This window comes from Saccharospirillum sp., assembly GCF_040881935.1.
Taxonomy (GTDB): Bacteria; Pseudomonadota; Gammaproteobacteria; order Pseudomonadales; family Natronospirillaceae; genus Saccharospirillum.
The window spans coordinates 57,672-98,193 of sequence record NZ_JBBECH010000052.1 but is presented as its reverse complement, the minus strand read 5'-3'; the positions used below and the strand labels follow the sequence as shown (position 1 = coordinate 98,193).

The 40,522-nt window shown below is 56.4% G+C and carries 36 protein-coding genes and 1 tRNA gene (1 of these 37 running past the window's edge); 13 read left to right on the top strand and 24 right to left on the bottom strand.

The window, feature by feature from the left end:
- The first annotated feature begins 163 nt into the window (after positions 1–163).
- Entirely contained in the window at positions 164–871 is a 708-nt protein-coding gene (gene phoB / locus WEB54_RS09090; RefSeq protein WP_368055190.1) for a phosphate regulon transcriptional regulator PhoB, read from the top strand.
- Positions 868–2,196 (top strand): phosphate regulon sensor histidine kinase PhoR, encoded by a 1,329-nt coding sequence (gene phoR, locus WEB54_RS09085; protein WP_368055188.1) that lies wholly within the window; start codon positions 868–870, stop codon positions 2,194–2,196. The genes phoB and phoR overlap by 4 nt, the downstream gene beginning before the upstream one ends.
- 1,181 nt (positions 2,197–3,377) lie before the next feature.
- On the opposite strand, the gene WEB54_RS09080 is transcribed toward phoR, so the two are convergent.
- The 7 genes from WEB54_RS09080 to WEB54_RS09050 all read right to left on the bottom strand — a co-directional run bounded on the left by WEB54_RS09080 (position 3,378) and on the right by WEB54_RS09050 (position 9,711).
- Positions 3,378–3,713, bottom strand: coding sequence for a DUF3392 family protein (locus tag WEB54_RS09080; protein WP_368054245.1), 336 nt, complete (start codon positions 3,711–3,713; stop codon positions 3,378–3,380).
- 277 nt (positions 3,714–3,990) lie between these two features.
- Positions 3,991–4,066: transfer RNA gene (locus tag WEB54_RS09075), tRNA-Thr, on the bottom strand.
- 73 nt (positions 4,067–4,139) lie between these two features.
- A complete protein-coding gene (phoU, locus tag WEB54_RS09070; protein ID WP_368054243.1) occupies positions 4,140–4,856 on the bottom strand; it encodes a phosphate signaling complex protein PhoU in 717 nt (238 codons plus the stop codon).
- 17 nt (positions 4,857–4,873) lie between these two features.
- Positions 4,874–5,749 carry a phosphate ABC transporter ATP-binding protein PstB gene (gene pstB, locus WEB54_RS09065; protein WP_368054241.1) on the bottom strand — a complete coding sequence of 292 codons (876 nt, stop codon included), beginning with the start codon at positions 5,747–5,749 and terminating at the stop codon, positions 4,874–4,876.
- 22 nt (positions 5,750–5,771) lie between these two features.
- Positions 5,772–7,085, bottom strand: a complete 1,314-nt coding sequence (pstA, locus tag WEB54_RS09060; protein ID WP_368054247.1) for a phosphate ABC transporter permease PstA — start codon at positions 7,083–7,085, stop codon at positions 5,772–5,774.
- Positions 7,078–8,466: a phosphate ABC transporter permease subunit PstC gene (gene pstC, locus WEB54_RS09055; RefSeq protein WP_368055185.1), complete on the bottom strand. Its 1,389-nt coding sequence runs from the start codon at positions 8,464–8,466 to the stop codon at positions 7,078–7,080. Before pstC ends, pstA begins: the two co-directional genes overlap by 8 nt.
- A gap of 201 nt (positions 8,467–8,667) precedes the next feature.
- Entirely contained in the window at positions 8,668–9,711 is a 1,044-nt protein-coding gene (locus WEB54_RS09050; protein ID WP_368054237.1) for a substrate-binding domain-containing protein, read from the bottom strand.
- Between the two features lie 299 nt (positions 9,712–10,010).
- On the opposite strand from WEB54_RS09050, the gene WEB54_RS09045 reads away from it, so the two are divergent.
- The 5 genes from WEB54_RS09045 to WEB54_RS09025 all read left to right on the top strand — a co-directional run bounded on the left by WEB54_RS09045 (position 10,011) and on the right by WEB54_RS09025 (position 14,477).
- The gene (locus WEB54_RS09045) at positions 10,011–10,430 is read left to right on the top strand and encodes an acyl-CoA thioesterase (RefSeq protein WP_368054235.1); all 420 of its coding nucleotides are present in this window, start codon (positions 10,011–10,013) and stop codon (positions 10,428–10,430) included.
- Positions 10,431–10,636: 206 nt separating this feature from the next.
- Positions 10,637–11,314, top strand: a complete 678-nt coding sequence (locus tag WEB54_RS09040; protein WP_368054233.1) for a TIGR00153 family protein — start codon at positions 10,637–10,639, stop codon at positions 11,312–11,314.
- 52 nt (positions 11,315–11,366) lie between these two features.
- A complete protein-coding gene (locus tag WEB54_RS09035) occupies positions 11,367–12,632 on the top strand; it encodes an inorganic phosphate transporter (RefSeq protein WP_368054231.1) in 1,266 nt (421 codons plus the stop codon).
- Between the two features lie 198 nt (positions 12,633–12,830).
- Positions 12,831–13,541 (top strand): monofunctional biosynthetic peptidoglycan transglycosylase, encoded by a 711-nt coding sequence (gene mtgA, locus WEB54_RS09030; RefSeq protein WP_368054228.1) that lies wholly within the window; start codon positions 12,831–12,833, stop codon positions 13,539–13,541.
- A gap of 51 nt (positions 13,542–13,592) precedes the next feature.
- Entirely contained in the window at positions 13,593–14,477 is an 885-nt protein-coding gene (locus WEB54_RS09025; RefSeq protein ID WP_368054226.1) for a DMT family transporter, read from the top strand.
- Here WEB54_RS09025 and WEB54_RS09020 read toward each other — a convergent pair.
- From WEB54_RS09020 to WEB54_RS08960, 13 genes are all read right to left on the bottom strand, one after another.
- Positions 14,474–15,574: an AI-2E family transporter gene (locus WEB54_RS09020; RefSeq protein WP_368055182.1), complete on the bottom strand. Its 1,101-nt coding sequence runs from the start codon at positions 15,572–15,574 to the stop codon at positions 14,474–14,476. The genes WEB54_RS09025 and WEB54_RS09020 overlap by 4 nt on opposite strands.
- 109 nt (positions 15,575–15,683) lie before the next feature.
- Complete coding sequence (locus WEB54_RS09015) at positions 15,684–16,127, bottom strand: hypothetical protein (RefSeq protein ID WP_368054222.1); 444 nt, start codon at positions 16,125–16,127, stop codon at positions 15,684–15,686.
- A 129-nt stretch (positions 16,128–16,256) separates the two neighbouring features.
- On the bottom strand, positions 16,257–16,979 hold the full coding sequence (locus WEB54_RS09010; protein ID WP_368054220.1) for an anti-sigma factor: 723 nt from the start codon (positions 16,977–16,979) through the stop codon (positions 16,257–16,259).
- The gene (locus tag WEB54_RS09005; protein WP_368054218.1) at positions 16,976–17,524 is read right to left on the bottom strand and encodes an RNA polymerase sigma factor; all 549 of its coding nucleotides are present in this window, start codon (positions 17,522–17,524) and stop codon (positions 16,976–16,978) included. Before WEB54_RS09005 ends, WEB54_RS09010 begins: the two co-directional genes overlap by 4 nt.
- 289 nt (positions 17,525–17,813) lie before the next feature.
- A complete protein-coding gene (locus WEB54_RS09000; protein WP_368055180.1) occupies positions 17,814–18,293 on the bottom strand; it encodes a group 1 truncated hemoglobin in 480 nt (159 codons plus the stop codon).
- Between the two features lie 14 nt (positions 18,294–18,307).
- Positions 18,308–19,189 carry a DUF3034 family protein gene (locus WEB54_RS08995; protein WP_368054216.1) on the bottom strand — a complete coding sequence of 294 codons (882 nt, stop codon included), beginning with the start codon at positions 19,187–19,189 and terminating at the stop codon, positions 18,308–18,310.
- Entirely contained in the window at positions 19,182–21,527 is a 2,346-nt protein-coding gene (locus WEB54_RS08990; RefSeq protein ID WP_368054214.1) for a putative bifunctional diguanylate cyclase/phosphodiesterase, read from the bottom strand. Before WEB54_RS08990 ends, WEB54_RS08995 begins: the two co-directional genes overlap by 8 nt.
- A complete protein-coding gene (locus WEB54_RS08985; RefSeq protein WP_368054212.1) occupies positions 21,517–22,134 on the bottom strand; it encodes a methylamine utilization protein in 618 nt (205 codons plus the stop codon). Before WEB54_RS08985 ends, WEB54_RS08990 begins: the two co-directional genes overlap by 11 nt.
- A gap of 403 nt (positions 22,135–22,537) precedes the next feature.
- A complete protein-coding gene (locus tag WEB54_RS08980) occupies positions 22,538–23,431 on the bottom strand; it encodes a helix-turn-helix domain-containing protein (RefSeq protein ID WP_368054210.1) in 894 nt (297 codons plus the stop codon).
- Positions 23,432–23,511: 80 nt separating this feature from the next.
- On the bottom strand, positions 23,512–25,002 hold the full coding sequence (locus WEB54_RS08975; protein WP_368055177.1) for a mannitol dehydrogenase family protein: 1,491 nt from the start codon (positions 25,000–25,002) through the stop codon (positions 23,512–23,514).
- Between the two features lie 96 nt (positions 25,003–25,098).
- Positions 25,099–25,929, bottom strand: coding sequence for a carbohydrate ABC transporter permease (locus WEB54_RS08970; protein ID WP_368054206.1), 831 nt, complete (start codon positions 25,927–25,929; stop codon positions 25,099–25,101).
- Positions 25,930–25,938: 9 nt separating this feature from the next.
- A complete protein-coding gene (locus WEB54_RS08965) occupies positions 25,939–26,817 on the bottom strand; it encodes a carbohydrate ABC transporter permease (protein WP_368054204.1) in 879 nt (292 codons plus the stop codon).
- A 256-nt stretch (positions 26,818–27,073) separates the two neighbouring features.
- Entirely contained in the window at positions 27,074–28,396 is a 1,323-nt protein-coding gene (locus tag WEB54_RS08960) for a sugar ABC transporter substrate-binding protein (protein WP_368054202.1), read from the bottom strand.
- Positions 28,397–28,798: 402 nt separating this feature from the next.
- Between WEB54_RS08960 and WEB54_RS08955 the strand changes: the two genes are divergently transcribed.
- The gene (locus WEB54_RS08955) at positions 28,799–29,656 is read left to right on the top strand and encodes a class I SAM-dependent methyltransferase (RefSeq protein ID WP_368055174.1); all 858 of its coding nucleotides are present in this window, start codon (positions 28,799–28,801) and stop codon (positions 29,654–29,656) included.
- A gap of 64 nt (positions 29,657–29,720) precedes the next feature.
- Here WEB54_RS08955 and WEB54_RS08950 read toward each other — a convergent pair whose 3' ends face one another.
- Together WEB54_RS08950 and WEB54_RS08945 are read right to left on the bottom strand one after the other, a co-directional pair.
- The gene (locus WEB54_RS08950) at positions 29,721–30,536 is read right to left on the bottom strand and encodes a class III extradiol ring-cleavage dioxygenase (RefSeq protein WP_368055173.1); all 816 of its coding nucleotides are present in this window, start codon (positions 30,534–30,536) and stop codon (positions 29,721–29,723) included.
- A 117-nt stretch (positions 30,537–30,653) separates the two neighbouring features.
- Entirely contained in the window at positions 30,654–31,244 is a 591-nt protein-coding gene (locus tag WEB54_RS08945) for a DUF2239 family protein (RefSeq protein ID WP_368054196.1), read from the bottom strand.
- A 135-nt stretch (positions 31,245–31,379) separates the two neighbouring features.
- Between WEB54_RS08945 and WEB54_RS08940 the strand changes: the two genes are divergently transcribed.
- From WEB54_RS08940 to WEB54_RS08925, 4 genes are all read left to right on the top strand, one after another.
- Positions 31,380–32,303, top strand: coding sequence for an AEC family transporter (locus WEB54_RS08940; RefSeq protein WP_368054194.1), 924 nt, complete (start codon positions 31,380–31,382; stop codon positions 32,301–32,303).
- A gap of 126 nt (positions 32,304–32,429) precedes the next feature.
- On the top strand, positions 32,430–33,800 hold the full coding sequence (gnd, locus tag WEB54_RS08935) for a decarboxylating NADP(+)-dependent phosphogluconate dehydrogenase (RefSeq protein WP_368055171.1): 1,371 nt from the start codon (positions 32,430–32,432) through the stop codon (positions 33,798–33,800).
- 124 nt (positions 33,801–33,924) lie between these two features.
- Positions 33,925–34,761, top strand: a complete 837-nt coding sequence (locus WEB54_RS08930) for a S1 RNA-binding domain-containing protein (protein ID WP_368055169.1) — start codon at positions 33,925–33,927, stop codon at positions 34,759–34,761.
- A gap of 284 nt (positions 34,762–35,045) precedes the next feature.
- Positions 35,046–35,270, top strand: coding sequence for a hypothetical protein (locus tag WEB54_RS08925; RefSeq protein ID WP_368053410.1), 225 nt, complete (start codon positions 35,046–35,048; stop codon positions 35,268–35,270).
- Positions 35,271–35,364: 94 nt separating this feature from the next.
- Here the strand turns inward: WEB54_RS08925 and WEB54_RS08920 are convergent, their stop codons facing one another.
- Positions 35,365–36,402, bottom strand: coding sequence for a DUF2235 domain-containing protein (locus tag WEB54_RS08920; protein ID WP_368055167.1), 1,038 nt, complete (start codon positions 36,400–36,402; stop codon positions 35,365–35,367).
- Positions 36,403–36,746: 344 nt separating this feature from the next.
- Positions 36,747–39,464 carry a cation-transporting P-type ATPase gene (locus WEB54_RS08915; protein ID WP_368055166.1) on the bottom strand — a complete coding sequence of 906 codons (2,718 nt, stop codon included), beginning with the start codon at positions 39,462–39,464 and terminating at the stop codon, positions 36,747–36,749.
- A 251-nt stretch (positions 39,465–39,715) separates the two neighbouring features.
- Between WEB54_RS08915 and WEB54_RS08910 the strand changes: the two genes are divergently transcribed.
- A protein-coding gene (locus tag WEB54_RS08910; protein WP_368055164.1) for an MBL fold metallo-hydrolase RNA specificity domain-containing protein crosses the window boundary here: on the top strand, positions 39,716–40,522 show its 5' portion. 597 nt of this gene lie beyond the right edge of the window; the window shows 807 of its 1,404 coding nt (coding positions 1–807); the start codon lies at positions 39,716–39,718; the stop codon falls past the right edge of the window.

Genomic DNA, 40,522 nt, shown 5'->3' with positions numbered 1-40,522 from the left:
CTAGGCCCCATGGATGGGTTCACGCCGACCCCGGAGAGGCATACCCGGTGCCTGACACGGATTGCGGCACCGACGTGAATTTTGACAATTCCATGACGGTTGTAACACTTCTGTCATGGAAGGGGCGTTAAATGATCACAAAGGTGACTTTTTAAGGTGAACCATGAACTCTCGCAGCATTCTGATTGTTGACGACGAATCGGCCATCCGGGAAGTAATAGCCGCGGCTCTGGAAATGGCCGGTTACCATACGCTGGAAGCGGGTGATGCCGCTGAAGCTCACCGCCTGGTTATCGACCAAAAGCCCGATCTGATCCTGCTCGACTGGATGATGCCCAACGTCAGTGGTGTCGAACTGGCGCGTCGGCTGAAGCGGGACCCGATGACGGCTGAGATCCCGATTATCATGCTCACCGCCAAGGGCGAGGAAGACCACAAAATCACCGGCCTGGAAGCCGGCGCCGATGACTACATCACCAAACCCTTCTCACCACGCGAGCTGGTAGCCCGGCTGAAAGCGGTGCTGCGCCGCACCACACCGGCCGGTATTGAAGAACCGATCGACATTCAGGGCCTGCGGCTCGACCCGAACAGCCACCGCGTCAGCACCGCCGAGGGCGAGTTGACCATGGGGCCGACCGAATTCCGATTACTGCAATTCTTTATGAGCCACCCCGAGCGCGCCTACACCCGCTCGCAACTGCTCGATCAGGTCTGGGGTGGTAATGTGTATGTGGATGAGCGCACCGTAGATGTCCATATACGGCGCTTACGCAAAGCCCTGGGAGAACCTTTTCAGGCCCTGGTTCAGACCGTTCGAGGCACGGGATATCGCTTCTCGACCAAAGTTTCGGCACAATCGGCTTCATGATTCGAGACATACGACGCCCCTATTTTAGAAACCTGCTGCTAGCAATAACCGGCGTCTTTGCGTTTGGCGTCTATGTCGGTGAACCGATCCTGCTATTACTCATTGCCGTCAGCGGTTATCTGGCCTGGCAGCTGTTTCAGCAAAGCCGGCTGATCAGTTGGCTGGAACAGGGTGCCAAATCGGAACCGCCGGATTCCAAAGGCCTCTGGGGTATGGTCTTCGATCACCTGTACAGTGAACAACGCCGGCGCAAAAAACAGGTCCGCCACTACCAGAACGTGATCAACCGGGTACAGAACTCCACCGAAGCCCTGCGCGACGGCGTCATCCTGCTCGATCACCACGGTGCCCTGCAATGGTGGAACCAGTCGGCAGCCGATCTGCTCAAGCTGCAACCACGCGACGAAGGTCAGCTGTTAATCAACCTGGTGCGTGAACCGGCGTTTCAGAAGTTCTACCAAAACCGGGAGGTACGCGAGAGCATCCGCATCGACAACCCGGCCTTCCCCGATAGAACGCTTGATGTCTCGATGACGATCTACGGCAAGGGTGAACGTCTACTGCTGATCCGCGACACCACCCGCATGACCCAACTGGAGCAGATGCGTCAGGACTTCGTCGCCAACGCCAGCCATGAACTCAAGACCCCACTTACCGTACTCAAGGGATATCTGGAATCAATTCTCGATTTCAGTGACGACCTGCCCGCACCACTGCGCCGGGCGCTGGGCAGTATGAATGGCCAGACCCAGCGCATGGAAAATCTGGTGAATGATTTGCTGGTGCTGACCCGGCTCGACGTCGAAGTGCGGGAATCTGTTCGCCAGCGCATCGATATCGGCGCCCTGCTGAATGGCATCGCCGATGACGCCCGGGCCCTGTCGAGTGAGCGCAACCATAACATTACCGTTCGGCTCGACAGCGACAAAGGGCTGCAGGGCGACCCGTCCGAACTGCGCTCGGCGATCAGCAACCTGGTCTATAACGCGGTGAATTACAGCCCGGATGGCAGCGACATCGAATTACACTGGCACGATTCGCCCCAGGGCGGCTATATCTCGATAAGGGACAACGGCATCGGCATCGACCCGCGTCACATACCCCGGCTGACCGAACGCTTTTACCGGGTAGACCCCGGTCGCAGCAGTGAGCGTGGTGGTACCGGCCTGGGCTTGGCGATCGTCAAACACATTTTGCACCATCATCAGGGACGGCTCGATGTAGCCAGTGTTCCGGGGCGCGGCTCCGTCTTCACCTGCTGCCTGCCTGCAGAACGCCTGCTGCCAGCTGCAAACACGGGCTCAAGAGTATTACCCCCTATTTAAGCTAGGAAACCAGCGTTTTTCCGCCAAAAAAAATGTAAAGTTCCAGAAGGTAATGTCTGATTTTCTGACATGGTTTGTACGAGATTTCCTACATTTGATGTGAGAATTAACGCGATTTAAGCGACGTATCGACCCACAGAAGAGTTACTCCCCCAGCATGACAGGCTTTGCAGTCCGTCACACTTTTTACGGGACCAGTTAGCAAAAAATTGACGCTCAAACAGAGGTTCCCTACCCGTATCATAGCTTGCGTTCAGGGACGACGGCCAAGATTTGGGCCAAACGGAAAGGACACTTAAGACTACGGACAGTCGGTTGGCAAGGGTGGCCCGAAACAGGGAATTGGACCGGGATGGTCACACCAGAAATGGTCATAGCAGGGATGACTACCTAGAAACCATTAACAACAGGGATCGTACGCACGGCTCGGCAGCAGCCGTCACAGGGAGGCGCAGGGACGACACGACAGGACGTCACAGCAAGGAAACGCCTGACCGGGACGGTCACACGGAAGAGCATACAAGAACCGGGTTGGTTCACAGCAGCAAAGCAACAAAAAAGCATCACACAGCAAGACCCGGAAGGGCAGAATCATCTGCCCTTCCACATTTCCTCATGGCCGCGTAAGACATCTCCTACACAGAACGTAAGATCTTCCCATCTCTTTTGTGACGAAGTTCACTAGAACAACCCGCCAAGCGGCATCAAACCGTCGGCCAAATTGCCGAAACGGTAAAAGCCAGACTTCAAAAGCGCTAACTGCGTCACAAAATTACCTGGCATTCGCTATACTCCTCGAATGTTCAGGACGAACGGCATTGGAAAAAACAGGGGCCAGGCTGGCCAGCCATAGGATGGCAACAGGAGTATCGCATCACGCGACACAGCACGGATGCTGACGTCCGGATCTGAGCAGTTTCCAGATAGCAGAATAGACACACCACAGGCGCCAGGACGGGGCTGGTGGTGCGGCAGCGGAAGCTCACAGCAATGAAGTGGTCGACACGGACGGTTAAAATGATCGTAATAAAAAAAGGGCTCCTGGAAGGAGCCTTTTTTTATGCCTGATTACCAGGTCTCATTACCAGAAATACGCCAAACCGCTTAAAGCAAAATATTCAATTTCGCCGCCAGACAAACGCGCCACAGAGTTCGGTACAATAAGCTACAGACCATACTCATCAACCGCGCCGACTGTGTCGCTCGGCCAACCAACCGACCAGCACAAACACCACGACCACCACAATACCCAGCCACACAGACCCCGCCATCAGCAACAGGTTGGAAATAACAGGCACCAGATAGACCGCGATCAACCCGTACCCAATGGCACACAGCAGAATAAACACCAGCGTACGAACGATAAAATGCGCCCGGCGAATCAGCGTCCAGACCGCGCGGTTGACGTCATTGCCGTATATAACCAGCAAGGTCGCCACCAGCGCAGATGAAATAAAGGTAAGGTGCGGACGGATCAGCCCCGACAGGGACAACAACAGATCGGTGATGAAATTCATTCAGAGTTCCAAAGCAGTACAACCAGATTCCGAAAGACTCTACTGAATATCTGCTTTGACCGCCAGCAAGGCGATGTCTTGTTTGAAGGTGGCAACCAGCCAAGTGAAGGCCATCGGGCAAGTCTGTCCGGGGGAGTTCGCAGCAAGGATGCTGCGATCTAGGCTCCATGGACGGATTCACGCCGACCCCGGACAGACTTGCCCGGTGGCCGAAACGAACTCATACCACCAAACCCCAGAAACGAAAAAACCCGCTTAAAGCGGGTTTCTTGGAATATGGTGCCGGCACCAAGAGTCGAACTCGGGACCTACTGATTACAAGTCAGTTGCTCTACCAACTGAGCTATGCCGGCAACGGGTGCGTAATATAAGGAAAACCCTGTTGCTCGTCAACAACCTTTTGATTCGCAACAAGTTTTCTGGCAACTATTTTTTCTTGATCTGGGCTTCCACCTGGTCGAGCTTAATGTGGCGCACATCTTTGCCCTTGACCAGATAGATCACCGACTCCGCCACATTACGGGCGTGATCGCCGATCCGCTCCAGCGAGCGCAATGACCACATCACATTGAGCGCCCGGGTAATGGTGCGCGGGTCTTCCATCATGGTGGTGACCAGGGTGCGGATCGCCGTACCGTATTCCAGATCTACCGCTTGGTCCTGCTGAAGCACCTCGAAAGCACTCTCAGTATTCAGGCGAGCGAAGGAATCCAGCGCCTGAGACACCATATGCCGTACTTTCTCACCAATATGACGCAGCTCAACATAGCCCTGCGGGCCCGAGCCCGTATCGGCCAACTCGAGCGTGTGTTTGGCGACTTTCGACGCCTCGTCACCCATGCGCTCCAGATCGTTCACCGCCTTGGTGACCGCGATCACAAAGCGCAGATCAGAAGCGGCAGGATGACGCAACGCCAGAATGCGGGTGCATTCCTCGTCGATCTCCAGCTCCATCTCATTAACCGTGTTATCGGTTTCGATTACCCGTTGGGCGAGTGCGGTATCCATTTCCATTAGCGCCTTGAGCGCGTCTTCAACCTGCTGTTCAACCAGGCCGCCCATTTGCATCAGATTCTTACGCGCTTCCTCCAACTCAGCGTTGTACTGAGCCGAGGTGTGGCGGTCAAAATGTGACTTATCCATCGTGTCTCCCTCCCCGATCAGCCGAAGCGACCGGTAATGTAGTCTTCAGTCAGTTTATGATCCGGCGAGGTGAAAATCTTGTCGGTCTCACCCACTTCAATCAGCTTGCCCATGTGGAAATAGGCCGTACGCTGCGATACCCGGGCCGCCTGCTGCATACTGTGAGTCACAATCGCGATGGTGTAGTTCTCCGACAGCTCGGCGATCAACTCCTCAACCCGGGCTGTTGCGATCGGGTCCAATGCCGAGCAAGGCTCATCCATCAGAATCACCTCCGGCGATACCGCTATGGTCCGGGCAATGCACAGCCGCTGCTGCTGGCCACCAGAGAGCCCCGTCGCCGGCTTGTCCAGCCGGTCTTTAACTTCATCCCACAGGCCCGCTTTCTGCAGGGCGGTCTCCACCACTTCATCCAGTTCTGCCCGGCGTGACACCAGACCATGAATGCGCGGCCCGTAGGAAACGTTATCGTAAATCGATTTCGGGAAGGGGTTGGGCTTCTGAAACACAATGCCCACCTTGGCGCGCAAGGCCACAATATCCATGCTCTTGCTGTAAATATTGTCACCATCGAGGATGATGTCGCCCGTTACCCTGCAAATATCGATCGAATCGTTCATCCGGTTCAGGGTGCGCAGGAAGGTGGATTTACCACAGCCGGATGGCCCGATCATTGCAATCACTTCATTCTTGCCGATGTCCAGGCTCACGTTCTGGATCGCGTGATTGTCTGCATAAAACACATCCACATTGCGAGCGCTCAAGCGCGGGTCGTCCAATAGTGGGTCGCCCACGGTCTGGGTCCAGTCGCCAATGTCAAACTGATCGGGTTCTGTCTTCGGTGCGGTCACGGTCTCGGCCTTCTGTTCTGCAAACTGATTGGAAAGGGTCATGCTCAACATCCTCCGGGATCGCCTACCAACGGCGCTCAAATTTGCGGCGCAACAACACCGCCAACAAATTCATCAACGCCAGGAAGCCCAGCAGCACCATAATGGCCGCCGACGTCTTGGCAATAAAGGCCCGCTCCGGGCTGTCCGACCAGATAAAGACCTGAACCGGCAGCACCGTGGCGGCATCGGTAAAGCCCTGTGGAATGTCCACAATGAAGGCCACCATGCCGATCATCAACAGCGGTGCGGTTTCGCCCAGCGCCTGAGCCATGCCAATGATGGTACCGGTCAGCATGCCTGGCATCGCCAGCGGCAGTACGTGATGCAGGGTAACCTGCATCTTGGAGGCCCCGAGCCCCATGGCAGCGTCTCTGATGGAAGGAGGGACAGCCTTGATCGACGCGCGGGATGAAATAATGATGGTCGGTAGCGTCATTAACGAGAGCACCAGACCGCCGACCAGAGGGGCCGACCGGGGCAAGCCGAAAAAATTAATAAAAATAGCCAGACCCAGCAGACCAAACACAATGGACGGCACCGCCGCCAGGTTATTGATGTTCACTTCAATAATCTCGGTCAGTCGGTTCTTGGGCGCGAACTCTTCCAGATAAATCGCCGCGGCCACGCCGATCGGGAATGACAGGGCCAGCGTTACTACCAGCGTGTAGAAAGAGCCAACAACCGCGCCCCAGATGCCCGCCGTTTCAGGGTCACGGGAATCACCCCGGGTGAAAAACGTGGTGTTAAAGCGCCGGTCAATCTCGCCGCCGGCGATCAACTGGTCGATCCACTGCAATTGCTGGTCGGTGACGCGTCGTTCGGATTCCGGCAAATTCCGGTCAATGGTGCCGTTCATCACCAGATCCAGATCGTCATCGGCGAGCACCCAGAGCGTCTCGGTTTCACCCAGCAAATCCGGATTTTCGATCAATCGGTCGCGCACCTTATACGCCGCTGATGTACTGATCAGTGAACTCAGGGCCCGGGTATCGGCACGGCCGGAGACGTCAGGGAACCGCTGCAACAACGACTGGCGTACCGCGTTATCGAAGTCGGCATAACGCATCTGCTCGGGATCGGAGGCATCGTCGATGTACAGGGCCTCAGCGTCATAGGACACTTCCAGTTGCACAAAGGTGCTCCAGAAAGACGACATACCCTGGCTAAAAATAGTGAACAGCAGTATCGCCAGAAAGGCCAGACCAGCGGTGATCGAGGCGATACCGTAGGCTTTAAAGCGGCGCTCACGGTTGTACCGCGCTTTCAGGCGGGCATTCAGCCGCTCCTGTTTAACAGCCGCCATGCGTTCAATGGCGTTCAACGGTTGATCAGTCATATTGTTCACGGAACCTCTTCACAATCGCCATGGCAATAATGTTTAGAATCAGGGTGGTAATAAACAGCATCAGGCCCAGCGCAAAAGCGGCCAGCGTTTTCGGGCTGTCAAACTCCTGATCACCCACCAGCAGTGTCGCGATCTGCACCGTGACGGTGGTCACCGCTTCGAGCGGGTTCACCGTCAAATTGGCCGCCAGACCAGCGGCCATCACCACGATCATGGTTTCACCAATGGCCCGCGAAGCAGCCAGCAAAACGCCCCCCATAATGCCGGGCAGCGCCGCCGGGAAGACCACCTGACGAATGGTTTCGCTTTTCGTGGCGCCCAGGCCATATGAGCCATCGCGTAAACTACCCGGTACCGCATTGATCACATCATCCGACAGTGACGATACGAAGGGGATGATCATAATGCCCATCACCAGACCAGCCGCCAGTGCCGACTCGGCCGATACGCCGTCAAAGCCGATTCCCTGGAAGAAATCGCGCACCAGCGGCGCCATAGTCAGTGCTGCGAAGAAGCCGTAAACCACCGTGGGAATACCAGCCAGCACCTCAAGCAACGGCTTGATGATGCTGCGCACCCGGGGTTTGGCGTACTCGGACAGATAAATGGCCGACATCAGCCCCAGCGGCACGGCCACAATCAAGGCAATTCCCGCAATCAGCAAGGTGCCGACAAAGAGTGGGATGGCACCAAAAGCGCCCGACGACCCTATCTGGTCAGCCCGAATCGCAATCTGGGGGCTCCATTTTGTGCCGAACACAAAGTCGAACAGCGGCACCGACTGAAAGAACCGAACACTCTCAAACAAAACAGAGAAAATAATACCGATGGTGGTGAAGATAGCGATGCTGGAACAGAGTATGAAAAAGCCTTTCAGCACCACTTCAAACTGAGGGCGGGCTCGCATCGTGGGCCGGGTGATAAACCAGCTGAACAGACAGCCCAGCACGGCCAACACCAGCGTCAACGTTACTTTCCCAACCTGACTACTGGCATTCAGGGTACCAAGCAGTTCACCCGCCTGTACCAGCTCCGGGCTGCCTTGTAGCTCGATGGCACCGCGGCCAATGTTGCGAATCTGGCTGAACAACAAACTGACCTCACCCTCACTCAGGGTGCTTTGACCGTCTGGTAACGAGCCGAGAACGGCCGCTGTAATCACTGTTGATTCCAGCGACGACCAGATCAGAAACACCACAAAGGCGGGCAACCCGGTCCACACGGCAGCCATCAGCCCGTAATAATTGGGCAATGAATGCAAGCGCTTGATCCCGCCCAGTGGCTGGGCCAACTGCACGGATCGTTGCCGGCCCAGGGCGTAGGCAGCCACCATAAGCGCCGCCAATACCAGTAACAGGGTCGATGTTTGCATCAACACACTCCTAAGTTTTAAAAAGGTCTGGATCAACCCCCGATATCGGAGGCTGATCCAGACCCTCGGTCGGTGAGCGGGTAGCGAAGCCTACACAGCCACACGATAATGGGCAATTTACCCTGCTATTCCTTTAGCAGATAGCTGAATAAGGGAAGGCCGGTTCTCCCGGCCTTCCCTTAAACTTAGCGTCGGCTCACATCACAACGACAGATTGGTCATGTTGTCGGCAGCCGCCTTCATGCGACCATACTCGGCATTGGATAGCGGAATCAGACCCCGGTCGACCAGATAGCCGTTCGGACCTACCGCACGACGGCTGGTGAATTCAGCCAGATATTCTTCTATACCGGGGATAACGCCAACGTGTGCCTTCTTAACATAGAAGTACAACGGGCGGGATACCGGGTAGGAACCGTCGGCAACGGTTTCAAAGTTTGCAGCCACACCATCGACCGTCAGGCTTTGCAGTTTGTCGAAATTCTGATCAAGAAACGAAAAGCCGAAAATGCCAACGGCATTCGCATCATTCACCAGACGGGACACAATCAGAGAGTCGTTTTCGCCGGCTTCCACGAAGGCACCGTCTTCGCGCATGGTGGCACACACTTCTTCCATCTTGTCGTGATCACTTTCGCCAAGGGCCGCAATGGCGTCGAATTCCAGGCAACCTTCTTCCATTACCAGTTCGACGAACGCATCACGGGTGCCCGATGAAGGCGGCGGACCAAACACCCGGATCTCGGAATTGGGCAGGTCGCTGCGAATCTGGTTCCAGGTGCGATAGGGGTTTGTCACCAGGCCTTCACCCTCCGGGTTTGGTACGGTGTTAGCCAGCGCCAGGAAGATCTCACTCTTGCTGACACTCATTTCCGGGCCATCCACGTTATTGGCAATAGCCAGCCCGTCGTAGCCTATCAATACCTCGACAATGTCGTTAACGCCATTGCTGGCACACAGATCCACTTCAGACTGCTTGATTCGACGGGAGGAATTGGTGATATCAGCCGTGCTTTCCCCGACACCCTGGCAAAACAGGCTCAAACCACCGCCAGAGCCGGTCGATTCAATGGTCGGCGTCGAGAATGACGTTGTTTGGCCAAAACGCTCGGCCACGACGGAGGCAAAGGGAAACACCGTCGACGAGCCCACAATGCTGATCTGAGTGCGGCCTTCGGCCGATACAGTTGCGAAGCTGGTAGCGGCGGTGGCAAGTGCCAGGGCGCCAATCATTTTCTTGTTCACTGGTAAACCTCCAGTCAGTCTTTGGTTTTTCTCGGCCGGCTCAACTGCGAATTGGCAACTGGGTCACAACCTCGAAGCTCGAGAAGCATGCTAGAGCTCAGATGTGACAAGGATATGTCTTTGATATGACAGTATTATTACAGCTGTCATAAAAATCGCATGCGTGCGATCACCGGCCCGCCAGCATAGTCAAAAGCCGTGGTTTTCCCGTATACTGCCAGTCAGTGAATTACGGCCGATACCGGCCGGACAGCCCCGCCCGGCCTGACTTTCCAGGCCAGAACGACGTTAGGGACCCCATGAAAAAACTGGACGAAAACAACCCGACGCCCCGCGGCGAACTACAATTGCGGGTCGTCGCCCAGCCCAAAGACACCAACACCAACGGAGATATTTCCGGTGGCTGGCTGGTCACTCACATGGACATGGCCGCCAGCATCGCCGCCAGCCGGCTGGCGCATGGTCGCACCACCACCATGGCCATTGGCGAGATGTCGTTCGTACGGCCGGTGCGGGTCGGGTCGGTCATTTGTTGCTACACCCGCATTCTGGGCATGGGCCGCAGTTCGATTCGCATCGGGGTTGAGGTCTGGTGCCGGATGCCCGAAGACGAGGAACGCCAGAAGGTCACGGAATCGGAGTTCGTGTACGTCGCCATCGACGACAAACGACGCATTCGGGCTCTGCCCCAATCCGGCCAGGCCGAACCGCTTAACTGACCGTTTCGCCGTCCAACCCAACCCGGCTTCCTGCCGGGTAAGTAATCACTTTCACTACAACCCCTAGTCCTACAGCCCTTCAACCACAGCAGAACACCCGTCAGTCAAAAAAATGTGAATTAGCTCGCATGTGACGTTTTTATTACAGCGCCAGATCTCTATAATGCGCCACCACTTCATTCGACGATGCGACAGAGGATTGCACCATGGCAGACAATCCATTGATGGCCCTCTTCGGCCGATCACCGGTCAAGCCCATGCAAGAGCACATGCAGAAGGCCCACGCCTGTGTGCTTCGGCTGATCGACTTCTACGACATCGCTGCCACCGGCGACTACCAGGCCGCAGAAGCTATACGGGAAGACATCGCCGTACTGGAAGGCGAAGCCGACCTGATGAAAAAAGACATCCGCATGCACCTGCCCAACAGCCTGTTCATGCCAGTCCCACGCTCTGACCTGCTCGAATTACTGACCCATCAGGATAAACTCGCCAACCGTGCCAAAGACATCGCTGGCGTCATGCTGGGCCGGGAAATGACCATACCGGACCCGATTCAGCCGCTGATGCGCGAGTACCTGGAATCGTCGATCACCACCAGCCAGAAAGCAGCCGACGCTCTGGCCGAACTCGATGAACTGTTCGAAACCGGCTTTGGCAGCCGGGAAATTAAACTGGTCAGCGGCCTGCTCAACGATCTGGACGATCAGGAGCATCGGGCCGATGAATTGGAAATAAAGGTACGCCGCGCTTTGCGTGCCGTGGAAAAGGACTACTCCCCCATTGACGTGATGTTCCTCTACCGGGTGATCGAACTGATCGGTGACCTGGCTGATGTGGCTCAGCGCGTTGGTTCCCGTCTGCAAATTCTGTTAGCCCGCTGAAGCGACTGTTCGTCATCGCCTCAACCACCGCTCACTGAGAAGAGGAATTCCCATGACCGTCATTGCAGAATACGGCCAATGGTTTGTGCTACTGGCCTGCCTGTTCGGTTTCTTTATGGCCTGGGGGGTAGGCGCCAACGATGTCGCTAACGCCATGGGCACGTCGGTCGGCTCCCGTGCTCTGACCGTCAAGCAGGCCATCTTCGTCGCTATGATATTTGAATTCGCCGGTGCCTACCTGGCGGGTGGCGAGGTCACCGGCACCATCCGCAAGGGCATTGTTGACGCCAATGTCATGGTGGGCTCCCCAGAGTTACTGATTTACGGGATGATGTCGTCACTGTTGGCCGCAGGCATTTGGCTGGTTATCGCTTCGATGATGGGCTGGCCCGTCTCTACCACCCACTCCATCGTGGGTGCCATTGTCGGCTTTGCCGCCGTCGGCATCGGTGTTGAATACGTGCACTGGGGCAAGGTGACCTCCATTGTCATGAGCTGGGTTGTTTCGCCTGTACTCGCAGGGACGCTGGCCTTCTTTATTTTCCGCAGTGTGCACAAACTCATCCTCAATACCGACGACCCCTTTGGCAATGCCAAACGCTATGTACCCGTCTACATGTTCCTGACGGCGTTCATGATCACCATGGTGACGTTCACCAAGGGCCTGAAACACGTTGGGATTGGTCTCTCGTTCGGAGAGAGTGTGCTGATCAGCGTCGCCGTCAGTTTCGCGGTTATGTTACTCGGCATCGCTCTGCTCAAGCGCGTGAAGATCGATGAAGAGGCTGACCGTCATTTTCGCTTTGCGTCGGTCGAAAAAGTCTTTGCCATTCTGATGATCTTCACCGCCTGTGCCATGGCGTTTGCCCACGGTTCGAACGATGTGGCCAATGCCGTCGGCCCGCTGGCGGCGATCATCAATGTGGTTGCCAACCAGGGCAACATTCTCGCCGAATCGGCGATGCCCGCCTGGGTTTTGCTACTCGGCGGTGGTGGTATCGTGCTCGGCCTGGCCACCTACGGCTACAAGGTCATGGGCACCATTGGCCGTAAAATCACAGAACTGACCCCAAGTCGCGGCTTTGCCGCCGAGTTGGCTGCCGCCACCACGGTAGTGCTGGCGTCGGGCACCGGCTTGCCGATTTCCACCACACACACCCTGGTGGGCGCTGTACTCGGTGTCGGCATGGCGCGCGGTATCTCAGCCCTGAACCTCAGAGTGGTTGGCACCATCTTCGCCAGCTGGATCGTCACCCTACCCGCCGGTGCCTTCCTGGCGATTATCTTTTTCTTCATGTTCAAGGGGATTTTTGGCTAGCTTGGCTAGAAAATAAAGGTCGGGGGTTTGCGGCGGTGGCAGACCCTCACCGGCGGTCTTCGCCAGGTTCTCGGGTAACGCTGTAGCATCATTGGGGTTCTCCAACCGGTGTGCCACCCGAATCGTCCATACCCTTTGATGACATTGTCGATCCGGCATTTCAGGTAAACTGCGCAAACATTTTTTTGACCCCGACTGATGCGATTACTACCCAAACCAACACTCCGACACTGGGCACGTGGCTTACTGCTGCTGGTGGCTTTGTGTTGCGTGCTGAGTCTGGGCCTGACGTTGCCGCTGACCCTATTCAATCCACCCACCACGGCCTACATTCTGCAGGACTCGGACGATCAATCGCCCTGGCTGACCCGCTGGACACCATTGGAAGACATCTCGACCCACCTGCCACTGGCGGTCGTGGCCTCTGAAGATCAGCGCTTTCCCGACCATTTCGGCATCGACATTGCCGCCATTCGCAAAGCGCTGAATGAAGACCGAACCCAACTTCGTGGTGGCAGCACCATCAGCCAGCAACTGGCCAAAAACCTCTATCTCTGGCCCGGCCGCAGCCTGGTGCGTAAAGGCATTGAGGCCTGGCTGACGCTGTGGATGGAACTGTTGTGGAGCAAGAACCGCCTGCTTGAGGTGTACTTGAACGTAGTGGAGTTCGGGCCCGGCATCTACGGTGTGACCCAGGCGAGTGAACACTTTTTTGGCAAACGCCCCGATCAGTTAACGGCTTACGAGGCTTCCCTGCTGGCAGCCGTCCTACCCAACCCCAAGCGTCTGCACGTCGGCCAACCTTCTGCCTATGTGTCGCAACGCAGCCGGACCATTCGCACGGCCATGTCGTATCTCGGCGGTGTGGCCTATCTGGACGGAGTTGTTCGCCAGGAGACTGTTCGCTAACAGGCAAAAAACCAGTACAGTATCGGCACTATTACCCGGAACCACTTTGCCATGCTGACGCCCCAACACGCCTCCCTGACGCTGCTTGCCCTGCTCGCCTTCGCGGCCAATTCTGTTCTGTGCAGACTGGCACTCGGTACGCTGAGTATTGACGCTGCTTCTTTCACGGCTGTTCGCCTGGTATCCGGGGCGATCACGCTGTTGGTACTGGTGGCGTTGCGCCAGCGCTCAGGTAGTGCACAGCACTGGATCTCTGCCGGGTCCTGGCGGGGCGCGGCTTACCTCTGGCTGTATGCGGCGAGTTTCAGTTTTGCCTACGTTCAGCTCGATACCGCCACCGGGGCCCTGTTGCTGTTTGGCACGGTGCAACTGACGATGATCATCACCAGCCTGCTGCGCGGGGAGCGCCTGACCGGGCTGGAATGGTTGGGGTTGTGGATTGCAGTGGGCGGGTTTCTGTACCTGATCGTCCCGGGGCTGACGGCTCCGACCCGGCTGGGGTTTATGTTGATGGTCATCAGTGGCATTGCCTGGGGGTTTTACACCCTGAACGGTCGCGGCTCGAGCCGGCCGCTGGCCGATACCGCCGGGAATTTCGTTCGTGCGGCGCCCTTCGCCCTGCTGCTGTATTTGCCCTTTACCGATTCGATTCTGATTTCATCGAACGGCTTCTGGCTGGCGGTCGCCTCCGGCGCGCTGGCTTCCGGCATCGGCTATGCGCTATGGTATACCGTGTTACCCGCGCTCAGTGGCATTCAGGCCAGTGTGATGCAGTTAAGCGTACCGATCCTGGCCGCCATCGGTGGCGCGGTCATCGTGCGCGAGTTACTGACCACGCATTTATTGGTCGCCACGCTGTTGTTACTCGGCGGCATAGGGGTGTTTCTGGCGGGCCGGGCAAAACAGCCAGCCCGTAAAAGGGCGAGTAACGGCTAACTGTTCGGTTTCGAATCCGGGTTCGCGGAGCTGGCAGCGGCATCCGTTTCAACCACGTCGGAGTTGAATTCGTCCATGAAGATATCCCAGAAGGTCAGGAACACCGCGGCAATCAGCGGACCAATCACAAAGCCGTTGATGCCCATCAGCGCAATGCCACCCAGCGTTGAGAACAACACCAGATAGTCTGGCAGTTTGGTATCGCGGCCGACCAGAATGGGACGCAGAATATTATCGGCCAGGCCGATAATAATAACGCCATAAAGTACCAGGATAATGCCGGCAATCGTGTTGCCCACGGCAAACAGGTAGATTGCCGCCGGCGCCCAGACCAAAGCCGCACCCACAGCGGGAATCAGCGACAGCACCATCATCATCACGCCCCAGAGAATGGCGGCGGGTATGCCCAGAATCCAGAAAATAAAGCCCCCCAGCGCCCCCTGCACCATGGCCACCACCAGGTTGCCCTTGACCGTTGCCCGGGTCACCTCGGCAAATTTGTCAAACAGGCGACGCTCGCGTTCATCACCCAGCGGCAGGGCTTTCACCATCAAATCAATCAGGGTATCGCCATCGCGCAGCAGAAAGAAGGTGAGGTAGAGCATCATGCCCAGGTGCAGCACGAAGGTGAGGGTATTCTGACCAAAGGTCAGCGTCTCCTGTGCCAGATATCGGCTGGCGCTTACGCTGAAGCTGGAAATCTGCTCACGCAGATTGTTGGTATCGATACCCAGGCGTTCCAGCGTTTCGGGAATGATGGGAAAGGCGGTTCGAATTTGGTCGAGGTAGGCCCCCGGCGACATATCGCCATCCTGAATGCCCTGGTAGACGCCGATCGCTTCACGCACGACCTGCGCCAGAATAAGCAATACCGGAATCACAACGATCAGCATGCAGCACAACAGGGTAGTGATCGCCGCCAGATTGCGACGCCCGTTGAATCGCCTAACCAGACGCTGCTGCAACGGATAAAAAATCACAGAAACCGCCGCTGCCCAGAAAATAGCGCCCCAAAACGGTTCGAGAACCAGCCCGAACAACACCGTGACGATCAGTAAAAACACCAGAAACGAGCGCGTTTCCATCGATTGCTTCATGTTCTAACCCTTAATCCCTTGTATCCGAGGTCGGCCAGCTTACCCTAAGTGGCGCAAAAACCTAATACCAGGGCCTGAAAAGGCCCGGTCGGTCACAGGTGTCCTAAGGCTAAAGTGTAGTTTGCAACACCGCCAACTCGTCGATGAATTCGTCGCTGTGCTCGACCAGCGCCTGCAGAACATCCTGTTCCTGCTCGCTCCAGTCTTGCTCAAGGGCATCCAGAATGACCTGGCGCCATTGCGTCTCGGCCTCGGTCAGGCGGCGGATCAGGCTGCTTTCGTCAGTTAACTGAGTGTGTACCCAATCGGCAATAGCCTCCAGCAAGGCGCGTTCGGTATTGGCGGCCTTGGGCAGGTCGCCCCGTTCACGCTCCAGCATTTCAACATCGAGCAGCAGGGTTTCCCGGCGGACTGCGGTGGTTCTTAACAATCGCTCAAGGGGACCGGACAGCGTGCCTTGATCCAGCACATCCTGTATCCGCTCGAGCAACTCTCCGCCCTGGGCATGAATGCCTGCCAGCGCAGCGGTATGGTCGTCTCTGAGTATCGGCATAATGGCGCTCCTGGGGGCGTAAATTGAGCCCTGTTCGCCATGAGTATGGCATTGTTCAGTCATTATGCCGAAACCTGTGTTTTAAAGGGTCAGGTAAAAGACAATTCACCGGCCTTTTTCTTCAACCAGTTAAAGTTCGACCAGCTGCGCTGAGTACAGCACCTCCGTCGGCTGGCCGGTTGGCGAACCGCCTTCCGGCTCACGACTGACCGCCAGAGCCGACACCTCTACCTCATCAAACAAGGTAGTACGCGCCAACTGGCGTTGGCCTGCCTCTGGCAAGAGGCCCAGCGAGACTGGCGCACGGCCATCGGCGACCACCAACCAGAGTTCATAGTCGCGCTCGGTGCTGGCCGTCACCTGCCGGGTACTGGTCACCATCAGGCTGTTGTCGGTCAGGTTAACAGACCAGAGCGCCTGAGCCCTGGCATCCTGGATCACCGCAATCTGCGTTGGGGCCGGTTGCGGTGCCTGCCAGGTATTCCAACTCACCATTATCAGCACCAAAGCCGCGGCAATGGCTGGCCACACCAAGCGTCTGGCTGCAAAGGGGGTTCGGCTTTGACTGGCTCGGGGCCGACCGGGTTCATTTGGCCCCGTCTCGACCACCGTCAGGCTGCCCAGGCCCAGCGTTGCTTCAATGCGTTGCCATACCCGCGGGCCGGGCTGTACATCGTTCAGGCTGGCTCCCAGTGCATTAAGGTCCCGCTCCCAACGCCAGACAGCCTTGCGAGCCCGGTCGCTGGTGACCATCAGCCGTTGCAGCTTAATCCGGGTTTCGGCATCCAGTGTTCCGAGTACGTACTCGGCGGCGAGCGTATCTAAACGTTTGTCGGAAAGTTGTTGGGTCATTCAAGGCACCGTTTCAGTTGTTGCAGGCCACGACGAATCCAGCTTTTGACCGAGCCCAGGGGCAAGTCCAGCTGGCCGCACACTTCCTGATGGGTCATGCCCCGAAAATAAGCCAATTGAATGGCATGGCGCTGCTGGTCTTCCAGTTCATCCAGGCATTCGTCGATGCGTACCCGGTCCCGACCGGCGTGCAAGGAGCCTTCTGGCGTAGCATGGTCTTCTGGCTCATCGGCCAGGACCAGATCGCCATCCGTTAAATGCTCCCGACGCGACTTGGAGGAGCGCAGCAGATCCAGACATCGGTAGCGCACGATGCTAATCATCCAGGTCAGCACGGCCCCCTTTTCCGCTCGGTACTCTCCGGCGTTGTGCCAGATCCGCACAAAGGCATCCTGTACCGCATCTTCAGCCAGATCCCGCCGCTTCATCATGCCCAGACTAATGGCATACAGCTTGCCGGAAGTCTGGTCGTAGAGCTCGCGAAAGCCCTGAGCATCGCCCTCCGCCGTTCGCATCAACAGTCTGAGAGCATCGGACTCGTTCATTGCAGAGAGTCGCCTTATCTGATTAGAAAAATGTGAGTCAGGGTAAATACTCGGCTGAGCGCCAACTGGATGCAGCAATCTGGTTGAAAACAACCAAATCATCCTAAACTCAGGCCTCGTACATCATTCATTGCAGGCCCTGTTGCAGAGGATATAGCCGTATGTTTGTCGCGTTCTATGTCGTTGCGGCAAACCTGTATCGGGTATCGCTGCCCGGCCCCGGTTTATGGCTATCGACTATTGCTATCGATTACCGGGAGTCCTGTGATGCATGGTCAATATAGCCGGATTATGGCGCTACCGGGTCGGCTGCAGGGTCCAGCGAGCTGGCTCCGGGTTCCAGATAGTCATCGGGGTTCATAACTTCGTCGTACATCGGCACCAGCCGGGCCAGCAGATCGTTCTGGGCTCCGGTGTCGACACCTGCTTCGGCCATCGCGACAACCAGATCGGTGACCAGAGCATTGAAATGGCTGTCGTTCAGTTCCATACCGGCATGCACCTGCGCCATGCTGTCGCCGGTGTAGTCGCAGGGGCCGTCGCTGACCTGACACAGTTGCTCGATCAGTTTTTCTCGAAACCGGTTGATGTCGGTTTCGGCAAAAAACGGCAGCAGGGTCTCATTGCCGCCGATTTCGAACAGCAAGTTATCGACTATGGTGGCAATGCCGTCTTGCTCGCCGAGCCTTTCATAAAGGGTTGGTTTGGTTGGCGTGGTGCTGCAGGCGGCGATAAGGAACGCCAGCACGATGGTTGTTAACAGTCGCATGAAATAAGTCACCTTCAGTTATTGATTTGAACCGACAGATACCAGCCGGTTTGGTCGTCCCAAAAGGCTATGTTTCCTAGGTCGGCATAGGCACCAACAAGGGTCACCTGTTTATTCGGGAACCAGGCAACAAAGGCATCTTGCCAAGCATTCTCCTCTGCCGCTGCCAAACGATTCGGCTTTTGGCGATATTCAAACCCCACAGCCCAATTGGAATTAACAAAAATGCCGACACTCGCTTCCGCGACCCACTGTGGGTCGGAACCGTTCTGATCGCCAAAACCAAGCAACCCGGTCTGGTTAGCATCGGTATAGCGCAAGGTACCGTTGAGCAGCAGGTTGCGTTCGAACAGACTGTGCAAATACAGCTTACTCGCCGACAGGTACCAATCGGTTCCACTATCGCTGTAGGCACCCAGCACTTGGCCAGCGGCCGGGTTTAGATTCACCTTGTACTGGGCTCCGAGGCTGATCTGTGGCCAGGGTTCATAAATCAAATCTCCAAACAATCGGGCCTTGGCGCCATACACATGTTGTTCAATCACGCCATCCAATAGACTGTTGATATCCGGATGGCTGGCCAGTTTATCCACCTGCAACGTCTGCTGTGCAAAACTGAACTCAAAACGGTTGTTGATCCCGGCATGCACCGCTGCGCTGCCGAGCTGGAAATCGGGCAGGCCCACGCGGGTCACGCTGGCTGCAGCGCCCCACTCACCCTCGCTGCCATAGCCGCCAATAATCGCCCAGGGCACCAGACCGCCACCGGCGGCGCCTTCTATCTGGGTCGCCCCTGAGGTAGCCAGAATCTTACTGCCCGCCCAGGCCGGGTGCAGCGCCAGCAGCGCTACGACGATGAGGGTCGACAAACCGCGATTCAGGTCCCGTTTAACCATAATTTGACTCCAGTGTGGTCTCGTTGAATGCGGTCAACCAGGGCTTCAGGTCAGACACCGCCATCGGTTTACTCAGGTAATAGCCCTGAAAGGCATCGCACCCCATCTGTTTCAGCAATGTCAGGGCAGCAAGATTTTCGACGCCTTCGGCAATGACCGTCAGGCCCAGATGGTGGGCCATTTCAATGGTGGCACGCACGATGTGCTGGTCGTCCTGATCTTCATCCAGTTTCAACACGAAAGACTTGTCGATCTTGAGTTCGTGAATCGGCATGGTTTTCAGTTGTGCGAGCGATGAATAGCCGGTGCCAAAATCGTCCATTGCCAGATCAAAGCCGGCATCATAAAGGCGTTTCAGATGGGTCAGCGCCAGGTCCGTATCGGTTACCATGGCGCTCTCGGTAATCTCCAGCATCAGGTGTTTGCGTTCGAAACCAGTCTGTGCGGTTCGCTCAATAACGCGGTCGATAAAGTGGCTGTTGAGAATGTCACGGGCCGAGAGATTGATGCTGACCCCGAGATCATGGCCCTCCGCTCGCCAGGCGGTCATCTGGGCGATGGCTTCGGTCACCACCCATTCGGTAATCTGGGTGATATCGCCAGACTGTTCCGCCAGAGGGATAAATTCATCCGGGAACATTCGGCCCAGTTGGTCGTCGTGCCAGCGTAACAGCGCCTCGGCCGAATGAATACGACGTTTGCGCAGGTCGTATTGAGGCTGAAACAGCAACTCGAACCCACCGTGTTCGATGGCGCTTTGCAGGCGGCTGGTTACCGTCAGCTTACGCAGATGAGACTCGTCCCGTCCGCTTTGATACTGCTCCACCGACTGACCGTGAACCCGGGCATCGCTGACGGCAATGTTGGCGCGGCGCAGCGCGTCTTCAAAACTGTGTGCCTGGTCCGGACAGATGACTAGGCCGAGGCGCACATCCAGCATGATGTCGATGTCCTGATGCTCAATGGCCTGATCAAACACCGCCAGATACTCGGTCAAACCCTGAACGCAATCACCCTTCGGCAATGCGTGGGTCAGCACCAGGAATTCATTGTTGCCCACCCGACCAGCAACATCACCCGGCCTCAGTTGGTGCACCAGCCGTTCGGCGGCCAGACGGACGATCTCGTCCATAAAAGCCAAGCCGTACACATCACTGAGCGCGCCGACATTTTCCAACCGCATCAGCACCACGGCCAACTGCTGGTCGTCACCCAGCGACACCTCGGCAAAGCGCTGCGCCATCTGCTCCAGATTGGGCAGGCCGGTTTTAAGGTCGTGCCGCGCCTGGTAAAAGATATGCCGTTCACGCTGCTGAATATCATTCTGCATGGTGTTGAGGGTTTGCCCGAGCACACCAAACTCATTGGTGTTTTTCAGTGACACAGTTTGCTGATAATCACCGCCGGCGATGCGTCGTGCCGCTGCCACCAGGGCGTCGATCGGCCGGGTGATGCCCCGGGCAATAAGCAGGGTGACCACGGCAGCGACCACCAAGGCGGCCAGCGCGATCAACAACATCTGGGTACGCAACCGGGTGTTGGCCGCTACTGCATCGGCCAACGACACCGTCAGTAAGGCACCCAGATGCACCGGTGGTTGGTCCAGCAGCGTGGCATAGCGACTCAGCAGGCCTTGGTCGCGCAGCTGCTGCGTTGCCTGGGAGACCACGTCATCGTATGGGCCGAGCAAATCGACATTGGTCAGGGGCTGGGTGGGCATTGTGCTCAGGGTCTGTACATCCGAATCGTTGCCGAATTCCCGCTCCCGGTAAATCAGGGTGACATCGGCACTGGTGATAGCCCGGAAACGGCTTAGCAAATCGTTGTCCAGCAGGAAGCCCATCCCCACCCAGGCTACTCGCTGGGGGGCGTCCACCGGAACCATCACCATCTGGTAAGGTTCATGCTCACTCAGCGTCAGCAAGGAGAACGCGGAGGCCTGGCTGCCCAGGCCCGCACGCACCCGGTCTATATCGGCGCCGATGTCATGAGTACTGGTCAGCACCTCGCCTTGCGGCGACATCAGCATGATCAGGTCTGCGCCGATGCGATCGCCGTGGTTGGCGAGCACGCTGATGATGGTGTCTTCTTCATTGGTGGCGATGGCCTGGCGGAAACCGAAGTCCTCAGTCAGCAAGGTCGTTCGGTCAGTCAGTTCCCGGCTATTTTCGTCCAGCAGTGTTTGAAACACGCGTTCGGCTACCACCAGCTCGCGCGAGGCATTCGCGCGGGTATTGGCATCCGTTGCGCGCAAGGCAGACAAGGTGGTCGCGGTCAGGGTCACGGCCAATAATGCGGTAAAGATCAGCAATAACCGGGTTCGAAAACTAATCGTCATCAGTTTTGTATCGCTGCAGTCGGTTACGCAGGCCACTGGCGGCCGGTTCGGGTTTTGTCTGACGCTGGATCATGGGCAGTTCGATGCGCAACAGGTCTCCATTTTCGTCAAGTCCAGCCAGTGGCAAAGACAGCGTTTCCTCAAGATCGGGGTGCCACAGCACCAGTTCGGCCGACTCGGGCGCGGTGAAGGTCGGCAGAGTCAAGCCGCCTGCGGCGTCGGTAACGCCGTATACCTGACCGTCCGAGACATAGATGTAGCCAACCATGGCGTCGTGAATGTTACAGCCAATCACCACCAGGCCTGCTTTATCAAACTCGACCGGGGGGGCCTCGTTGCCACGAAACAACTGCAGTTCGAAGGTTTTCGCCGGTGAGAAGGAATAAACGTGATGCCGGGTTTCGTCGCTGTTGGGAAATTGCACCCGGGTGCCGGTGCTAATAGCAATCACTTTGGGGCTAAAGCTAAGATTCACCTGGTCCATTACGGCGGCATCCTGATCGCGCGCCGCTGTCGAGGTTTGCGACTGTTCAATTCGGGCCACCACATCACTAACTGGCTGCCCGGCCTGATCCACTAATTGCAGGGGCGGCAGCGTTACGGCCATTACTGGTACCGCCAGACTCAGTGTTACGGTCAATAAACAGCGAAGGCCGATTTCAAGGCGCCTGTTGAGCCGGGGAATACCCGTATTGAGCAGCAATATGAAGGGGATTTTGGTGAATAACCGCCGCTGCCGAAGGCACCAACATCGCAAAACGGAAAAACATTGCATGATGCACAGCCAAATAATTATCATGACCGTTCACTATAGTCGACCCGACCACGGTTTGGCGACTCAACGCAGCGTTTCCGGCGTTTTTTTACAGTGATGGGCGGGTGACAACCCAGGAGTCTGTCGGATCACCGCAGCTGTGACCAATTCAGCCCGCCTCCGATCGGAGTAATGTGGTAAGCCGCCGCACGACTGCTCCCTTCAAGGATGGATAACTGGCCGGCCAGGATCAAGGCTAACGCTGTAAGACCACTTTCTGCATCGTTCTGCCCCGTATTTCGATTGATTCCCGATACTGCCGCGGTGTCATGCCCTTGATCTTCAGAAAGTGTCGGTTGAAATTGGCTACGTTGGCAAAGCCGGCGTCAAAGCAGATTTCAGTAATGGGGCGATCGGTCACTTCCAGGTGCTCGCAAGCGCGGCTGATGCGCAGCCGGGTCAGAAAGTCGATGTAGCGGTAACCCGTCGCCTTCTTGAACCAGCGGGAAAAGAAGGTCGGTGCCAGGCCAAGTACCCCGGCCACCTCTTCCAGACTCAGCTCCCGGGTGCAGTTATGGATGATGTAATTGACTACGGTGCTCACCCGGCCTTCCATCAATGAGTCGGATTCCTCCTCGAAAGAGCGGCTCGACAAGGGCCAATAATCCTGCGATTGGGCCAATTCCGACATAATATTCAGAAACGACAACACCCGGGCCGGGCCTTTTAGGCCAGCGACACCTGCAAATTCGTCCATCACCCGGGCGCTGGCGGTTTTGGAAAACTCGATGCCATAACGCGAGTCTGCCAACATGGTCTGTAAGGCTTTCATTTCGGGCAAGAGCTGAATCAGTGCCTGGATGCGTTCATCGGAGAAATTGATCACCCGGTCGCGAATACCGGTCTGAAAATCCCCCAGCGACACCCAATTATGCGGCAAGTAGGGGCCGCACAAAAAGACCGACCCGGGAGTAAAGGCTCCCACGTAATCGCCAATAAAGGCATTGCCGTGAGTAGTCAGAATCAGATGCAGTTCGTATTCGTTGTGGTAGTGCCAGCGCACCAGGGAACTGTCGGCACCGTGCGCCAGGTAACGAAAGCTGTTCTGGGCTTCATAGACGGCTTCGTATTCCGGTTTGATCGCACTCATCGAGATCCTCCCCTGCTAGTGCACTAGTCACAGGATAACCTTCGCCAGGTAAATAGCCACCCTGACTGTATCCGCCGGTATTACCCTTGTAACAGCCGCAGCAGATGCGCATAAGCGCCCCTGGTCCTGATACCCGCCAGGTGAGCCGCTACTTCATCGAGAAACTGCACATAACCTGGGTCGGGTTGCTCGCCGAACAGGGCGTCTACTTTCAGCAGCCTAAGCCGGTCTGTCGCGCTGTCGCTGAGCTGCTCTGCACTCAGGTTAAATTCAATGATCGGCATCGGCTGGCCCGCATCGTTGATGCCGTCCAGATATTTCAGAAAGCTGGCAAATAACAGGCTCAGACGTCGGGTGTCACCTCCGGCGTTGATCACATCGTTCAACACCGGCATCAGGTAATTTTTAAGCTTGGAATAGCCGTCTGAACAAATGCGTTGTTGCTGATCGGCAATGGTCGAGTTGCCGAAGCGTTCAATCAACTGCAGCTGATAATCGTCCAGTGGCATATCGGCAATCGGCGTCAGGGTTGGGGCTGCATCCAATGCCATGTAATCCCTGACCAACTGCAGAATGGCCGGGTCTTTTATCGCCTCGTCGACTCGAGTATAGCCTGCCAGATAACCAATAAAGCCCATCATCAGATGGCTGCCGTTCAGCAGCCGCAGTTTAGCGGTTTCATAGGGCGATACGTTCGTGGTGAATTGCACGCCAACGGTCTCCAGTGCAGGGCGGCCCGCTTTGAAATTATCCTCAATCACCCACTGAATAAAGGTCTCAGCCCCCACGGCACAGGGGTCGACGACCCCATGGCGCTGCCGTACGGCCTGCTGGTCCGGCTCGCCGGGTGCCGGTGTGATCCGGTCAACCATCGAGTTGGGAAACGACACATGTTCGCTGACCCAGGCACAGAGCGTGGTATCGGCATGTTCCAGAAAACTCAGCAGTGCTTTGCGAAACACATCGCCGTTGTGCGGTACGTTATCGCATGACAGCAGCGTTACGCGACCGTCGGCACCCAACGCGGACCGTGCCTCAAGCGCCTGCCACAAATAGCCGTAGATGGTTCTCGGCTCTCCCCGGTTATTCAGGTCGTGCTGAACATCCGGGTGGTCGTGAAAAAATCGTTGCTTTTCGAAGTCGTACAAATAGCCGCCTTCGGTAATGGTCGTGCTGATAATGCGAATACCAGCTCGAGCCAGCGTATCAATGACCCGCTGCGGATCTTCCGGTGCGAACAGCACCTCGGTCAGGGAGCCGATGACCCGATCTTTGGTCTGGTTGTCATCTTTTTCAGTCAGGGTGTAGAGCCCCCGCTGACGGGACAGGGTGTCCAGAAAGGGCTTGTCAGCAGGTCGAATACCAACTCCGCAAATGCCCCAGCTTAAATCGCCGCTGCTGGCCATATAGTCGTCCAGATAGCGAGCCTGATGCGCACGATGAAAGCCACCGACACCAATATGAGCAACACTGACCGTTACGTCACCACGGTTATAGACAGGCCATTGCAATGTTTCCGGACAGCGGTCCGCCGTTAGGTTCACGAGTTCGTGGATAGTCGATTCAGACACAAAAAACTCCTCAGTCACCAAGCGCTGTTTCGCTGTGACCTATAAAAGATTCAATAAAAAGACGGAGCCCTGAGGCTCCGTTAAGGAGGACCCACACTACTTAACAGCACCAAAGGTCAAACCGCGAACCAGTTGCTTTTGGCTGATCCAGCCGAAGACCAGAATGGGAGCAACGGCCAGCGTTGAGGCCGCCGACAGCTTGGCCCAAAACAACCCTTCAGGGCTGGAATAGGAAGCGATCAGTGCCGTCAGCGGCGCCGCCTGGGAGGCCGTCAGATTCAACGACCAGAACGCCTCGTTCCAACTGAGTATCAGCGACAACAGAAAGGTTGAAGACAAGCCGCCTAGCGTGATCGGAATCAGCACATGGCGGATTTCCTGCCACAGGCTGGCACCGTCCATCCGGCAGGCTTCGAGAATGTCTTTGGGAACATCCTTGAAATAGGTGTAAATCATCCAGATCACGATGGGCAGGTTGATCAGGGTGTAAATAATAACCAGGCCCGTCCGGGTATCCAGCAGGGAGGTATCCCGCGCCAGCAGATAAATGGGCACCAGCACGCCCACTGGTGGCAGCATCTTGGTCGACAGCATCCACAGCAGCACACCCTGAGTGCGCTTTGTCGGGAAAAACGCCATGGAATAAGCGGCTGGTATGCCAATAAGCATGGCCAGAATGGATGACACAAAACTAATGACCACAGAGTTCATCGCGTAGCGAAGATAATCGCTGCGCTCGAACACCACCAGATAGTTCTCCAGCGTTGGCCAGAAAAACAGACTTGGGGGCGAGGAAAACGCATTCAGCTCGGTTTTGAAGCTGGTCAGAATCATCCAGAAGATCGGGAAGAACAGCAGTGCCGCCACTAACCAGGAGACGATCGTTACCAGCGTCAGTTTGACGACTTTTTCAGTGTGTAAATTCATCTCTGTCTCCTATTCCCCGGCCAACGATTTACCGACAATGCGGATCAGAAAAACGGCCACGATATTCGCCAATACCACCGCGACAATGCCGCCAGCCGAGGCCATACCCACATCGTATTGCAACAGCGCCTGGGTGTAGATCAGGTACGCCAGATTAGTCGTCTGCGTACCGGGGCCACCCCCGGTGGTGGTGAAAATTTCGGCAAAAATAGATAGCAGAAAAATGGTTTCGATCATCACCACCACCGCCAGTGGTCGCGCCAGGTGAGGCAGGGTGATGTGTCTGAAAATGGCGATCGGTCCGGCACCATCCATTCGTGCCGCTTCCAACTGTTCCTGATCAAGCGATTGCATCGCCGTCATCAGAATCAATATGGCAAAGGGCAGCCATTGCCAGGAAACAATGATAATAATCGACAGCATGGGTACATCGGTAAACCAGTCGATCGGTGTCATACCAACGCTCTTTGATAAAAATGCAAAGAAGCCACTGACCGGGTTCATCAGCAGGTTCTTCCACACCAGGGCATTAACCGTTGGCATGATAAAAAACGGTGAAATCAATAAAATTCGTACCAGGCTTCGGCCCGGAAACGGATTGTCGATCAACACGGCGATCAGAGTGCCGAGCACCACGGTAATCAACAGGGTTGAACCCACCAGAACCAGGGTATTGGACATTCCGGCGAAGAAACTTGGATCGGTAAAAAAGAACAGGTAATTCTGAAAACCAACGAAATTTCGCGGACCCGGGATCGTTAAATTAAAATTGATCGTCGAGTAATAGAGCGTCATTGCCAATGGCACAGTCATCCATGCCAGCAAGAGCAGTACCGAGGGTGCAACCAGAAAGCGTGCCGCTCGGGCATTTCTAGAGAGCTGAGACATGACTAGGGTACTTCCACATAAAGGCCTGGCCGCCCTTTCGGGCGGCACTCATCATTCAAGAGTCGGGTTCTGTATGAGGCAGTGGTCCGCGAAGGCTACCGGTGACACCTTCTGCGGGGTCGGCGTGAATCCGTCCTTGGAGCCTAGGCCGCAACATCCATGTTGCGGACTTCCCCGCAGAGGTGCCCCCGGCACCCTCCGCTCGCTCAATGCAACATTGCGAATACCGGCACTTGAGTTACAACCACTGGATCAATTAATTCTGGTACCCAGCTCGACGCATTTCACGATTCACCACCGTGTTGGCATTTGCCAGCGCAGCGTCAACCGAGGAACTACCGGCGAGGGCACCGGAAATTTGCTGCCCGACGGCGGTGGCGAAACCGCTGAAACCGGGAATGGCCACAAACTGTACGCCAGTGTAGGGCGAAGGTTCGAGTGTGGAATCATCCGGGTTGGCTTTACGCATCTGAGTCAACGTCATGTCGGCAAACTCAGCGGCGTTCAGGTACTCCTGGTTCTCGTAAGTAGATATACGAGTGCCCGGAGGGATAGCCGCAATGCCATGACGTTCGGCAACCAGAGCTGAGTATTCTTTCGAAGTCGCCCAGTTCACGAATGTCTGTGCGGCGTCTTTCGAGTCTGAACTGACAGGTACTGCCAGCGCCCAGGCCCACAACCAGCCACTGCCTTTCTCGGTGACCTGGCTGGGCGCGGCGGCAAAGCCTACCGAATCAGTAACATCGGACTGACTTTCATCGGTAACAAAGCTGCCAGCCACGGTGGCGTCAATCCACATACCGCACTTGCCGGTGTTAAACAGCGCCAGGTTTTCGTTGAAACCGTTGCTGCTGGCGCCCGGAGGGCCGTAGTTGCCGAGCAGGTCGACGTAGAAATTAACCGCATTCTTCCACTCGGCTGATTCCAGCTCTGCGTTCCAGTCCATATCAAACCAACGGCCACCGAAAGCGTTGACGATGGTGGTCACCAGGGCCATGTTTTCGCCCCAACCGGCTTTACCGCGCAGGCAAATACCGTATTGTTCGTTGGCCGGGTCATGCAGGGCGACGGCAAACTCACGCACCTGGTCCCAGGTGGGCGCGGCGGGCATGTTCAGACCGGCTTTTTCAAACAGGTCTTTGCGGTAGTAGGTCATGGAACTTTCGCCGTAGAACGGCAAGGCGTAGAGCTGACCATCAGCCGATAAACCGGCTTTTACCGAAGGAAACAGGTCGGCTTCATCGTAGCTTGCGGGCAGGCTGTCCATGGGTTCGAGCCAGCCGTTTGCGCCCCAAATGGGGGTTTCGTACATGCCAATGGTCATCACATCAAACTGGCCACTGTTGGCGGCGATGTCGGTGGTCAAACGCTGACGCAGGACGTTTTCTTCCAGTATGACCCAGTCGAGTTCGATGCCCGGGTTGGCGGCCTCAAACTCGGAAGATAGGGCCTGCATACGGATCATGTCACCGTTATTCACGGTGCCGATGGTAATGGTTTCTGCCAGTGCGGTGGTGGTGCATGAGACACCGATGGCAAGCGCGCTCAGGCGCAGCCAGGACGTTTGGGAAGCGTTCATTGTCGTTCACCTATCGTTGTTGTTGTATGTCTGCGATTTCGGGAATCCCGTTACGGACAACACCATTAAACGAGGAAGGCGGACAACTCACCAATACTTGAACAGAAAGTTTCTGTACTTTTTTAACCTCTTGAAACCCGGGATTCGGAGGTTGTTCTAACTATAATGCCGGGAATCCGTATCAGTCACCGGGTGTGTCTGTCCGGGGTCGGCGTAAACCCTTCCATGGGGCCTAGACCGCAGCGTCCTGCTGCGGACTACCCCGGACAGACACACCCGGCACCTGTTACTTGGCCTTTGCCAAAAGTAAAAACGCGAGTTAATAACCATCTTTTAACACTGATTCACCACCCCTAAAGACCGTGATAAGGTAAGCCAACTCTAATAACAAACGGCAACGCCATGGACTCTAAAGAATTTGGGCTGGTTTTTGGCCAGCAACTGACGGGGATGGAAGACCTGCACTACGGCTTCTGGGACGACACCATTCCCGAAATCTCCGTGCTTTATATGAAACAGGCACAGTTGCGTTATACCGAACAGATCATCGAAACCATTGAAGCCCATGGCTCAGCTTCGCAACGGATTATCGATGTTGGCTGTGGTACCGGTCAGGTGTTGGTGGCGCTGAGCGCGCGCGGCCATCAGGTCGATGGCGTGATCCCCGCCCCACACCTCGAAGCCCGGGTTCGGGAAAAAGTCGCCGCCAGTCAGTTGAACAGCACCGTTTGGGGTTGCACCTTGCAGGAGGTGCCTGTCGATACGCTGGCTGGCCAATACGATACGGTGCTGTTCAGCGAAAGCTTTCAGTACATTCCCTACCAGACCGCACTGGCGGCCGCCAACACCTTGCTCAAGCCCGGCGGCCATGTGGTGATCTGCGATTTCTTCAAAACCGACAACACCGGTGATGGCCAGCCCGGCGATAAGAGCTTCGGCGGCGGCCATCCTTACTCCAAATTCGTTAAAGACCTCGAAGCCTTAGACTGGGAGGTGTTGGAGAACAGCGATATTACTGCCAATACCAGTCCCAATATTCACCTGCTCGATCAGCTGCTGCGCGAGCGCATCGGGCCAGCCATGGGCACGCTCGATCACTACCTGGGTGAGCGCCATGGAGTGATTCTGAAGTCGGTTAAGTGGGTATTTCGCAAGAAGCTGGCCAAGCTGAAGTTCAAATACCTCAGCGGCCATCGCAGCCAGGCGGTGTTTGAACGATACAAAACCTACCGGCGTATTGTATTGAAAAAAGCAGGTTAACGACGCTTCGACAGGCTCGCGGTGAGCCTGTCGACCCTCCTGGGGGTTTGGATAAAACCTACAATCAATTCCGCCAGATCACACAAAACGTCCGGTAGCCCAGCACCGTATCATCGAACAGAATCTCACCCGCCTGACCTCCGGCGGCCCCCAGGCACACCGGCAGTGGCAGCAAATGCTCTTCACGCGGATGGCTGAACCGGGCACCGGGAGCTTGATCCCAATCGATCATTTTCCCGATACGCTGCTCCGGCGTCAGTGCCGGGTTCGTCAGTGTATCGGCCAACCAATCGTGGAACTCGTGGTTGATCGACCGCGCCTGGTCATTACTGTTGCGCATAACGCTCATGTTGTGAAAAGAAAAACCGGATCCGAGAATCATCACGCCATCATCGCGCAAAGCCGAGAGCGCCTCGCCCAGGGCAATGTGCGCCTGGGGGTCCAGCCCTTCGATCAGCGATAATTGCAACACCGGGATATCCGCCTGGGGATGCATCAGCAGCAGCGGTACAAAGACGCCGTGGTCATAACCGCGCTGGGTATCGGTGTCGAGCGTCAGGCCCGCCTGTGCCAGGCATTCCTTCACCCGGGTGCGGATATCCTCCGGGTTCGTCGCCGGGTACTGGTATTCGTAGGTCTCTTGAGGGAAACCATAATAATCAAACAGCAGCGGAGGCAAATCAGCCGCCAGTAAGGTCGGCTGTGGCGCCTCCCAGTGCGCACTGATCACCAATACCGCCGCCGGTCGTTCATAGTGCCCTGGCAACTGCCGCAAGAAGTCGGCTATCGCCTGTTGGCTGGGTTCATTCAGCAGTGGCATGGGGCCGCCGCCATGCGGAATAAAAATCGCTGGTGCCCTGTTTTTTGCTTGGGTTGTCATGCTCTGGACTCCTATTGTTCAGTTATCCATAGCCTAGGCCCACAATCCTGATCAAACCATCAAAATACTTTGTGCATCATCTTCATTTCGATTGATCAAGCTGCAGGTATCGAACCGTCAATGACGCCGATCGGGCTCGCTGGCCTGCCGCCAGGTTTGAACTTCACCCACCAGAGCTCTGACATGTCGTTGTACGTCCTCAGGCCAGTCCGCCATTTCCGTAAACATGGTGCCATACTGATGACGGTAGAACTGCCGTAGTGCCTCTTCATACCCTGGCAGGTCGCCGGCCATGGTCTGCATAAACCGGTCGACCGACAGAGACGCTTCTTCCAACTGCACCTTGGGTGACTTGCGAGCGGCCTCGAGCATACGCCGTAAAGCCGCCGAGGCACCGCCAGCCTGCCGACTCAGCCATTCCCAGTGCCGTGGCAACAGTGACACCTCACGCGACTGAACCCCCAGTTTGGGCCGCCCCCGTCCCTGCCGCTGTTGCACCGGAGCCTCACCGGCCTGGTAGGCCAGACTGCGGGTGATCAGATCATCCGGCTGACTCCAGTCAATTTCCAGCATGGTGGACGTCTGGTGGTTCAGTACCAGCAAGGAGGCATCCGTTTCGGCGCCTATAAACGCCCGTATGTCAGGCAATGCCTGCTCTGGCTCGCCTTCGGCCACTTTGAGTGATCCGCTAAAAGCAATCAATTTCATAATCATCCCTTATTATTTTTACCCGGCTTTAATGCAGTGTATCCCGATTAAACGAATACGAACAGCCCCGCGCAATTCCTTTACAGCCAGGTGTTCCCGGGGGTTAAATGCGGGTTTTGCTGACTGGAACACGGAATGATTGCCAACGCGCTTGGGCCCGTCTTTTTACTGATTTTGCTCGGTGTCGCCCTGCGTCACTGGGACTTGCCCCCAGCCGCCACCTGGCCCGGCATAGAACGCCTGACCTACACTGTGCTGTTCCCCGCCCTGTTGATCCACCGACTGGCACTGGCCGATTTTGATGTAAGAGCGTTCGGCCAGTTGGCGGTAACCATTTGTTCGGCGCTGCTGCTGGTCAGCCTGCTCTTCGTATTGTTTCAACGTTGGCTAGCTAACAACGGGCCAGACCTGACCTCGGTGTACCAGGGGGCCGTTCGGTTCAATACTTACATCGGCCTGGCCGTGGTAAGCGCACTCTACGGCGAACCGGGCCTGGTGATCGCCGCGATGGCCATGGCGGTGATGATCCCCTTCGTTAACGTACTCTGTGTACTCACCTTCGCCCTGACCGGTACCGGCTCTCAGGTGTCTGCCCGGGGCATTCTGCGCGCCCTGCTCAGCAACCCGCTTATTCTCGGCTGCCTGGCAGGCGTTGCTCTAAACCTCAGTAGCATCGGCCTGCCCGGCTGGACTGCCGACACCGCCCGCCTGCTCGGTTCAACCGCGCTGCCGCTTGGCCTACTGGCGGTTGGCGCAGCGCTGAACCTGCGCACCCTAAGTTCAGATGTAAAACCGGTGCTACTGGCCAGCCTGATCAAATTCGCAATCCTACCGCTGGCTCTGGTCACCCTGGCCAATCTGTTTGGCCTCAGCACCCTGGGTGTTTCGGTATTGCTCATACTGGGGTGCCTGCCGACGGCCAGTTCGGCTTTTATTCTGGCCCGTCAGATGGGCGGCAATGCCAACCTGATGGCCAACATCATTACGCTGCAAACCCTGATGGCGTTTGTGGTGATGCCTGTCTGGTTAATTTTGGCGGCCAATACGACCCTTTTCTGACCTGATAGTCTGTTTTTATGGCATTGCGTTTGCCTGCCTGCGCAATTGCAAAATTGAGAATTGACCTTATTACCTTTGAACACTGAACTACGGCGGACGCGTTCGCCTGAACCAAGGAGTAACCTGATGAAGGGTGATTGCACCATTGGCCTAATCGGCCTGGCTGTTATGGGCCAGAACCTGGTATTGAACCTGCTGGACCACGACAACCACGTGGCCGTTTATAACCGAACCACCAAAGTCACCGACGACTTTGTTAGCGAAACCAAGCACCCCAATCTGGTCGGCACTCAGTCTCTGGAACAGTTCGTTCAAGCTCTGGCCAAACCCCGAAAAATCATCCTGATGGTCAAGGCCGGTGACCCGGTCGACGCCGTTATCAACGATCTCAAGCCGTTGCTTGAAGACGGCGACATCCTGATCGATGGTGGCAATTCCCTGTTCACCGATTCCCAGCGCCGCAGCGATGATTTGACGCCCCAGGGCATTCACTTTGTTGGCTGTGGCATTTCCGGCGGTCAGGATGGCGCACGCTTTGGCCCCTCGATGATGCCCGGCGGCGATGAATCGGCCTGGCCTGCACTGAAACCCATTCTGCAAGGCATCAGTGCCAAAACTGAAGCCGGTGAAGCCTGCTGTGAATGGATGGGCGACGGCGGCTCCGGGCATTTTGTTAAAATGGTGCACAACGGCATCGAATACGGCGATATGCAGATGATCGCCGAGATCTACGACCTGTTGCGCGCCAGTGGGCGCAACAACGAAGCCATTGCCAGTCTATTTGAGACCTGGAACCAGGGGCGTCTGGCCTCCTACCTGGTTGAAATTACCGCTAAAGTACTGCGTATAAAAGACGACGACGGTACCGACTGGGTCGACAATATTTGGGATAAAGCCGGCCAGAAAGGCACCGGAAAATGGACCGCCATCCAGACGTTGGAACTGGGTGTGCCGGGCTCCATCGTCACCGAGGCTGTGTTCGCACGGGCTCTGTCTTCCCGCTGGGAAGAGCGCCAGACCGTGCATGCAAAATACCCCAAGTCCACCTCGGTAACAGGCTACAAAGGCCTGGAGAATGATGCCGAGGCCGCCCTCTATGCCGCCAAATTGCTGGCCTACGCTCAGGGTTTTACGCTGCTTTCAGAGGCAGCGCGTGAGCACAACTGGACCCTCAACATGGCCAACATTGCCCAGGTCTGGAAAGCGGGTTGCATCATTCGCGCTAAGGCACTCGACCCGATTCAATCGGTTTTCAAGGCCGAACCAGGCCTCGATAACCTGATGCTCAGCGACTTCTTCACCGAAGAACTCAAAGACTGCGAAACGGCGTTGCGCCGGTTGCTGGTGTGCGCCATTGAAGGCGGTGTTCCCGTACCGGCTCTGTCGAATGCACTCGCCTACTTCGACGGCGTGCGCAGCAAGCACTTGCCGGCCAACCTGATCCAAGGGCAACGGAACTACTTTGGTGCGCACGAGTACGAGCGGTTGCCGGGCTAACCCGGCTATACTGGATGTTCCCCGGGGTGCATTATCCTAGCGTGCATTGTACAGTGCCGCCGCAACGCCTGTACTCTGCACCCAGTGCACCCCCCATTTGCGATCTATTAGGGCAGTTCCCACCATGGCACAAATCGGTACTTTTACGTCAATGGAAGTCGTCTCACTGGCGGATTTCGGCGTCTTCCTCGACGGCGGAAACCTTGGTTCCATTCTATTGCCGAAAAAGCAGTGCCCTGAGAACGTCAACGTGGGCGAATTCGTCAACGCCTTTATCTACCTCGACTCTGAAGACCGGCTGATTGCTACGCGCATCAAACCGAAAGCCGAAGTGGGCCAGTGTGCCTTGCTCGACGTTAAAGAACTCACCTCTTTCGGCGCCTTTCTGGACTGGGGTTTGCCAAAAGACCTGCTGGTGCCGTTCAGCGAACAACGCAAACCGATGGAAGCCGGGCAGAAGCATGTGGTCTATCTGTTCGTCGATAACCTGACGCAACGCATCACCGGCAGCGCCAAGCTGAGCAATTTTCTGGCGGAAGAAACCGACGCCTACCGGGTCAATGACCCGGTCGACCTGCTCATCGCCGGGCGCACCGACCTCGGTTACCGCGCGGTTGTCGATCAGCGTTACCTCGGCATGGTCTTTAACGAAGACGTTCTGCAGCCACTGAGTATTGGCCAGAAAATAAAAGGCTACGTTAAAACCGTTCGCGACGATCACAAGATCGACCTGATGTTACAACTGCAGGGCCACGAAGCCCGGGTCGACATTGCTGATCGAATTTTAAAGGAACTGACTGCCAACAATGGCGTACTCGCGCTTTCTGATCGCTCCAGCCCAGAGGCTATCTATAAAGTCTTTCAGGTCAGCAAGGGTAATTTCAAGAAAGCCATAGGCCGACTGTTAAAGCAGAATAAAATCAGCCAGGAAGCCGATCGCATTGTATTACGCTCCGACTAATAGTCGGGGCTTGGCTAGGCATAGAGCAACGCGCACTCATGGTCACCCGTGAAGGCGTGCAGCCGGTCGAGGGCAAATACCGGATTGCCTGTAAGCCCTGGCCTAGCAGCTCTGAGTGAACTGCACTCAGTGGATTGAAGAGCCAGATGAATTCATTTCATCCATGGCTCAAAAATTGATCGTTTGTGAGATACCGGAGCGCACTCTATTGTGATTGCAACAGGTCGGGAAAGCAGTGAGTACTTCACCGACCAACATGATTCAATCATACAGGAGACACCCTTATGTTTATTAATCCGGCCGTTCTTACCAACTCTGGCCATAGCGATCAGATACTTGAGCAAACCCGCTGGGGCACGGTGTGTGACGCGGAGGTAGCATTCCACATCCGCAATGCGGAGCGCATGCGCTCGGAAGCCTTCCGTACTGTAGCGAAGCAATTTGCCCAGTGGCTGCACCGCAGCACGCGCCGGGTATTCAGCGCACCGTCTTTCGTGCGTCATGCCTGAATACCGGCTCGCTAGCCGATTTGTTAACCTAAACCGAACGTCAGGCTGACCGCCTTTTTCAAGCGCCAGCCTGACCCTTCAGGCTACTGCCTTCTCACTCACCCACGTCAAGATGGTCCCAACCATGCCGGTCAACCAGCTCACTTAATTGTTTGGGCCGATAACTGCTGTCTGCCAGATAACGCGCCTTAACACTGGGGTGAATTCGGGTCGGTTTGTCTTTAACGATCAGGGGCCGATGCAGCGGTGTCTTGAACCGATAGACATGTTTGCGGGACCGGTGCAACTGACCGCGAATGCCATCGGTCAGGTTGCTTATCAGATGTGCCTCTACTTTCAAGCCGGCCGTATCGGCTTCTTTGATCATCCAGGCCAGCGGCGCATCGGACGCCATAAAACCGGTGTGTTTATCGGGTGGGTAGGAACCCCCGACATCGGAATGCACACCGGCAAACCAAACCTGTTTCAGATCCACACCGGGTCTAGGTGTCCACACCGTCGGCTCAAAATCTTCCCTCTGTTCATCAATGGCCAGTGCGTGCCGCGCGAAGGTGACGTTGGAACCCATCTTGGTATCGTAAAATTCATCATGACTTTCGAGCAGCCCCATAAGACTGAACGGAATACCCAACGCACCAACGGTATCCCAAACACCAACAAAATGAATATCGCACGACGCGTGCGAGTGGTCTTTCCGGAACGCCTGTGCGTTAGCCCCGTTTGGATGGTTTTTAGCCAGCGGGCTTTTATACACCTTCCAGGCCTCGGCGATCAGCGGGGCAGATGCTCTTTTAAGAATGCCACAGTTATTGATCAGCCCGCTTAATGCCCGAACCGTATAGGCGCCGCGGCTGAAGCCAAACAGATAAATATGGTCGCCCGGGTCGTAATTCTGAACAATGTAGCGATAGCCATCGAGAATGTTTTTGTGAATGCCGCGGCCGGTAGCGCCAGCGGAGATACTGTTATGGTAGGAGCCCAAACCCCAGTCGTAGAAGACATGCTGTCGGTCGTTTCCCTGGCCGGGTTTGATGGCCCGGGCGAGTCTTAACACATTGCTGGGGAAATCTTTTTCAAGGTCTTCTTCCGGACGGTTCCAGGTTCCGTCCGCACACACGATGATGTTCGCCATGGCGTAGCCTCCTTATATTAGCGGTGGGCGGTAACAAACGAACCAGTTTTGAGCCCTGTACGGCCATCAGCGACAACAAACGTCCCTTTACCTAGTCGATTTCGGGAGTACGAAAGCGCATTACTGCCCAGGCTAGCAAGAGTTTCGCAAAGAAAGAAGTCGTGGGGGTATTTGGGTTGGGCGCGTCATCCGGCAGTACAACGCCTGTGGGGCGGCTGCGGTTCATGGTCCGGATTTGAAGCTGAGGCAGGCTACTGGCTGGCCAGAGGCCGCCGTACATGCTTAGCCAGCGGCCATTGGTGATATCCACGAAGGAATACTGAATATTTCGATCTGCTGGATCTTTAAGGCAAGCGGAGCCGCTCCAGCCTCAGTTGGATCTGTTGGATGATCTCGATGATTGCGAACGATACCAGACCTACAGCGATGATCAGAACGCCATCCAGTAACGGCACGCTTTCGGTACTGAAAACGCGCTGTAGTGGCGGCAGGTAGGTGATGGCGAGTTGGGCCACAGTGACCGCGATGACGGTGCTCCATACAACACGAGTGCCGCGTATCGCCGTCCAGTTGACGGACGTTCCGTACAGGGTACGCACAAAGAAAAGATGGAAGATTTCCATTACCACCAGAGTGTTCATGGCCATGGTCTGGGCCAGCACGACCGAATACGAGCGATCGATAGCGTAAGTATAGATGCTGAATACCCCTGCCAGGAAAACCAGGGACACCAGGATGATGCGCCAGCCAAAATTGCCGGTCAGCAGGGAGGCGTTGATCGGGCGCGGCGGGCGTTGCATCGTATTCGGCTCGGTTGGTTCGAAAGCCAGGGCCAGACCCAGGGTAATGGCTGTGATCAGGTTGATCCACAGAATCTGTATGGGGGTGATCGGCAGGTTCAGACCCAGCAGCAAGGCTACGATGATGATCATCGCTTCGCCGGCATTGGTTGGCAGGGTCCAGGTGATCACTTTCTTGATGTTGTCGTAAACCGTGCGGCCTTCACGTACCGCCGCGACGATAGAGGCGAAGTTATCGTCGGCCAGCACCAACTCGGCCGCTTCTCGCGCCGCCTCGCTGCCTTTCAGGCCCATGGCGATGCCAGCATCGGCGCGTTTCAGCGCGGGTGCGTCGTTGACTCCATCGCCGGTCATCGCCACCGTCATGCCGTGCGATTGCAACGCGATCACCAGCCTGAGTTTATGTTCCGGACTGGTGCGGGCGAAAATGTCCGTTTCCAAGGTAGCGGCCGCCAACGCGGCATCGTCGAGGGAGTCGATCTCGGTGCCCGTCAGGGCGGTATTCGGATTGATCAGCCCGATTTGCCGGCCGATGGCCATGGCGGTTGCTCGATGGTCGCCCGTGATCATCTTGACCCGGATGCCGGCTGTGTGGCATTCACGAATCGCCTCTACCGCTTCCGGGCGGGGTGGGTCCATCAGGCCAACCAGGCCAACCAGCACCAGGTGGTTGGCCAGATCAGCCGTTTCCAGAACAGTATGATGCGTTGGTACAGACCGCGTGGCGATGGCCAGAACACGCTGCCCCCGCGTGGCGATCCGATCACCCAGATTGTGCCAGTAGTCGCGATCCAGGGGTCTGAGTTCGCCGTCGTCACCCAGTTGCAATTCACACAGGGCCAGCACCTGTTCGGGCGCTCCTTTCACACTGATCAGCGCATGGCCCTGATGGTCGTGGTTCAGTGTGGCCATGTAGCGATGTCGGGCGTCGAACGCAATGGCATCGGTACGCGCCCAACTTGCCCCGAGCTCGGCTGCATCGACCAGCACCTTGCCCGCCAGGGCCAGCAGGGCGCCCTCCATCGGGTCGCCTTCAATGGCCCATTCTTTTTCCCGGTGGGCCAGGTGGGCGTCGTTGCACAACACCGCCGCTTTGCTCAGCGTTGTCAGCGTGGGGGAGGAATCCGCCTTGATGACGCTGTCTCCGAGCCGGATGCTGCCTAGCGGTTCGTAACCGACGCCGTCGACCTCGTAGCAGTGCTCTCCACTGGCGAGCGTGGCCACCATCATTTCATTGCGAGTCAGGGTGCCGGTCTTGTCCGTACAAATGACCGAGACCGACCCCAGCGTTTCGATGGCGGGCAATCGCCGAACAATGGTGTTGCGTCGGGCCATTGACTGAACGCCAACGGCCAGGGTGATGGTTAATACGGCCGGCAGGCCCTCCGGTATGGCCGCCACGGACAAACCGACCACGGCCAGAAAGAGCGAATCGAAACCGAGGTGTGTGACGAAATAGCCGTAAGCCAGCAGCAACAGGGCGATCAACAGAATCAGGAGGGAGAGCCAGCGCGCGAACTCGTTCATCTGGCGCACCAGTGGCGTGGTCAGCATTTCGACGCGGGACAGCAGGCTGCTGATCCGGCCGATCTCGGTATCGCCAGCCGTCGCGATGACCACACCCCGACCGGTGCCCGCGGTGACCATGGTGCCGCTGTAGGCCATGTTGGTACGATCGCCCAGCGAGGCTACGGCCGTAGTCGGCCGGGTTTGCTTGTCTACAGGCAGGGATTCTCCGGTAAGTATGGCCTCCTGAATCTGCAAGCCATGAGCATTCAGCAATCGCAAATCGGCGGGTACCTTGTCACCTGCTTCCAGCAATACGATGTCACCGGGCACCAGGTCTTCAACCAGCAGGGTTGTGCGTTGACCTCCCCGTAGCACCGAGGTGTGGGCGGCGAGGAGGTCGCGAATCGCGTTCATTGCTTTTTCCGCCTTGCCCTCCTGGATAAAACCGATCAAAGCGTTGGCCAGCACCACGGCCAGAATGACCAGCGTATCGACATAGTGGCCGAGGCCGGCGGTGATGGCGGCCGACAGTAACAAGACGTAAATCAGGATGTTGTGGAAATGGCGTAGGAAGCGCAGCAACGGGTTGACCCCGGCTGCCTCGGGCAGTTTGTTGGGGCCGTGCAGACGCAAACGTTCGGCCGCCACGAATTCGGTTAAGCCATCGGCGCGGGCATCGAGCTGCCTGAGCACTGCTTCGATCGTCAATTCATGCCAGGCCGGGCAGCCGTTGGGTTCAGGCGCTGTAGTCATGTGTTCGGTCCCTGCGATGGGGTAAGCCAGATCTATAAGATACGACTGTGCGTTCTCAGTTCCCGGAAACCACACTGGTCCGATAAAGCTTAGCATTGTCGATGAGCTCAATATGGATGCAGATCAATGTGAAATGACAAAAATAAGCTTCACATTGACTTTTCCCTGGTTTGTTACGGGCCAGCAGAAATCCACCAGATATTAGCTCAATGTCAGCTAGACTGAGTTATCTCGGTCTATAGGGTCTTACTATGGCTACTGTCCAGTTTCTGGGTGCCGCGCAGGAAGTCACCGGCTCCTGCCATCATGTCGGGATTCCCGGTATCGGCCGGATTCTGCTCGATTGCGGCATGCATCAGGGCGGCGATGCCGTCGACCGGCTCGGCAATGAAACGTTCGATTTTGACGCCCCAGGCATCGATGCTCTCGTCCTGTCACACGCCCATATGGACCATTCCGGCCTGTTGCCCATCCTGGTAAGAAACGGCTTCCGCGGGCCGATTCTCTGCACACGGGAAACCGCCGAACTGTTGCCGATCATGCTGGAGGATGCCGCCGGTCTCTACGAGAGAGATCTGGAGCGCAAGAATCGGCAGCTCATTCGCAAAGGCAAACCACCCATCGAACCTCTGTATACCCGGGAAGACCTGCAAACCGTATATTCGCTATGCCTGGGCATTGAGTATCAGGAAACCTATCCGTTGCTACCCGGCCTTGATGTCACTTTGTTCGATGCCGGTCACATCCTCGGTTCCGCCATCGTTCAGTTGCAGTTTACCGAACGCAACCAAACCAAGAAGCTGGTGTTTAGCGGTGACCTCGGCAAGAAAGACACACCGCTGATGAACGATCCGATTCATCTATCCGACGCCAGCATCGTTCTTATGGAAAGCACCTACGGCGATCGGAACCATCGCTCAATGCCCGACTCAATCAAGCAACTGGAGCAGGTACTCAGTGAAACCTGGGCGCAAGGCGGCAATGTACTGATTCCGGCGTTCGCCGTGGGCCGGACGCAAGAGGTCCTGTATCATCTCGGTGCCATGCATCAGCGCGGG

Excerpts from the sequence above, each read along its gene's own strand:
- phoB (WP_368055190.1), top strand. The coding sequence starts at position 164 with ATGAACTCTCGCAGCATTCTGATTGTTGACGACGAATCGGCCATCCGG.
- phoR (WP_368055188.1), top strand. The coding sequence starts at position 868 with ATGATTCGAGACATACGACGCCCCTATTTTAGAAACCTGCTGCTAGCA.
- WEB54_RS09080 (WP_368054245.1), bottom strand. The coding sequence starts at position 3,713 with ATGAATTTCATCACCGATCTGTTGTTGTCCCTGTCGGGGCTGATCCGT.
- phoU (WP_368054243.1), bottom strand. The coding sequence starts at position 4,856 with ATGGATAAGTCACATTTTGACCGCCACACCTCGGCTCAGTACAACGCT.
- pstB (WP_368054241.1), bottom strand. The coding sequence starts at position 5,749 with ATGACCCTTTCCAATCAGTTTGCAGAACAGAAGGCCGAGACCGTGACC.
- pstA (WP_368054247.1), bottom strand. The coding sequence starts at position 7,085 with ATGACTGATCAACCGTTGAACGCCATTGAACGCATGGCGGCTGTTAAA.
- pstC (WP_368055185.1), bottom strand. The coding sequence starts at position 8,466 with ATGCAAACATCGACCCTGTTACTGGTATTGGCGGCGCTTATGGTGGCT.
- WEB54_RS09045 (WP_368054235.1), top strand. The coding sequence starts at position 10,011 with ATGAAAAAACTGGACGAAAACAACCCGACGCCCCGCGGCGAACTACAA.
- WEB54_RS09040 (WP_368054233.1), top strand. The coding sequence starts at position 10,637 with ATGGCAGACAATCCATTGATGGCCCTCTTCGGCCGATCACCGGTCAAG.
- WEB54_RS09035 (WP_368054231.1), top strand. The coding sequence starts at position 11,367 with ATGACCGTCATTGCAGAATACGGCCAATGGTTTGTGCTACTGGCCTGC.
- mtgA (WP_368054228.1), top strand. The coding sequence starts at position 12,831 with ATGCGATTACTACCCAAACCAACACTCCGACACTGGGCACGTGGCTTA.
- WEB54_RS09025 (WP_368054226.1), top strand. The coding sequence starts at position 13,593 with ATGCTGACGCCCCAACACGCCTCCCTGACGCTGCTTGCCCTGCTCGCC.
- WEB54_RS09020 (WP_368055182.1), bottom strand. The coding sequence starts at position 15,574 with ATGAAGCAATCGATGGAAACGCGCTCGTTTCTGGTGTTTTTACTGATC.
- WEB54_RS09015 (WP_368054222.1), bottom strand. The coding sequence starts at position 16,127 with ATGCCGATACTCAGAGACGACCATACCGCTGCGCTGGCAGGCATTCAT.
- WEB54_RS09010 (WP_368054220.1), bottom strand. The coding sequence starts at position 16,979 with ATGACCCAACAACTTTCCGACAAACGTTTAGATACGCTCGCCGCCGAG.
- WEB54_RS09005 (WP_368054218.1), bottom strand. The coding sequence starts at position 17,524 with ATGAACGAGTCCGATGCTCTCAGACTGTTGATGCGAACGGCGGAGGGC.
- WEB54_RS09000 (WP_368055180.1), bottom strand. The coding sequence starts at position 18,293 with ATGCGACTGTTAACAACCATCGTGCTGGCGTTCCTTATCGCCGCCTGC.
- WEB54_RS08995 (WP_368054216.1), bottom strand. The coding sequence starts at position 19,189 with ATGGTTAAACGGGACCTGAATCGCGGTTTGTCGACCCTCATCGTCGTA.
- WEB54_RS08990 (WP_368054214.1), bottom strand. The coding sequence starts at position 21,527 with ATGACGATTAGTTTTCGAACCCGGTTATTGCTGATCTTTACCGCATTA.
- WEB54_RS08985 (WP_368054212.1), bottom strand. The coding sequence starts at position 22,134 with ATGGCCGTAACGCTGCCGCCCCTGCAATTAGTGGATCAGGCCGGGCAG.
- WEB54_RS08980 (WP_368054210.1), bottom strand. The coding sequence starts at position 23,431 with ATGAGTGCGATCAAACCGGAATACGAAGCCGTCTATGAAGCCCAGAAC.
- WEB54_RS08970 (WP_368054206.1), bottom strand. The coding sequence starts at position 25,929 with ATGAATTTACACACTGAAAAAGTCGTCAAACTGACGCTGGTAACGATC.
- WEB54_RS08965 (WP_368054204.1), bottom strand. The coding sequence starts at position 26,817 with ATGTCTCAGCTCTCTAGAAATGCCCGAGCGGCACGCTTTCTGGTTGCA.
- WEB54_RS08960 (WP_368054202.1), bottom strand. The coding sequence starts at position 28,396 with ATGAACGCTTCCCAAACGTCCTGGCTGCGCCTGAGCGCGCTTGCCATC.
- WEB54_RS08955 (WP_368055174.1), top strand. The coding sequence starts at position 28,799 with ATGGACTCTAAAGAATTTGGGCTGGTTTTTGGCCAGCAACTGACGGGG.
- WEB54_RS08950 (WP_368055173.1), bottom strand. The coding sequence starts at position 30,536 with ATGACAACCCAAGCAAAAAACAGGGCACCAGCGATTTTTATTCCGCAT.
- WEB54_RS08945 (WP_368054196.1), bottom strand. The coding sequence starts at position 31,244 with ATGAAATTGATTGCTTTTAGCGGATCACTCAAAGTGGCCGAAGGCGAG.
- WEB54_RS08940 (WP_368054194.1), top strand. The coding sequence starts at position 31,380 with ATGATTGCCAACGCGCTTGGGCCCGTCTTTTTACTGATTTTGCTCGGT.
- gnd (WP_368055171.1), top strand. The coding sequence starts at position 32,430 with ATGAAGGGTGATTGCACCATTGGCCTAATCGGCCTGGCTGTTATGGGC.
- WEB54_RS08930 (WP_368055169.1), top strand. The coding sequence starts at position 33,925 with ATGGCACAAATCGGTACTTTTACGTCAATGGAAGTCGTCTCACTGGCG.
- WEB54_RS08925 (WP_368053410.1), top strand. The coding sequence starts at position 35,046 with ATGTTTATTAATCCGGCCGTTCTTACCAACTCTGGCCATAGCGATCAG.
- WEB54_RS08920 (WP_368055167.1), bottom strand. The coding sequence starts at position 36,402 with ATGGCGAACATCATCGTGTGTGCGGACGGAACCTGGAACCGTCCGGAA.
- WEB54_RS08915 (WP_368055166.1), bottom strand. The coding sequence starts at position 39,464 with ATGACTACAGCGCCTGAACCCAACGGCTGCCCGGCCTGGCATGAATTG.